The sequence below is a fragment of the Micromonospora sp. IBHARD004 genome (assembly GCF_052814115.1).
The window spans coordinates 2,246,262-2,300,622 of the sequence record NZ_CP199934.1 but is presented as its reverse complement, the minus strand read 5'-3'; the positions used below and the strand labels follow the sequence as shown (position 1 = coordinate 2,300,622).

Below are 54,361 nucleotides of genomic sequence, written 5' to 3'. Positions count from 1 at the left end.
TCCGCGTACCAGCCGAGCCGGCCGGCCGGGGTGTTGACCGCCCGCGGGTACCAGCCGGAGCGCACCAGCTGCTGGTCGGCCCAGGACGAGGTTCCCACCTTGACTACACCCATGTAGTTCAGTGCACCGCGTACCGGGCGGATCGGCAACCGCTGGGGACGGCCGGGGCGCGTCCGCTGTGGAACGGGCCGGGACTGTCGGTGGCCGGTCCTATCGTGGTCGCAGTCGTCACAGAAGGGCAGGCGCCATGAGCATCTCCAACCAGGTCGTCACCGGTGAGCGGGCGGATCTGCTCGCCACGCTGCGTCGGCACCGCGGCTTTCTCAGGCAGACCGTCGACGGGCTGACCGACGAGCAGGCGGCGCGGCGCAGCACGGTCAGCGAGCTCTGCCTCGGCGGCCTGATCAAACACGTCGCGGTCGTCGAGGAGCGCTGGATGCGGTTCGCCGTCGGCGGCGCCGAGGCCATGCAGAGCCAACCGGTCGACTGGGCGGGCCAGTTCCGGATGCAGGAGGGCGAGACGCTCGCCGGCCTGCTCGACGAGTTCGACCGGGTGGCCCGCGCGACGGACGAGCTGCTCGCCACGCTCGACCTGGACACCGCGCACCCGCTGCCGACCGCGCCCTGGTTCGAGCCGGGCACGAGCTGGTCGGTGCGGCGGGTGCTGCTGCACCTGATCGCGGAGACCGCCCAGCACGCCGGGCACGCGGACATCCTCCGCGAGTCGATCGACGGGGCGAAGACCATGGGCTGAGCCGGGGGCAACCGCCCGTTCCGGGGCCCGGGTGATCCATCTCACCTGCGCGATCAGGGGCGTACGCAGGGTTCCGATGTGACGTCGCGTCGAGCGGCGGCGCTGAGGGACACGAGATGAACGCACACCGCATGGACCAGGAGACCGTCGAGCGACTGCTCGCCGGTCCCGTCGCCTACCCGCAGGACGGTCCGGAGGCGCTCGTCCGACTCCTCACCGCCGTCCGGGCCGCCCCGCGCCCGCACGAGCTGACCGGCGAGCGGGCCGCCATGGAGGCGTTCCGGGCGGCCCGGGCCGGTGCCGTTCCGGCGCCGGCCATCCGCGCCGAGCGGCGGATCCTCGCCGGACTGCTCAACGCGAAGGTGGCCCTCGCGGCCCTGTTGGCCGCCGCCGCCGCCACCGGCGGCGGCGTGGCGCTGGCCGCGGCCACCGGCAACCTGCCGGGCTCCCCGGGCGGCACCGACGACGGCACGACGGCACCGAGCGCGAGCGCCGGTGGGCACCCCACGCCGACCAGCGGCCCCGGCGTCTCTCCCACGCCGGCCACCGGCGCGTCCGCCCGGCCGACCGGCTCACCCGCCCTGGTCGGGCTCTGCACCGCCTACCTGGCGGAGGCGAACGGCAACCGGTACCGAGCGCTGGAGAGCCCCCGCTTCGCGGAACTGGTCTCGGCCGCGGGCGGCCGGGAGAAGGTGCCCGGGTACTGCGACGAGGTGCTCGACCCGGGAAACAACCAGGGCGGCCGGACGAACGGCCCGGGCGGCAGGCCCGGCGGCGAACCGACCGGCCGGGTGACCAGCCGCCCGGACCACGCACCGTCCACGCCGGACACACCTGAGGACCCGGCCGGGCCGCCCACCGGCCCGACCGCGCACTGAGCCGAGGCGGGTCGGCCGCCCGTCGTGCGGGCGGCCGACCCGGAGGGTGCGGCCCGACCTGCCGGCACGGTCGCGCCGGCGCGGTCGAGGATCAGAACGTGGCGACGTTCAGCAGCTTCTCCTGGATCCCGTCGGGGTCGCCGGCAGAGCTGTAGTTGGTCGTACCGGCCGACTGGAGGGCCGACTTGACGGTGCTGGGGCTGGCCGTCGGGTGGGTTGCCTTGTGGAGGGCAGCGCCACCGGCGACGTGCGCCGGTACTGGGACCGGCAGCACCGCGCCCCAGAAGGCCGGAACCGGCAGCGCCGGTGCCGGCACAGCGGCTGATAGCTTGCCCCGATGAGGGTGCGGCGTCGACGGCTGGCGGTCAGCTTCCGCCTGACGATCGTGATCAGTGTGCTGGCCGGGATCGTGCTCACCGCGCTCGGCCCGGCCACGGTGACCGGCCTGCTGCCGTATTTCACCATCCAGAGCAACGTGGCGGTCGGGCTCTTCGCCGGCTACGCCGCCTGGCGGGCCTGACAGGACCGCCCCGAACCGCCCTCGGCGCTCAAGGGCGCGGTGACCCTCTACATCACCATCACCGGCGTGGTCTACCACCTGGTGCTGGCCAACCCGGCCAGCCCGTTCGCGATGGTCCAGCCGGACCGCGCGCTCGGTGAGGCGCTGGGCAACCAGTTTCTGCACACCATCGTGCCGCTGCTCGCCGTCGCGGACTGGACGCTGTTCGACCGGCGCGGCCGGCTACGCCCGCGGTACGCGGCCTGGTGGCTCGCCTTCCCGCTGGCGTACCTCGGGTTCGCCCTGGTCCGCGGGCTGATCGTGCACCGCTACCCGTACCCGTTCATCGACGCCGGACAGCTCGGCTACGCGGGTGTCGGGCTCAGCTCGCTCTTCTTCGCGTTCGCGTTCTGGCTGCTCGGTCTGGTCTTCGTCGGCGTCGACCGGGGGCTGGCCCGGCGCGGCTCGGCCCGCCCGGCGGCCGCCGCCGACGATCCGGCGCCGGTGGCCTCCGCGCCCGGCCCGGAAGCCGCTCCCGGGCTGGCCGCCGCACCCGGCCCGGACACCGCGCCCGCCGCCCGCAGCGAGTCCGAGGAGACGGCAGCCGGGCAGCGGTGACCGCGGTTTCAGTGGTCGCCGTCGAGGGCTGACCGACGCCTCAGCGCAGCCGGGGTCGGCGGCCGGGGGGCCGGTCCCGCCCGTAGGCGTCGGCGCGCCCCCAGCGGCCCGGCACGTCGAGCAGCTCGAGCTGGCCGAACCCTGCCGGCATCGCCGGGTTGACCAGCAGGTTGTCCCCGCACGGACGCAGCCCGAGGATGGTGCCCAGCAGCATCAGCAGCGCCCCCGACGACCACGACTGCGGCCGACCGGCGGTCGGGAGCTGGACCGGGTACTTCGTGACCTGGCGGGGATACCCGGCGACCACCTCGGGCAGCGAACCGCCGAGCGTCTCCACCACCGCGAAGATGCCGGCCGCGATCCGGGCCGCCTCGGCATCGTGCCCGTAGCGGCGCAGGCCCGTCGCGATCAGCGCGTTGTCCGACGGCCACACCGCGCCGAGGTGCGCGCCGACCGGGTTGTACGGGCGCTGCCCGTCGGCGTACGTCCGCACGCCCCAGCCGGTGAAGAGTTCCGGGCCGGACAGGTGGGCGGCGAGCGCGCCGGCGCGTTCCGGCTCCACGATCCCGCTCCAGAGCAGGTGGCCGAGGTTCGAGGTGAGCGCGTCGACCGGGCTGCCGTCCGGCTCCAGCGCCAGCGCGTAGTACTCCCGATCCGGCAGCCAGAAGTCCCGGTTGAACCGCTGCCGCAGCCGCGCGGCGTCGGCCTCCAGCCGGTCGGCGTACGCGGGGTCGTCCCAGAACTCCCGGGCGAGCCGGGCTCCCCGGATCTTCGCGTCGTACGCGTACCCCTGGAGTTCGCAGGTGGCCCGGGGGAAGGCGGGCTGCCGCCCGTGCCGGTCCACGATCGCGTCGGGCGAGTTCCGCCAGCTCTGGTTGACCAGCCCGTTGCGGGTGTTGCGGCGCTGGTAGCGCAGGTAGCCGTCGCCGCACGCGTCGCCGTAGTCGTCGATCCAGTCCAACGCCATCCGGGCCGGGTGGCGCAGTTGCCGGACCAGCGCGGCATCCCCGGTCCACCGCTCGTACTCGTCGAGCAGGATGACGAAGAGGGGGGTGGTGTCCGCGGCGCCGTAGTAGGGCCCGGTGGGCTGGTCGCCGAAGGCGGCCGCCTCCCCGTAGCGCAGCTCGACCAGGATCTTGCCCGGCTCCTCGTCGTGCTGGTCGTCGAGCTGGCCGCCTTGGAGCAGGGCGAGCAGCCGGAGCGTGGCCGGGGTCAGCTCCGGGGTGAAGGGCAGCGTCTCCAGACAGGTGATCATGGCATCGCGGCCGTACAGCGCCATCGCCCAGGGCAGTCCGCCCACCGGCACCCGCTCGGCGTACGCCAGCGGCGTGTAGCGCAGCACGGCCAGGTCGCCCAGCGCGCACTCGTACGCCGACGCCACCGAGTCGCGTTCGGCGACGAGCTGCGGCGCCCGGTCGAGCCAGTGCGTCAGGTCCTCCCGCATGTCCGGACGCACGACGCGCTGGTGGGACTGCAGGCTGGCCCGCAGGTCCCGCCCGCCGGCGCCGTGGATCACCGTGCCGACGTGCAGGTCGGTGCTCCACTCGCCGTCGGCCGCGACCCGGATCCGGAACGTCATCCCGCCCTGGTCGACGCTTCCGGACGTGCTGCTGGAGACGACGGTCTCCCGGGTGAACCGCTCCCGTCGGTAGCACAGCCGTAGCTCGCCCCGGTCGGAGTCGACCGTGGTCATGACCCGGCGGGGCGCCGGGTTGCGGATCTCGGCGGTGTCGGCGAAGTCGCTGGCGACCTCCATCCGCAGGACGAACTCGGCGGGCTCGGTGGCGTGGTTGAGCACGGTGATCCGCTCGTTGAAGCCGTCGTTGATGGACCGGTGCCGGATCACCGACACGTCGGCGTCGACGTAGTGGCTGGCGGCGCCGGGCACCAGCACGAACCGGGTCTCGAAGTAGGCCATGTCGTCGCGGGAGAGGGCGTGCAGCCGCTGTCCGTCGAGGGTGAGCACCCAGCGGGACAGGAACCGGGTGTCGAATGAGAAGAGCCCGATCGGGGCGTGCGGGTCCACCTCCATGTCGCCCTGCGCGTCGCTCAGCGCAAACGAGTTGCCGGCGATGACGTGCACCAACTCCTGTTTCATGCCGTGCCACCCCGCCCGCAGGCCGCGTCGCGCGGGTGCCGGGCGCCCGGCGGGCCCGGGAAGAGCCGGCGCAGCGTCAACAGCAACCGGAGGTTTCCCCGCGCGGTGAGGTCGTTGCGCAGCAGCCCCGCCACCACGTGGAGCTGGCCGGCCGCCAGCCGGTCGAAGACCTCGCGGTCGGCGCGGACGATCAGCTCGGCCTCGTCGGGGGAACGGGCCACCTCGACGTTCTGGTGGTCGATGGTCAGGTACCAGTGCTCGGTGTGCCCGCCGTCGTACAGGTCGAGGCGGAGCGTGCCGGCGGTGTTCTCCGGCAGCTCGGGATGCCGGCCAGCGACCCGCCGTTCCAGGTACTCAACCGCCGAGACGCCCATCCGGTCCCCCTCCCGTCCCCCGTCGTCCCCGCAGGGTCCCCGGCGGTGGGGTGAGTCCAACTCACCCGATCCGGGTGAGCCGGGCCGTTCCACCTGCTCGCCCACGCCGCGCCGGACCGCGCCCGGGCGGCGGTCAACCCCGCTCGATGAGCCCCCGCGCGTAGGCGGCCTGGCCGGCGTGCTGAAGGTCGTCCTCCAGCAGGCTGACCAGCCGGACGCCGACGGTCACCGGCGGGTCCCAGTTCTCGTCCACCACCCGGTCCAGGTCCGCCGGCCGCAGCCCGCGCAGGTACGCCCCGGTCCGCTCGGCCACCGCCCGGTGGTAGTCGACGAGCGCCCGCCCGCTCTCGGGGCGGACGGCGAGGACCTGCTCCGCGGTGTACCCGAAGCCGGTGTCGTTCGGGTCGGCGGTCAACCCGCACCGGCCCGCCCAGTCCCCGGAGACCCAGACCTGCTCCGCGCCGAGCAGGTCGGCGACGCCGCTGTCCTGGATCCGGGTCAGGTGCCAGACCAGCCAGCCCACCGTGTTGGCCCCCGGCGCGGGAGGCTGCCGCAGCTGTTCGGGGCGGAGCCCCTCGACCGCCGAGTCGACCAGGTCGGGCAGCCGGCCGTACGCCTCGGCCAGCAGGTCGTTCACGTCCACGGTCCACGCTCCTCCACGTCGGTGCCACCTGGGCAGTACCGCCCACGGGGCCGGACAAACCTCACCTCTAGGGTGAGCGACGTGGTCGCGGCGCTGGAGCTGTATCTCGACACCGACGCCACCCGGCGGATCCGGGTGCTCTGGGACGCGTTGGAGTCCGAGGGCGTGCAGAGCATGCGGTCGCTGCTGGAGCAGCGGCACCGCCCGCACGTCTCGCTCGCCGTCGCCGCCCGCTTCGACCCCGACCAGGTCGCCGACGCCCTCGCCGGGATGGTGGTGGCCGCGCCGCTGCGGCTGGAGTTCCAGCACGCCGGCCAGTTCGTCGGCCGGGTGCTCTGGCTCGGGCCGACGCCCACCGCCGAGCTGCTCGCCCACCACGCCCAGGTGCACCACCGGCTGGCCCGCGCCGGCATCACGCTGGTCGACCACTACCAGCCGGGCCGCTGGGTGCCGCACTGCACGCTCTCCATGCGGGTGCCGAACACGCTGCTGGCCGCGGCGGTGCGCCGCTGCCTGGAGGTGCTGCCGCTGACCGCCACGGTGGTCGGCGCGGCGATCACCGACCACGCCCGGGGCATCTCCCACCCGCTGCCCTGAGCGTCGGCCGCCCCCGTCGCGCGCGTCACCGCGCCCCGAAGTCGAGGATGAAGGTCGGGTACTCCGGCTGGGGGCAGGGCTCCCCCCGGTGGCCGAGCCGCTCGTAGAAGGGTGCGGCCCGCTCCCGGTGGGCCTGCCACTCCAGATAGCGGACCCGCCCGGCCGCCCAGTCCGACACGGCGTCGAGCAGCGCCCGACCGACGCCGTGCCGACGCCGGTCCGGACGGACGTAGAGGTCGTGCAGCCGGGCCACCCGGTGCGCGTCGCCGGAACGCAGGTGCGGGCCGTGGTCCTGGGCGGCGGCGTACCCGGTCAGCCCGTCGTCGCCGACCGCCGCCAGCAGCGCCCAGCGCGGATCGGCGAGCAGGCGCAGGAAGCGGGCCCGCTGGGCCGCCGGCGGGTCGTCGCCGACGCCCATGTCGCGCAGCATCGGCCACAGCTGCGGCCAGTCGTCGGCGGTCAGCTCCCGTACGATGGTGGTCACCCGGCGATGATCGCGTACGGCGGCCGCCCCGGCCACCCCGTCACGGTCGCTGCGGCGGCCCGTCGCAGCGCATCACGGCTGCTCGTCCCCGAGTAGCAGTACGCCGCGACGGTCTGACCCTGGCGGGCTCGGATCACGGCCGACCGCGCCAATGGTCGTTCCGGCGGAGCCGCCTAGACTGGCGCCATGAGGACCCCCGCTTGACCAGCGACGCCGCGCCCCCGGCGTACGGTCACGTCTGCTGGGCCTACGACGACCCGACGATCCTCGACGCCCGGGCGGCGGCCTTCCTGGCCGCCGGCCTCGCGGTCGGCGAGCGGGTCTGGCTGGCCGCGTCCGGCGCGCCCGGCTCGCTGACCTGCCGCCTGGACGGCCTCCCCGGCCTCGGCGACGCGCTGCGCAGCGGGGCCGCCCGGATTGTCACCGTGGACGACGCCTACCGGACCGACGCCGTCGTCGACCCGGAGGCCCAGGTGCGGCACTACGCGGCCGCCACGACGGAGGCGCTCGCCGCCGGCTACACCGGGTTTCGGGTGTTGGCCGAGGCGACCCCACTGGTCCGCACGCCCGCCCAGCGGGACGCGTTCGCCCGGTACGAGCACCTCATCGACCGCTACATGCGGGTTCATCCGATGTCGGCCGTCTGCGCCTACGACCGGCGCGAGCTGGGCGACCCGGCCATCGCCGAGCTGGCCTGCCTGCACCCCGAGACCAACGCCGACGTGCTGTTCCGCCTGCACGCCGCCGACCCGGACGAGGGCATGGTCGCCCTCGCCGGCGAGCTGGACCCGTCCATCCATCGGCTCTTCGCCACTGCGCTGGACCGCGTCGACCCGCACCCGGTCGACGGCCGGCTGGTGGTCGACGGGGCCGGCCTCCGGTTCATCGACCACCGCAGCCTGATCCACCTGGGCGAGCACGCCCGGCGGCGCGGCGCCATCGCCGTGCTGCGCACCACCCGGTCGGCCGCGGCCCGGCTGGCCGAGCTGCTGGAGCTCCCCGACGTCCGGGTCGAGGTCACGCGATGAGGACGGGTGCCGCCGCCGGCCACGTCGGCTACTACCACGAGGCCGTCCTCTTCGACTCCGACGAGCACCTGCTCGCCGTGGTGCTGCCCTTTCTGCTCGGCGGCGTCGAGGCCGGCGAGCCGACCGTGGTGGGCTTCGGCGGGCGCCACGCCGAGCTGGTCCGGCGGGCCCTGCCCGCCGGCTCGGGCGTGACGTTCCTGCCCGGCGGCGACGTCTACGCCCGGCCGACCGCCGCGATCCGCTCCTACCGCAACCTGCTCGCCTCGTACGTGGCCGACGGCGCCCAGCAGATCCGCATCGTCGGTGAGCTGCCCCCCAGCGCGCTCGGCTCGACGTGGGACTGGTGGGCCCGGTACGAGTCCGCCATCAACCACGCCTACGACGACTTCCCGCTCTGGAGCATGTGCGCGTACGACACCCGGATCGCCCCGGCCCGGGTGCTGGCGGACGTGGAGCGTACCCACCCCCGGGTCGCCCGGCCGGACGGCAGTCACGTCCCGACCGGCGTCTACACCCAGCCGACCAGCTACCTGACCGAGTCGCGGCCGATGCTGCTCGACCCGGTGCAGCGGACGGCGCCGGTGGTCGAGCTGACCGACCCGACGCCCGCGGAGGCCCGCGCCGCCGTCTACGCCGCCGACCGGGGGCAGCTCCCCGCCGACGACGTCGAGGACCTGGTGGTGGCGGTCAGCGAGATGGTGACCAACGCGCTGCGGCACGGTCTCCCGCCGGCCCGGCTGCGGCTGTGGAGCGGCGCCGACCGCATCGTGGCCACGGTGAGCGACGGCGGCGACGGGCCGAAGGACCCGTTCGCCGGCCTCCTTCCGGCAACCACCGGCTCGGCCGGTGGGCTGGGCCTGTGGATCTCCCACCAGACCTGCAACCACGTGGTGCTGCACCGCGGACCGGACGGCTTCACGGTCCGGCTGACGGCGGGCAACCCGCACTTCCCGGTCTGATCCGGGCCGTCCGGCGGCAGCCGCTCATCCGGCGGCGACCGATCAGCCGTCGGTGACCACGACGTGCAGGCGGCGCGGGCCGTGCACGCCCTCCACCCGGTTCAGTTCGATGTCGCTGGTGGCCGAGGGGCCGCTGATCCAGGTCAGCGGGCGGCCCGGGGTGAGCCGGGCGAGGGCCTCCGGCACGGTGGCCACCACCTGCTCGGGGCGGACCACGCAGACGTGCCGGTCGGGCAGGAGGCTGATGAGCCGCCGGCCCTGGTCGGCGGCGGCGTCGAGGACGATCGTGCCGGTCTCGGCGACGGCGACCGCCGCCGCGGTGACCACGGCGTCCAGGTCAGCCAGCCGGTCGGCGGGCAGGTCGTCGTCGACCACCAGCTCGACGCCGCCGGGCCGCCAGCCGACGGGCAGCCCGGGCGGCACCACGACCGCGGCGGCGCCCTCGGCGGCGAGAATGCCGGCGACCGTGTCGGCGACGGCGGCCTCGGTGGCCCGGTGCACCTGGGCCCGGTAGTCGGTCAGCCGCTCGGCGAGCAGGTCCACCAGCTCCGGGTGGCCGGGCGGCAGCTCCCCCTGCCGGCGGTGGCCCGGCCGGTGGCGTACCGGCGCGGGCGGCGCGCCGGCCAGGGCGGCCCGCAGCCGGGCCAGCACGACGTCGCGGGCGGTCATGACCGGCTCCGCTCCGACCACCACTGGCGGAAGGTCTGCGGCGGCGCGGCCGGCACGTCCCGGCTCGCGGTCCAGCCGTTCAGCGGCGGCGGCAGGGCGCGCCCGGCGACCCGGCCCAGCCCCGCGGCGCGCTGCGCGGCCGCGTACAGCCGGGGATGGTCCATCGTGTACGCCGCCGCGGCCATCGCGACCGCCTCGGCGCTCGGCGTCCGGTGCGCCGCCCGCTGCTCGGCCACGTGCCGGGCGCGCAGGTGGACCAGGACGGACGGGATGTCGATCATCACCGGGCAGGCGTCGAAGCAGGCCCCGCAGAGCGACGACGCGTACGGCAGGGAGGCGTTCTCCTCGACCCCGGTGAGCTGCGGGGAGAGCACCGCCCCGATCGGCCCCGGATAGACCGACCCGTAGGCGTGCCCGCCGGTGCGCTCGTACACCGGGCAGACGTTGAGGCAGGCGGAGCAGCGGATGCAGTGCAGCGCCTGGCGGCCCACCTCGTCGGCGAGCACCGCGCTGCGGCCGTTGTCCAGCAGCACCAGGTGCACCTGCTGCGGACCGTCGCCCGGGGTGACCCCGGTCCACATCGAGGTGTACGGGTTCATCCGCTCCCCGGTCGACGCCCGGGGCAGCAGTTGCAGGAAGACCCCGAGGTCGTCCCAGGTGGGGATGACCTTCTCGATGCCCATCACGGTGATCAGGGTCTCCGGCAGGGTGAGGCACATCCGCCCGTTGCCCTCGGACTCGACGACCGCGAGGGTGCCGGTCTCGGCGACCGCGAAGTTCGCCCCGGAGACGGCCACCTTCGTGCTGAGGAAGGTCGCGCGCAGGTGCCGGCGGGCCGCGGCGGCGAGCGCGGCCGGCTCGTCGGTCAGCGCCGGGTCCACGCCGGGCATCTCGCGCAGGAAGACCTCGCGGATCTCGGCCCGGTTGCGGTGGATCGCCGGGACCAGGATGTGGCTGGGCCGGTCCCGTCCGAGCTGGACGATCAGCTCCGCGAGGTCGGTCTCGACCGGTTCGATCCCGGCCGCCTCCAGGGCCTCGTTGAGGCCGATCTCCTGGGTGGCCATCGACTTGACCTTCATCACCCGGTCGGCGCCGGTGACCCGGACCAGGTCGGTGACGATCCGGTTCGCCTCGACCGCGTCGGTCGCCCAGTGCACGGTGCCGCCGGCCGCGGTGACCGCCGCCTCCAGCTGTTCGAGCAGCTCGGGCAGGCGGGCCATGGTGTCGCTCTTGATCGCCCGCCCGGCGGCCCGCAGCTCCGGCCAGTCGGGCACCTCGCCGATCACCGCCGCCGACTTGGCCCGGATGGTGCCGGTGGCGTGCCGCAGGTTGCGGCGGAGCTGGGCGTCGGCCAGGGCGCGGCGGGCGGCGACGGGAAACGGCTCGTCGCCGCGCAGGTTGCCGACCCCGGCCGGGGCGGTCGCCGGCATGCCGAGGAACGTCTCCGTCATCGCCGCGCCTCCCGGTCCGTCGCCCTCACCGGGCCACCCCCTCGGTCCGGCCGGTCCGGTCGCCGGCCCGCCCCGCCTCGGTGCTGGCCAGGATCTCGGCCAGGTGCACGGTGCGTACCCCCGCCCGGAGCCGGGACAGCCCGCCGCCGATGTGCATCAGGCAGGAGGCGTCCCCGGCGGTGCAGACGTCGGCCCGGGTGGCCAGCACGTGGCGCATCTTGTCGGCGAGCATCGCCGTGGAGGTGTCCGCGTTCTTCACGGCGAAGGTGCCGCCGAAGCCGCAGCACTGCTCGGCCTGCGGCAGCTCCACCAGGTCGAGGCCGCGGACCTCGCGCAGCAGCCGCAGCGGCCGGTCCCCCACCCGGATCATCCGCAGCGAGTGGCAGGTCGGGTGGTAGGTGACCCGGTGCGGGTAGTACGCGCCCACGTCGGTCACCCCGAGCACGTCGACGAGCAGTTCCGACAGCTCGTAGGTGTGCCGGGCGACCTCCTCGGCCCGGCAGGCCAGCCGCTCGTCGCCGGCCCGGCGGGCCACCATGGCGTGCTGGTGCCGCACCGAGCCGACGCACGAGCCGGACGGGGCCACCACCACGTCGTACGGGGCGAAGGTCCGCACGTGCCGGCGCACCAGCCGCAGCGCGTCGTCCGGGTAGCCGGTGTTGACGTGCATCTGCCCGCAGCAGGTCTGCTCCTCGGGAAAGACGACCTGGTGACCGAGGCGTTCCAGCAGCCGTACCGTGGCCTTGGCCGCCTCCGGGAAGAGGGTGTCGGCCAGGCAGGTGACGAACAGGGCGATCCGCATGTCCAGCCCTCCCAGGTCGCGTCCCGGTGGCCCGGCGCGCGGCGGTCCACGCGACCCGTCGAGTGTCCCCCAGGGACCCGGCGGGCGCCACCGGTTGCGGCCCGGCGATTAGCCTCGGGTGGTGAGCCCGCGCCGTGGTCCCGGCCCGGCCCGGCCCTCCCTGGGGCGGGACCGCTCCTTCGTCACGTACTGGATCGCGCAGGCGGTCTCCGCGGCCGGGGACTCCTTCGCCTACCTGGCGGTGCCGCTGCTGGTGCTGCACGCGACCGGCTCGGTGGCCCGGATGGGCCTGCTCACCGCGGTGGCCGGGGTGGCGTCGGTCGGCGCGGGCGTCTTCGGCGGGGTGCTCGTCGACCGGTTCGACCGGCGGACCCTGATGATCGTCGCCGACCTGGTCCGGCTGGTGCTGTACGGGCTGATCCCGCTGGTCTGGCTCGCCGGACCGCAGGTGTGGCTGCTCTTCGTGGTGCTGCCGGTCTGCGAGGCGGTCGGCATGGTCTGCCAGGTCGCCTCGGTGACCGCGGTGCGCAACCTGGTCGACCGGGAGCGCATCACGGAGGCCAACGGGCGGCTGCACGCGACGTACGCGGCGGCCGCCGTGGTCGGGCCGCTGCTGGCCGGCCTGGTGTCGGCCCGGTTCGGTCCCGCCGCCGCGGTCGGCGTCAACGCGGCCAGCTTCGCGCTCTCCGCCGTCGGCCTCCGGTTCGTCCGGCTCCGGCCGTCCGACCCGGACGTGGCCACCCCGGCGCGGGAGCGGCCGCTGGCCGAGTTCCTGGCCGGGGCGCGGTTCCTCTGGCGACAGCCGGTGCTGCGGTCGCTGACCGTACTGCTGTCGGTCTTCGTCTTCCTGACGTTCGGCCTGACCGACGTGCTGATCTACCACGTCAAGCACGACCTGGGCGGCTCGGACCGCACCGTCGGCACGGTGCTCGGTCTGGCCACCCTGGGCACGGTCGCGGGGGCGCTGCTGGTGGCCCCGCTGCGCCGCCGGCTCGGCTTCGGGGCCACCTGGATCGGCGCGACCGGCCTCAGTGGCGTCGCCGTCGCCGGAATCGGGTTGGCCGGCACCGTCCCGGCGCTCACCGTGGTGGCCGCGGTCCACCTCTGCTGCGTCAGCGTGGGTGGCATCTGCTCGATGTCGCTGCGCCAGGAGATCACGCCCGACCACCTGCTGGGCCGGGTGACCTCCGCCTTCTGGAGCACGCACTTCTCGCTCGGGCCGGCCGGCGCCGCCCTGCTGACCTGGGCGGCCGGCCGGTACGGCGCCGCCGGGGTCTGCCTGGTGGCGGGAGCGGGCTGCCTGCTGGTGGCCGTCGGCGGGTGCTGCGGCCCGGTCCGCCGGGCGGGATCGACGCCGATGGCCGGCGCGCGGGACCTGCGGCCGGTGCCGGGCTGAGCGGGACCCGACCGGTGCCGGGCTCAGCGCGACCCGACCGAACGGTCACGGCATCCCACCGGGACGGTGGTGGGGCACGCCGCCGGGCCGTTATGCGGTGGCGGTACCGTTGCGCCTCATCATGCCCTGCGGGGCGGTCATCCGCCGGCCTGGCGCTGGCGAACCGACGGAGGATGGCGCATGTCCAACGGCGAGGACGCGTTCGCACCACACGACGACGTGTCGGCCCGGCCGAGCTTCGAGCTCGCGCTGCGCGGCTACGACAAGCGGCAGGTGGACCGGTACGTCAAGCGGCTGGACGGCGAGGTGTCCACGCTGACCGCCGACCGGGACCGGGCGTACCGCCAGGTCCAGGAGCTGACCGTGCAGTTGCAGCGGGCGGAGACCGAGGTGGCGGAGCTGCGGCAGCGCCCGGCGCAGGTGGACCGGGCCTCCTTCCGCGACCTGGGCCCGATGGTCGAGCAGATCCTCGACCTGGCCGAGAAGCAGGCCGGGGTGATCAGCGAGACCGCCGCGAAGCGCGCCACCGAGCTCCATGTCCAAGCGGAGAAGGCCCTCACCGCGGCGCGGGAGCAGGCCGCCCGGGAGCTGCGGGAGCTGGACGAGGAGCTGGACGCCCGGCGCGCCGAGCAGGAGCAGGCGCACGAGGAGCGGCGGGCCGCCGCCCAGGCCGAACTGACCGCCACCCGCGAGCTGGCGGAGAAGCTGCGGACCGAGGGTCAGGCCGCCCACGAGCGCGCCCAGCAGGAGGCGAAGCGGATCGCCGAGCAGAGCAACCAGCAGGTCGAGCAGGCCCGCTCCGCCTCGGAGGCGCTGGTGAAGGCGGCCCGGACGCAGATCCAGCAGGAGGTGCAGGCGAACCGCAGCAAGGCCCAGCAGGAGCTGGCCCAGTGGCAGGCCAACATGGCCCGCGAGCTGGAGGAGCGGCGGGCCGCGGCCGAGCAGGAGCTGGCCGACCGGGCCACCGCGGCCGAGCGGGACATCGCCGCGCTCGTCGCCGAGGCCCAGCAGTACGCCACCGAGGTCCGGGAACGCGCCGACGAGCAGACGAGCGCGCACCAGGAGCAGCTCACCACCGTGCAGCAGGAGCTCCAGCAGCGGCAGGAGGCGCTGGCCCAGCTCCAGGCCGAGCTGGAGACCGCCGGCCAGCAGCTCGACCGGTCCCGGCAGGAGATCGCCACCATCGAGCAGGAGGGCGCCGAGCTGGAGGAGCGCCTGGTGGAGGTCCGCCGCGACCTGACCGCCGACACGAAGCGGCTGGCGGAAGCCCGCCGGGCCGGTGACCTCGCCGAGCAGCACGCCAAGGAGGTACGCGCCCGGGTGCAGCGCGAGGCGAAGCGGGTGGCCGACCTGGCCGCCGCGGCGGTGATGGCGGCCGCCGCGGGCGGCGGGGAGACCGCCGAGTACCCGCAGGTGGGTGCCCGAGCGGCCGCCGAGGCCTCCCCCGTCCAGCCGGTCTCCGTCCAGCCGGCCCTCGTCGAGCGGGTCCCCGCGCCGCGGGAGCCCTTCGACGCCTTCGCCGTGCGGACGCCCCCCGAGGGGACGTCCGCCGGGCGGACCGCCGAGGAGCCGGCCGAGCAGCCCGACGCGGAGGTCCCGGCCACCGCCTGAGCCCGGGATCCGCACGGGGGTGGGTCCCGGGGCAGCCGCCGGCGGGCGGGGCGCCGGTCAGGAGTCGGCCGGCACCCCGGCCTCGAGCTGCCCGATCAGCGGGGCGAGCAGCGCGTCCAGCTCACGGGTCAGCACGGCGACGGCCCGGCGCGCCGCCGGCGCGAACTCGTCGCCGGGACCGTCCGGCGCCGAGGCCACCCGCCACGCCGCCACCGCGAAGCCGACCGGGGCGATGTCGCCCCAGGTGTCGGCGAACTCGTCGGGCCGCGCCGACACCTCGGTCTCGTAGCGACCGCGCCCGCGCCCCGCTCGCGGTCGACCTGCTCGTCCAGCCAGAACGCGCGCTCCGGAGTCATGCCCGACACCCTCCCGCCGTGGACCGTTCCATCATGACGCCCGGCGGCCCTCGACGTGCCGGCGCCGCGTGCCGCGGCCTAGCGGGGTGCCGCGGAAACGGTCGGTGCGGCCGGCACATCGGCGAGCGGCTCGATCCGCGCGGCGAACCGGACGACAACCGGCATGACCAGGCCCACCACCACGAAGACGCCGCCCAGCAGCAGCCACCCGGGTACGCCCCAGGTGATGCAGCACAGGGCCAGGACCGAGGGCGCCGCCACGTTCGCCAGGCCGGTGCCGAACCCGAAGAGCCCCGAGTACTGCCCTTGGGCGTGGGCGGGAGCGAGGCTGAACCGCAGTTCCAGCGAGCCGGCGGAGTGCCAGAGTTCCCCGACGGTGTGGACGCAGATGCCGAGGACGATGACGGCGGTGGCGAGCCACCCGGGCAGCCCGGCCGCGGCGGCCATCGCCGCCATGCCGACGAGGAACGCCACGCCCGAGCGGCGGATCGCCCGACCGGCCGAGGTGCTGTCGTCGACTCCTCGGCTCGCCCGCACCTGGAGCAGCACCACCAGCGCGGTGTTGACGAGCGCGGCCATGCCGATGAGCCAGCGGGGGGCGTCGGTGTACCCGACGATCCACAGGGGCAGCGCGAAGAGCAGCACCTGGTGGTGGACCGACATGACACCGTCGAGCGCGGTGACCGCGACGTATCCGCGGTCCTTCAGCACTGCCCACCGGCCGCCCCCGGCGGGCGCCGGCACCGGTGGTTGCGGCGGCAGCGCGGCGACGATCGCGGCGCAGGCCACGAAGCTGACCGCGTTGCCCAGCACCAGGGTCAGGTACGCCGACCGGGTGTCCAGCTGGAGCGCGAACCCGGCCGCGACCGCGGCGGCGCTGCCGGCCAGGTTGGCGACCGAGCGCAGGTACGCCCGGTAGCGGGTGAGCTGCCGGCCGCCGACGACCCGGACCAGCGGGCCACGGGCCGCCGCGCCGGCCGCGCGGGCGAGCTCACCCACGCAGAGCACCGCCACCAGTGGCCAGAACGAGTGGACGAACACCAGCGCCGCCATGGCGATCCCCTGGACGCCGAGCATCAGCAGGTAGACCTCGCGGGGTCCGCGCCGGTCGGCGACGTGCCCGACCGGTACTCCCGCGAAGAGTCCGACCACGGCGGCGATGCCCATGCCGAGCCCGACCTGCGCCACGGAGAGCCCGACGGAACGGGTGAAGAAGAGTGCGGCGCTCACCATGAACACGCCGCTGCCGACCATGTTGACGAAGGTGGCCAGCGCGAGTACGCGCTGCGGTCGCGATTCCGGAATCAGCCCCCGGTGGATGAGCCAGGATCCCTGATGTGCCGGCGCTTCCGCCGTTGCGTGCTCCGTGCTCCGCTTGTTCGCTTCCCTCTGCCCGGTCTCTGACAAGTCGTGTTCCTTCCCGTCGGCAACGAGCGCCGATCCTGCCATCGGAGGCGGAACCGACGGATCGGTCCGACGGTGGATACCGGAACGAAACCGACAAGGGTAAAATTCTGTCAGCGGGTCCGGGGCGGAGGTCACCAGTTCCCCGGCGCGCGCAACCCCCGAGCCGTCCGCTGATGGGCCTTCGCCTGGTCGTGGCGACCGAGCGCCGTGGCCAGCTCGCCGAGGTACCGGGCCACCGGGCCGAGAGTGACCGCCCCGCTCCCCGCCCCGGCCAGCTCGCCGGCGGCGGGCAGCAGTTCGGCGTGGAGGCGCTCGATCCGGGGCGGTCGTCGAGGGCGACCGCGGCGCGGGCGGCCAGGCACAGTCGCGCCTCGCGCAGCAGGTCGTGCGGCGTCTCCGGCAGGGCCCGCCACGCTTCGGCGGCCTCGGCGCGGCGGCCGGCGGCGAGCAGGACCAGCGGGCGCACCCACGGCTCGTACGGCCCCCAGTCCGCGTCAGCGGTGAGCAGGGGAGGCTCGTCCTCCCCGATGGACAGCCGGAGACCGAGCAGGGCGAGGGGCAGCAGTCCGTGGGCCAGGCCCGGCATCCCGCTGTCGGCGAGCCGGGCGTCGGCGGCCCGGTAAGCGGTCTCCGCCGCGGCGCGAAGGCCAGCAGCGCCGGGTCAGCGCCGGGTCGTCGAGCCGCTCGACGGTGGTGACCGCCTCGGCCCGCAGCCGGCGGGTGTCGGCCAGGTGTCCGGTCACGGCCAGCGTCCAGCCCAGCCCCATCACCGCGGCCAGCCGCCCGCGGACGTCCCCTTGATCGGGACCGCCGCCCGGCCCCTGGCGATGCGGCTAGGCCATGAGCAGGTCCCGGACGGCGGCGCCGATCACCGGGTCCACCGGGAACCGGGCCTCCAGCCAGGCCAACGTGGCCCGGGCGGCCGTCCGGTTGGCCCGGTAGCCGGGCACCATCTCGGCCAGCGGCAGCACCTCGGGCGGGTACGCCTGCTCCACCCGCCGGCTCGGGTCGAACGGGTCGCGCCGGTGCGCCGCACCGGGCGAGGTGAGCCGCAGCAGGGCGAGCACCCGGTCCACCGCGTACGACTGGATGAACCGCGTCGCGGTCAGCCGTTCGCCGCGCAGTTCGCGGTGCAGGCCGACGTAGAGGTTGGTCAGCGCCTCGTTCAGGTGGAACTCGACCGTGTCGTACGGCGTCGCCGGCCGTGGCGGGGGCCCGCACTCGGCCAGCCCGGCGGGCGCGTCGGGCCGCTGCCAGACCACCCGCGCGCCGGCGACCGGCAACCCGGCCAGCTCGTCGACGGTGAAGACCGCGTACTCGACGAAAATGCCGTCGGTGTAGAGCGCCTTGCGGCCGTTGCGCTCGTTGGCGAAGCTGTACGCCACCGGGCAGGGCGCCGCCAGCCAGTCCACCGAGTCGACGTAGCGGGCCACCGCGCCGTCCGCGACGACGACGAAGAAGTCCAGATCGGAGTGGGCGTCGAGGCGGTCGTGCTCGGCGCCGGCGGAGCCGAGACCGAGCAGGGCCACGGCGTCCGGCCGGGTGGCGAGGTGGGCGGCGAGGTCGTCCAGACGTCGGAGCATCGGGTGCATGCCGTCGTCCCTTCCGTGAAGAGTCGACGTTTCAGCCCGCGCGGCCGGAGCGCCGCCGGGGTCGCGACACCGATGCCGTCATTGTGCGGTCGCGGCGCGGGTGGACCAGACCGGGCGGCGCGGTGGGCGGTCAGCGCCGTCCCTCCCGGTCGCGCTACGGCTTGAGCACGACCTTGACGCACTCCTCCTGCTTGTTCTTGAAGATGTCGTAGCCGTGCGGCGTGTCGTCGAGCCGCATGGTGTGGGTGATGATGAAGCTCGGGTCGATCTCGCCCTTGCGGATCCGTTCCAGCAGCGGCCGCATGTAGCGCTGCACGTGGGCCTGCCCGGACCGCAGGGTCAGCGACCGGTTCATGAACGAGCCCATCGGGAACTTGTCGATGAAGCCGCCGTACGCGCCAACCGCCGAGATCGTGCCGCCGTTGCGGCAGGCCAGCACCGCCTCCCGCAGCGCGTGCGGCCGGTCCGTCTCCACCTTCGTCGCCTGCTTGGCCTTGTCGTACGCGTGCAGCGCCGCGGAGATGTGGTGTCCCTCCATGCCGACGGCGTCGATGCAGGCGTCCGGTCCGCGTCCGGCGGTCATCTCGCGCAGCGCGTCCAGGACATCGGACTCCTCGTAGTTGATGGTCTCCGCGCCGGTGTTCTCCCGCGCCATCCGCAGCCGGTACGGGAACCGGTCGATGACGATCACCCGCTCGGCGCCGAGCAGGAACGCGCTGGCGGCGGCGAACTGCCCGACCGACCCGGCGCCCCAGACGGCGATGATGTCGCCGCGCGTGATGTCGCACATCTCGGCGGCCATGTAGCCGGTCGGCAGCACGTCCGACAGGAACAGCACCTTCTCGTCCGGCAGATCGTCCTCGATCTTCAGGGCGCCGACGTCGGCGAAGGGCACCCGCACGTACTGCGCCTGTCCCCCGGCATAGCCGCCGAGCAGGTGCGAGTAGCCGAAGATGCCGGCCGGCGAGTGGCCCATCGCCGTCTCCGCGATCGCCGCGTTGGGGTTGGAGTTCTCGCAGGTCGAGTAGAGACCACGCTGGCAGGAGGTGCAGTCGCCGCAGGCGATCGGGAAGCCCACCACGACCCGGTCGCCGACGCTCAGCCCGTCCCGCGAACCCTGGCCAAGCTCGACGATCTCGCCCATGAACTCGTGGCCGAGGACGTCGCCCTTCTTCATCGCCGGGATGTAACCCTGGAGCAGGTGCAGGTCGGATCCGCAGATCGCCGACGAGGTGATCCGCACGATGGCGTCCCGCGGGTTGAGGATCTGCGGGTCGGGGACGTCCTCGACGGCCACGTTGTTCGGCGCGATCCAGCAGTTGGCTTTCATCGTTCGCTCACCTCCCGGCCCCACGCGTCGCCAGCGGTCGCGCCGGACGCTGCTTCATCTGCTGTTGCACGGTGCTGCCCTCTGGGCTGCCGTCGGAGCGGACGAGCTCGCCCGTCTCGATCACCTGCTTGAACCGCCGCAGGTCGTCGCAGACCTGCTGCTGGGGGTCCTCGCCGAAGAGCTTGGCGACCCGCGCGCCGAGCATCCCGCCCGGCGCCCGGTAACCGAGCTGCACCCGGACCTCCGTACCCCGGCCACCGGCGGCCCGCATGAACCGCACGGTCCCCGCGTTGGGCACCTTCGCGCCGGGCACCGAGCGCCAGCTGATCCGCTCGTTCGGGCGGTCGTCGACGACCTCTGCGTCCCACACGACTCTCCTGCCGGCCGGCGCCTTCGCGGTCCACCGCGACCGCCGGTCCCCCGTCATCCGCACCGACTGCAGGTGGTGCATGAAGCGCGGCAGGTTCTCGAAGTCGTGCCAGAACCGGTAGGCGTCCTCGACGCTCCGGTTCACCGTCACCGCCGCGTGCACCTCGTTGCCCTCCGGCCGCCGCCGACGCCGGGCGACCCGTACGGCGGTGTAGAGGTCGACCGCGGTGATCCCGGCGACCGCGGCCGTCGCGTACGCCAGCCGCCGTCGCCGTTCCCCGCGCCGACCCTGCAGCGCCCGACCGCAGGCGGCGAGGTCCATCGCGTCGCCGGCCACCCGGGTCCACGCCCCCCACCCCGCGCGGCGCGGGACCAGCAGCGCCGCGGCGTGGCCCAGCTCCCGCACCCCGGCGATCTGCAGCACGGTCTGCGCCGTCCGGGAGTCGTCGATCCCGGAGAGTCGACTGACGCGCGACCGCGCGCCGATGGCGGCGGCGCCCAGCCCGAGGCTGAACCAGCCCAGGAACCGGGCGAGGCCCTCGGACGGGCGGTCCTGGCTCGCCCGTTCGATGCCCAGGGTGTCCGTCACCGACCGCATACCCATCGTGCTCCTGCGAGCCATCCTTCTCACTCCATCCCCCGACCTGCCCGGCTTTCCATCCGCATCGGCCGTCCATCGTCCCCGCGCGCCCAACGCGGCCCGTCATTCCCGAAATGCTCGCGATCACGCTTGCCGGCCGAGCTGCCGGATCCTGGTGGCTCGCCGTGCGACGACACCGGCCCCGGCTGCCAGGCGCGGCGATGTCACGGGAGGTCACGGTTGTCGGCCAGCGTCGGGCCGGAGGCGGCCGGCAGCAGGTGCCGCACCGCCGGTTCGCCCTCGGCGAGTTCCTTGGCCCGTTCCTCGGCCTCCTGGTCGGCGCCCGTCAGCCGGCCCCCGTGCTGGCGCAGGTGCTCGTCCCAGGACGGCACCTGGTAGACCTCCGCGAACTGGGCGGGATTCTCGCCCTCGCGGAACAGTCCCCACCGCATCGCCCCGGTGCGCTGCCGCGACCCGCGCACGTGGTCCATGGCGTCCAGGAACGCGACCTCCCGCTCCGGCCGGACGGTGTAGGTGACCACCACCAGCACCGGGCCCACCCGGGGATCCGGTTCGAGCGCGAGTTCCAGGGGCGGCCGGTAGGTGGTCGGGTCCTTGTCCGTCCCGCGCAGGTCGGGCAGCGGCCAGATCTGCGACGTCACCGCGCCGATCAGCATCAGCGCGGCCGCCACGAGGAACGCGGCCACCAGCCCGGCGGTGTCGGCCACCACACCCCAGGCGAACGCGCCCACCGCCTGCCCGCCGGCCTGGACGATCTGGTACACGGCCAGGCCGCGGGCGCGTACCCAGCCGGGCAGGAAGAGCTGGATCTCGGCGTTGACGTTGGCGAGGACGGTCACCCAGGCCACCCCGGCCGGCAGCAGGGCGAGCAGTACCACCGGGACGATCCGCACCGACGCCACCACGATCAACGTCCCGCCGTAGAGCGCCCCGGCCAGCAGCAGGAACTGATTGGCGGACATCCAGGTCCGGATCCTCGGCAGCAGCAGGCCGCCGAGGATGGCGCCCACCCCGAGCGCGGCCAGCAGCAGCCCGTACCCGCTGGAGTCCATGCCGAGCCGGCGGGCGGCCACCAGCGGCAGCAGCGCCCAGAGCGCGCTCGCCGGGATCACGAAGACCAGTGCGCGGCGCAGCAGCCGGCGCACGATCGGCGAGTGTCGCACGTACCGGCCGCCGGCCCGCAGCGCGGCGGTGAACCGCTCGGGCACCTCGACGGCGCGGGCGTCGCCGGGCCGCCACCGGACCAGCGCCAGCGCGAAGACCAGGAACGCCACCGCGTTGAGGGCGAAGACCGGGGCCACCCCGGTGTGGGCGATCAGCAGGCCGGCCGCGGCCGGCCCGACGGCCCGGGCCACGTTGACGCTGATCGAGCCCAGCGCCGAGGCCGCCCGCAACTGCTCCCGGGGCACCAGCTCCGGGATCACCGCCGCCCACGCGGGCAGGGTCAGCGCCTGCCCCACGCCGAAGGCGAAGGTGAGGGTGAGCAGCAGCGCCGGTGGCATCCGGCCGGTCGCCGTGAGCAGCGTCAGCGCCCCGGCCACCACCACCAGGAAGAGCTGCACCGAGATCAGCAGGTGCCGTCGGTCGAAGGTGTCCGCGAGCGCGCCCGCCGGCAGGGCCAGCAGCAGCGCCGGCAGCAGGCTGGCGGTCTGCACCAGGGCGACCAGCGTCGAGGCGTTCTCCTGATGGATCAGCAGCCACTGGGCGCCGACCGTCTGCATCCAGGTGCCGATGTTCGCGCCCAGCAGGGCCAGCCACAGGCTGCGGTAGACCGCGGTGCGCAACGGCGCCCACGCCGAGACCGTGACCTCGGCCGTGGCGCCTCCGGGCGTCACCACCGCCCGTCCGCGCGTAGCACGCGCTCGCCGGAGACGTACAGGTCGTCGGGGGCGAGCAGCAGCAGCCGTACGACCTCGGCGGCGACCTGGTCCGGCAGCGCGTAGATCTCGTCGAGGAAATGGTCGCCGACCCGTTCCTGCAACCGGGTCGGCATCGGTCCGGGATGCAGCTGCATCACCTTGATCCGGTTGCTGTGCTGGGCCTCGGCCAGCGACTCGACCAGGCTGCTGCCGTAGCTCTTGGTGGCCCGGTAGATCGGGATGCCCGGCCGGGGCTTCGTCACGGCCAGCGCCCCGATGTACACCAGGTTGCCGTGGTCCTGCCGGCGCAGGTGGTACAGCGCCTCCTTGAACACGTACGTGGTGCCGAGCGCGTTGATCTCCACGGCCCGCCGGATCCGCTCCGGGGGGAGGTCCGCCAGGTCACCGCCCGCCCACATCGAGGCGCACGCCGCCACCCCGTCGATCACGTCGTACCGGTCGACCACCTCGGCGAACGCATCCCGGACCTGCTCGTAGGAGGAGACGTCGCAGACCACGCCGGTGCAGCCCAGGTCGTCGGCGATCGTGGAAACCTCGTCCGACACGTCGCCGAACACCGCGACCTGGTACTCGTCGACGAGCAAGCGGGCCACCGCCAGGCCGAGGCCGCTGGTGCCACCGACCACCACGAAGGTTCTGGCGCCCATGTCCCTCCCGCTGCCGGCTGGCCAACGGCTCTGCCTTCCCGCTGCCGGAGCTTCCACACGTCGCCGAGCCGGCTCCGGACCGGACCCGCGGCCCGGTCCGGAGCCCTGGGGCGTCAGGCCGTGGCCATCTGACGCACGTGTCGATCCTCGGCGAACTCCTCGACCATCTTGGCGCAGAACGCCGGCAGGTCGTTGGGGCTGCGGCTGGTGACCACGCCGTTGTCCACCTGGACCTGCTGGTCGACCCAGTTGCCCCCGGCGTTGCGGATGTCGGTGCGCAGGCTCAGGTACGAGGTGACGGTCCGCCCGTCGACCATCCCGGTCTCGACCAGCGACCACGGGCCGTGGCAGATCGCCGCCACCGGCTTGGCCTGCTGGAAGAACCCCCGGACGAAGTCCATCGCCGTCGGGTTCATCCGGAGCCGGTCCGGGTTGACCGTTCCGCCGGGCAGCACCAGGGCGTCGTAGTCGGCCGCGTTGGCCTGGTCCACCGTACGGTCGACCGGGTGCCGGTTGGCCGGATTGATGTCCCGGTTCATGGCCTGGACCTCGCCGGAGGACAGCGACACCAGATGCACCTCCGCGCCCGCCTGCTCGGCGGCGGAGCGGGGTCGGGTGTACTCGACCTCCTCGACCCCGTCGGTGGCGAGGATCGCGATCCGCTTACCGGCCAGCGGCTGCTGGTTGTCACCCATGATGTGCGGCCTCCTTCGCGGCGCCGCCCTGGTGCGGCGCACGGCTGGTCCCGCACGCGTTCCCGATGCCGGGACGGGCAAACGGTCCCGTCGGTGTCCCGGATCAGGAAGAATGCCGCGGCCCCCGGCTCACCCGGAACGCTCTCCGACGCAGTACACGTCGCCGGAGTTGACCCGGTGCGGCAGCGAGAGCAGGTGGGCGGTGATCCGCTCCGCCGGCACCCACTCCCCGAAGGCGAACGACGTGTCGTCGCCCAGCGCGACGTCGAAGCCGACGAAGCCGAGCGACGTGAGCCGGTCGACGCAGCGTCGCGCCAGCGCGCGCTCGATCGTGGTGAACTCGAAGGAGAGCGCGGGCAGGGGGCGGTTCAGGCCGGCCAGCACGGCGTCCTCGAAGCCCTCGACGTCGATCTTCACGAAGGTCGGTACGCCGTACCGGCTCAGGAGCGAGTCGAGGGTGACGCACGGTACCTCGATCTCGGCGTCCCACACCTCGTCCGCCCAACCGCCCGCACCGTTCGCGGCCCGCAGGAAATGGGCCGAGACGGTGGAGACCGTGGGGTTACGGGAGTTGACGTGCAGGCGGACCTTCCCGGCGTACGCCCCGCACGCCGCCTCGACCAGCGTGACGTGTTCGTCGCCGGCATAGATGGCACGGATGGCCCGCGTGCACAGCGGTTGGGGCTCCACGGCCACGACCCGTGCCCCCAGTCGGCGGAAGCTGCCGATCCGATCGCCCACGTGCGACCCGATGTCGAAGAGGAGGTCTCCCGCGGTCACGAACCGCGCGTACAGCTCGTCGAGCGCGGCCCCGCGCGCCGGATCCCCGTAGGAGAAGTCCAGCGAGCGGTGGAGTGAGGACATGGCCGGATCGGCCTTGAGTGCCTGAATTGAGCGGGTATGGGCGCTCACCGGCCGACTCTAACCTGACCCGAGCGGGCGGTCTCCCGCTTCCGCGTCGGGCCGCTCCCCCGGGTCGCCCGCACCGCCCCCGCTCCCGGAACGCGGTCGGCCGTTGGCACGGACGGCTGGGCCGGCTCGCCTTCAACTTCTTCCTCGCCGGCCACGCCGCGTTCCGGGCGGTGGTGTGGCCGGTCCTGCCGGTGAGCCGGATCGTCGCGGTCGCCGCCCTGCTGACGCGCCCCGCCTCATCACCTGCCACGCGCGACGCGCTGTGGACCACCCGGGCGCCGATCGGCTCAGCGCCCGGCGGGAACGGTCACCAGTTCCCCGACCTGCTCCGTCGCGCGGGCCGGACGTCGGCCGGGCGCCGCCCGCCGGGCGGACGGGACGGCCAGGGCCGCGAGCGCGGCGGCCAGGGCGAGGCCGGTGAGGACCAGAAATCCCATCGTGAAGCCGGCCTCCCGGGGCAGGCCGTTCGCCTGCGGGTGGGCGGTGATCACGCCGCTGACCACGGCGGCGCCGATCGCGCCGCCGATGGTGCGGATGTTGGCGTTCATGCCGGTCGCGACGCCCGTCTGCCGGGCCGGCACGTTCCCGACGATCAGGTTGGCCATCGACGCGAACGCCAGCCCGATGCCGAGGCCCACGAGGCCACCGGCGACGCCGATCTCCCAGCGGGTGTCGTGCGCGACGGTCAGCATCGCGGAGGCGAGCACGTTGAAGGCGGCGCCGGTGGCGAGCTGCGCCTTGGCGCTGAACCGCGACGCCAGCCGACCGGCGACGATGCCGGCGACGAACATGGCGACCAGCATCGGCAGCATCAGCAGCCCCGCCTGGCTGATGCTGGCGCCGAAGCCGTAGCCGGCGACGGTCGGGGTCTGCACGAACTGCGGCAGGAACGCGTAGACGGAGAACATCGACGCGCCGTAGAGCAGGGCGACCAGGTTGGTCGTCCAGACGCCGGGCAGCCGCATCATCCGCATGTCGATCAGCGGGTTGGTGGAGCGGACCTCGGCGACCAACCAGCCGACCAGCAGCACCGCGGCGAGGGCCAGCAGGCCGAGCACCCGGCCCGAGCTCCAGCCCCAGGCCGACCCCTTGCTGATCGGCAGCAGCAACGCGACCAGCCAGCCCGAGAGGAGAAGGGTGGCCCGCCAGTCGATCCGGCCGGGGGTGCGGACCGGCGACTCGGGGACGAACAGGTGCGCGGCGAGGGCGGTCAGCCCGACGACGACCATGGGGATCCAGAACAGCCACCGGTAGTCGAGGGCGGTGACGATCGGACCGGCGAGCACGACGCCCAGACCACCGCCGGCCGCGACGATCGCCGAGATGGCGGCGACGGCGGAGCTCACCCGCGCGGCAGGGAACTCGTCGCGGATGATCCCGAACGAGAGCGGGAAGACCGCCCCGCCGATGCCCTGGACGACCCGGGCGACGATGAGCACGCCGATGCTCGGCGCGACGGCGGCCAGCAGGCAGCCGAGCGCGAGCGCGGCGAGGGAGACGACCAGCATCCGCTCCTTACCGACCATGTCGCCGACCCGGCCGAGGATCGGCGTGAAGATCGACGCGGACAGCAGGTAGGCGGTCAGCACCCAGGTGACGGTGTTCTGGGAGGTGTGCAGGTCGTGCTGGATGGTCGGCAGCACCGGGGTGATCAGCGACTGGAGCATCGCGAAGAACCCGGCGCCGGCCGCCAGGACGAAGAAGGTGAGCCGGCGCGAGCCGCGCCGAACGGTCTCTGTCACGAAGAAAACTCCAACTGGTACGGGGCGAAGAGGATGATTACCGACGAATAAGGCGTCGTTGGGGTTCTTGGGCGGGCGGCGCGGCGGCCGATGCCGCGCGGATCCCCTGGTCGTGCCGGGGCTGTGTGCCGGTCACCGCTCCGCCGGATCCGTTCGAAGGATCGGGGTAAGCTATCTGGAGGCATGGCTCCGGACTTTCCGGAGGGTCCTCCGCTAAGTTACCGGAGGCATGCCTCCGGATGCAACCAGGGCGAGGTGACGCACGTCATGACCAGCGCGGGGCAGCTGCCCGACGTCTTCGCAGGCCGGCCCAAACGGGCCGACGCTCGGCGCAACTACGAGTCGCTGATCGTGGCGGCCCGGGAGACGTTCGCCGAGAACGGCGCGGCGGCCTCGCTGGAGGAGGTGGCCCGGCGCGCGGGCGTGGGCATCGGCACCCTCTACCGGAACTTCCCCAGCCGGCGCGAGCTGTTCGAGGCCGTCTACGTCGAGGAGGTCCGGGCGCTCAGCCAGTCCGCCGCGGAGCTGGCCGACCTGCCCCCGGGGGACGCCCTCGTCGCCTGGTTGCGGCGTTTCGTCGGGTACGTCGCCACGAAGCGGGCACTGGCCGAGGAGCTGCTGCACGACTCCGAGTTCTTCCGCAGCTGCCGGACGGAGATCTACAGGGCGGGCGAGCCGATGATGCGCCGCGCCCAGGCCGCCGGGGCGGTACGCGGCGACATCAGCTTCGACGACGTGGTCCGGCTGGTCAGCGGTCTCACCATGGCCCAGTTCCCGGAGCCGGACCAGCGCGACCGGGTGCTCGGCGTTGCCCTCGACGGCCTGCGCCCCCCACCCCGTCCCCGCTGAACGCCGAGACCCGTCCTGCCGGTGCGGTCGGCACCGGTCGGTTACGACGACAGCGCACGCGACGCCTGATCGTCGAGTTTGGTGCGCGGGAGCATGCCCGGCGACCAGGTCAAGTGGTAGTGGGGGGCGGCGATCGCCTGGGCGAGGCCCTTGCCACGGCCGGGGAGCTCACGATGCGCGGGCAGCTTCTCCTTGCAGGCCGCCTGGTCCACCTTGTAGTCCCATGGTTCCCAGCCCAGCATCGGGAGCATGCCGCGGTCGCTGATCCGGTCGAAGAGCGTCCGGTCGCGGCCGTGGCCGCCGCGTGCAGGGTTATCGACGCCGCGACCTCCTGATCTGACGCGGGCGATCGCGCGGCCTCCCGGGGCGGTCGGCGACCGGCACCCGCACAGCTCATTCACAAGCTGGGCAAGGCTGATTCCTCGCGTCGGGGTCCAGGGTTGAGCCAGCCCGGGCAGGCCGGGTGTCACGATCGGGAGGAACCAGTGCCGGAGAACCAGAGCGGCGCGCGGGCGTCGACCTACGAGGGGCGACCGCTGGCCAGGCCCGACGAAGAGCTTGTCGACCAGGGTCTCGGCTTCGACCTCGGGATCCTGATGGGGCGCCGGCAACTGCTGCGGGCGTTCGGCCTCGGCGCCGCCACGCTCGGCCTCGCGGCGTGTGGGAGCGGTTCGGGCAGCAGTCCGTCGGCGTCGTCGTCCTCGTCCTCGGCGAGCGCCGCGCCCGGTGAGATTCCCGACGAGACCGCCGGCCCCTACCCGGGCGACGGATCGAACGGCCCGAACGTGTTGGAGCAGAGTGGCGTCGTCCGTAGTGACATCCGCTCGAGCTTCGGGGATGCCAGCGGCACGGCGGCGGGTGTCCCCATGACGCTCGAGCTGACCATCAAGGACCTGGCCAACGACAGTGCGCCCTTCACCGGAGCCGCCGTCTACGTCTGGCACTGCGACCGGGAGGGCCGCTACTCGCTGTACTCCGAGGGCGTCACCGACCAGAACTACCTGCGCGGCGTCCAGATCGCTGACGCCGACGGGAAGGTTCGCTTCAGCAGCATCTTCCCCGCCTGCTACGCCGGGCGTTGGCCGCACATCCACTTTGAGGTCTACCCCGACCGGGCCAGCATCACCGACGCCGGCAGCGCCATCGCCACCTCACAGGTCGCCCTGCCCGAGGACACCTGCACCAAGGTGTACGCGCAGCCGGGTTACCAGACCTCGGTGACGAATCTCGCCCACGTCACGCTCCGGAACGACAACGTGTTCGGCGACGACGCCGGCACCAGCCAACTCGGCACCGTGACCGGTGACGTCACCAGCGGTTACGCCGTCTCCCTGGTCGTCGGCGTCGACACGACCACCACTCCGGCCGGCGGCCAACTCCCCGGCGGCGGCGCACCGGCCGGCGGCCCCGGCGGCACCCCGCCCAGCGGACCTCCACCGAGCGGCGCTGCGTCGTGACGCTTGATTGTCCTCGTCGACATCCGCCGGGTACGGGGCGGCAGGTGGGCATGTCGTTACTTCAGCGGGCATCGGCGCGGGCCACGCACTGCGCTCCGCCGCCGCACCTGACCGACGCCCTGCGCCGACGCTCACATCCTGGCAACCCCTACGACTCGTAGGGCGTGGTTTGCGCTATTGGCTCCCATCCGACTCGGCGGCAGCACCGATCCCGCCGGGTGCGCCGGCATCTCCGCCTCCTCCCCAGGGAGGAGGCGGCGCTCCGACCGCCGGCCGCAAGCGGGGCTTGCGGTCGGACGCAGTCCGGACGCCGGCTCACCAGCATCTACAGGTATGACTACCGCACTGCACCGGGCGGCACACTGGCACCGCCCCCTGATGGTCTTCGTCTCGGCGATGGCGGTGCTCGCCGTCGTCTCCGCGGTCGGCATCGTCGCCGACCCGCGCGTCCTCACCGGCGCGCCGATCTGGCTCAAGCCCTTCAAGTTCTCCGTGTCTTTCGTGCTGTACGGCACCACCCTCGCCTGGATGCTCTCCCTGGTGCCCCGACGCAGCCGGATCGCGGAGTGGGCGGGCACGGTCATCGTCGCGATGTCGCTGGTCGAGATGGTGGTGATCGTCGGGCAGGTGCTGCGCGGCACGACCAGCCACTACAACGAGACGACGCCGCTCGACGCCGCGCTGTGGCAGGCGATGGGCGCGTCGATCCTGGTGCTGTTCATCGCGCACGTCGTCATCGGGATCGTGGTGCTGCGGCAGCCGACCGCGGACCGGGCCGCCGCGTACGCGGTGGGGCTGGGGCTCGGCCTGTCCCTGCTGGGCATGCTGGTGGCGGTACCGATGCTGCTGCCCAACCAGGCCACGGGGATCGAGGGGATCTCCGGGGCGCACAGCGTGGGCGTACCGGACGGGGGCCCCGGGCTGCCGCTGGTCGGCTGGAGCACCACCGGCGGGGACCTGCGGATCGGGCACTTCGTGGGGCTGCACGCCCTGCAGGCGCTGCCGATCCTGGCGATCCTGCTGAGCCGGTTCGTCGGTACGCGGCTGGACGAGCGCACCCGGGTACGGCTGCTGGTCGTCGCGGGCGGGGCTTACGGCGTACTGACGATGCTGTTGACCGGGCAGGCACTGCGCGGGCAGCCGCTGCTGCGTCCGGACGCGCTCACGCTGGCCGCCGTGGCGGCCCTGGTGGCCGCGACCGCGACCGCCGCCGGCGTGGTCGTGGCCCGCCGACGCCGCCCGGAACTGGCGCTGGCCGCATGACCGGGGCGCTGTTCACGCTGACGTTCGCGGTGGCCGCGCCGTTCTGGGCGCTGATGGTCCTGCTGCCGCACTGGTCCTGGACCGCTCGGATCATCAGGTCGCCGCTGATCGTGCTGCCGGGCCTGGTGATCTACGCGATGCTGGTGATCCCGGCGCTCGGCGACGTGCTGCCGGCCGTGCTGTCGCCGACCCTGGGCGGCGTGCGCGACCTGCTCGGCAGCACGGACGGCGCGGCGGCGGCCTGGGCGCACCTGATCGCGTTCGATCTGTTCGTCGGCAGGTGGGCGTGGCTCGACAGCCGGGAACGGGGGGTGCCGGCGCTGCTCATGGCTCCGGTGCTGGTGCTGACGATCCTGCTCGGACCGCTCGGCCTGGCCGCCTACCTCGGGGTCCGAACCAGGTGGGTCCGGCCGGCGGCCGTTCCGGCCCGTGTGCCGCAGCGCCTAGGCTGATCCGGTGGGGTGGGTGGGACGACTGTTCGACGCGCGGGACACGTTCGCGCGGATGCTGCTGCTCGACCTCAGTGGCGTCGGCTACCTGGTCGTCGGCACCCAGGCCGGCCGCTCGCCGACAAGCACGCAGTGGATCTTCGCGGCGGTCGCGTTCGCCGTCGCGCTGGTGTTCCACCGGCGACCGCTGGTCAACCTGGTGGTGCAGGCCGCGCTGCTGGCGGTCGCGTTCCAGGTCATCGACGACACGACGATCAATCAGGTGGGCGCCAGCTGGGCGCTGCTCGAGCTGGCCATGTGGGCGCGCCGGCCGCGGACCATCTGGCTGGCCGCCGGGCTGTTGGTCACGGTCGACCTGACCGACTCGATCGGCGATCCGCTCGGCCGGTTCCTCTCCGGCGTCTTCGGGCTGACCGTGGAGGTCGGCGTGCCGCTGCTGCTCGGCCTGGTCATCCGGACCACCCGGGAACTCGGCCGGCAGGCCGAGGAGCGGGCGGCGGCGGAGCAGCGTCGGCGCGAGTCGGAGAGCCGCGCCGCGCGCGCCGACGAACGCAGCGCCATCGCCCGGGAGCTGCACGACGTGGTCGCGCATCACGTGGCGTCGATGGTGCTGCGGGTCGGCGTGGCCCGGCACGTGCTCACGGACCTGGATCCGCGGGTGGGCGAGGTCTTCGACGACGTGCACGGCACGGGGACCGCGGCCCTGGCGGATCTGCGCCGGCTGGTCGCGGTCCTGCGCAACCCCGACGGGGTACGCGGTGACGCGGCGCTGACCGCGATCGAGCCGTCGGCGCTTCCGGCGGCACTGGGCGCGGCGGTCGACCGGGCCCGCCAGGCCGGTGTCACGGTGGAGGCCGACATCGACCCGGCGGTCGGCGCGCTCGACGCGGTCCGGGGCCTGGCGGTGTTACGACTGACCCAGGAGGCGCTGACCAACGTGGCCAAGCACGCGGGCACGTCCGCGCTGGCGCGCCTGTCGGTCTCCGTCGTCGACGGGGCCGTCCACTGGGAGGTCTCGGACAACGGGCGCGGCTGGGTGCCGGCGGCGGTGCCGCCCGGCGGCGGCCACGGCATCACCGGCATGCGCGAGCGCGTCGAAGTCCTCGGCGGTCAGCTGGAGGCGGGTCCGACCGGCGCGGGTTGGCGGGTCTGTACCGTCCTGCCGGCCGCGGTCGCCGCGCCGACCTCTCCCCCCGTCACGCCGGCGCCCCGCGAACGTGGGGCCCCGGCCGGGCCGCACGCGCCGGAGCTGGCGTGATCCGCGTCCTGCTGGTCGACGACCAGCATCTCATCCGGGCGGGCCTGCGCATGCTCTGCGACGCCCAGCCCGACATCGAGGTCGTCGGCGAGGCCGACAACGGCCGCGAGGCGATCTCCCTTGCCGCGCGGCTCATCCCCGACGTCGTCGTCATGGACCTGCGCATGCCCGGCGTCGACGGGATCACCGCTACCAGCCGCATCCTCGCCGAGCGCCCCGCCACCCGGGTCCTGGTGCTGACCACGTTCGGCGACGACGACCACCTCTATCCGGCCCTGACCGCCGGCGCCTGCGGGTTCCTGCTCAAGGACGCACCCCCCGCCGACCTGCTGGACGGCGTCCGCCGGGCCGCCGCGGGGGACAGCCCGTTCAGCCAGGAGGTGCTGCAGCGCCTGGTCCAGCGCGCCGTGCACGCCCGCGCCGAGACGCCGCGACCGGCCCAGGGGCTGACCGCGCGCGAACAGGACGTGCTGAACCTGGTCGCCGAGGGCCTGTCCAACACGGAAATCGCCGACCGGCTGCACATCGGCGTCACCACGGTCAAGACCCACATCACCAGCCTGATGACCAAGACCAACAGCCCCAACCGGGTACGCCTGGCCCTGTTCGCCCGCGGCGCCTGAGGGTCACGACCAGCCGCAGATGATCTTGAGAGGCGTGCGACGGACGTCGGGTTGAGGCGGGTCGCTCGACACTGGCTAAATTCGGTCGCATGCGCACCATCACGACCGACCGCCTCCTGCTGCGGTCCTGGCGTGACGACGACGCCGACTTCCTCCTGGATCTCGAATCGCGCTGGGAGGTCGTGCGCTTCCTGGGCGCGCATCCCACGACCATGCGCACCCGCGAGGACGCACTCGCCTCGATCGCCCGCCGGCGCGCCATCGACGACCCGATCCACGGAATCTGGGCCGTCACCACAGCCGCGGCCGGCCGCCTGGTGGGAAACCTCCTGCTCAAGCCGATTCCCCTGTCGGTCGGAGAACCCTCCGGCGGGCCGAACGACGTGGAGATCGGCTGGCACCTGCATCCGGACGCCTGGGGACACGGCTACGCCACCGAAGCAGCAGCGGCCGTCCTCGACGACGCGTTCAGCCGGGGCCTGGCGAAGGTGCTCGCCGTCACGGATCCGGACAACCATGCCTCCCAGGCCGTCTGCCGGCGACTGGGCATGACTCACCTGGGCCGCACGACGAGGTACTACGACAGCCCGAACGAGCTCTTCGAGAAGCTGCCCGGCTGACTGGCGGGGCCGCCACGATCGCCCCTCGTCGTGCCCGGCTCTGACGGCGGATGCCGCAGGTCCGACGGGGGGTGGGGCGTGCCGGCCGGTCCGCGGCCATGTGAGGATGCGGCTCATGCGTGCGGTGATCTTCGACGAGTTCGGTGCCCGACCCGAGGTCCGCGACGTCCCGGACCCGGTGCCGCCGTCCGGCGGCGCGGTCATCCGCGTCGAGGCGACCGGGTTGTGCCGCAGCGACTGGCATGGTTGGCAGGGACACGATCCCGACATCCGCCCGCCACACGTCCCCGGCCACGAGTTCGCCGGCGTCGTCATGGCGGTCGGCGCCGGCGTACTCGGCTGGCGGCCGGGCGACCGGGTCACCGCGCCCTTCGTCTGTGCGTGTGGGACGTGCCCGTCCTGCCTCGCGGGCGACCAGCAGGTCTGCGAGCGGCAGACGCAGCCCGGCTTCACCCACTGGGGCTCGTTCGCCGAGTACGTGGCCGTACAGAACGCCGACGTCAACCTGGTCCGGCTCCCCGACGAACTGGACTACCCGGCCGCGGCGGCGCTCGGCTGCCGCTTCGCCACGGCGTTCCGGGCCGTCGTCAGCCAGGGACGGGTCGCCGCGGGCGAGTGGGTGGCGGTGCACGGCTGCGGCGGCGTGGGGCTTTCCGCGGTGATGATCGCGGCGGCGTGCGGTGCGCAGGTGGTGGCGGTCGACATCGCCCCCGGCGCGCTCGAGCTGGCCAGGAGCTGCGGGGCCACGGTCTGTCTGGACGGCAGCACCCTCACCGGACCCGGCGCGGTGGCCGCGGCCGTACGGGAGGCGACCGGCGGCGGCGCGCACCTGTCGCTCGACGCGCTGGGCAGTCACGCCACCTGCACCGCCTCGATCGAGAGCCTGCGGCGGCGTGGACGGCACGTGCAGGTCGGACTCCTCCCCGCCGCCCAGGGCCGCCCGGCCCTGCCGATGGACCTGGTGATCGCGTTCGAGCTGGAGCTGCGGGGCAGTCACGGCATGGCCGCGCACGCCTATCCGGAGCTGCTCCGGCTGGTCACCGCCGGCGTACTGCGCCCTGCCGAGCTGGTCACCCGCACCATCGGCCTCGACGAGGTGCCCGACGCGTTGGCCGCGATGGACCGGCCCGCTCCCGGCGGGATGTGTCTCATCCACCCCCGATGATTGGAACGACAAAGGGAGCCTCGCCGTACGGCCCTGGTGCGCCGACGCCAGGTGTTGCCCTGGGCCGCCGCAGCCACTGTGGCACTCGCGTTCGGCACTGGCACCACCGTCGCCGTTACCGGCGGCGGGCAACCTGCCGCCTGCACAGATCGGTGGTCGGCCAGCCCGAGCTTTGTGGTGTCCGGAGCGGTGGTGATCGCCGACAGCGATGGCGGGGCGTTCAGACGCGACGGGCGCGGAGGCTGCGCCGGCACGGGTGACTACGCCAACATCCACGATGGCGCACCGGTCGTCGTCTTCGCCGGTGCTCGAAGCTCCGTCGGCGGACGACTGACCGACGGACGGGCTCTCATGGACGGGACGTGCCGGTACTGGTTCGCCGTCGCCGAGGTACCGGCCGGGAGACCTGTCGGTAACGTTTCAGGAGTGGGCGGCGATGCGAGCACCCGGCTTGAGCGGATCCTCGGCCTACCGCTCGCGCAGGACGCGGTGCGCCAGTGGCCGCAATCCGGCGAGCTGATCCGGGGCGGGACCGGGTCGCGCCACGGGCGGTCGGCGCCGGGGTACGCGGCGGGGGCCGGAGACCGGGTCACCGCTGGGTCAAAACGAACCCGGGCGTGGGTGACCGCACCGCCCGGACGAGCATTAGCGGTGCATGTGAAGGCGGATCGTGGTGGCACCGGGCCTGGTGTGGACGCGCACGAGATCGCAGAGTTGGTTAACCAGGACGAGTCCTCGGCTGCCGGGCTGCTGCGGTGGCACCGGAATCCGGCCGGCGAGCGGATTTGTGATGTGCCCGGTGTCGGTGAGCTGGCAGATCAGGCGGGTGCGGTCGGTCCAGATCGCAAGGGTACCGCCGGCGGCGGTGTGTTTGACCGTGTTCGCAGCCAGTTCGTTGACCGCCAGGGTCAGGTCGGAGACTCGGTCCGGGGGCAGGCCGGCCGCGATGGCCTGGGCGGTCACGACCCGGCGGATGGCCGGGAGGGCATGTAGGTCGACGGTAATGGTGGTCGCCTGGGCAGGCGGGTCCTGCAGTGGCATGTTGAACCCGGCGGCCACCGCGACCGGGTCGCCGCAGTGCGGGCTCTCCCATACCGCGCTGCCCGACTGGAGGATCGGATGGGTGCGGTAGGCGTCGTCGAGCCAGCTCCGGTCCAGGCGACTGGTGTCGTAGGGACAGAGGATGGTGGCCTGCCGGCCAGCGAACGCCGCGTTGATCAGGGCCTCGTGCTGGGCGCAAGCGGGGTATTCAGTAGTGGTACGGCCGGCCCAGATGGGTTCGCCGATGATGCGTACCCGCTTTCCGAGGTGGGCGGCGGCGAAGGCGAGCAGCACGCCCGGAATGATTCGCCCGGGGTTCCGCCCGGCCACGGTCATGTCGTGCAGCTGGACCCTGTCCGCGTCGACGCCAAGCGCGGTGCGAATGTGGTCGAGGTTGTCCCCTGGTACGGCGACCATGACCGGCTCATCGGCGGCGAGGCCGGCCCGGATGAACGGCACCGTGCCGGCCAGGTACTCCTCGCGGTCGGCGTAGAAGAGGGCGGGGTGAACAAAACCATCCGTCCTGGTGGCGACGGAAATGATCATGCGGGCGGCCTCCGGGGTGCGTGGTCCAGCCGCCTCGTCGGGCCACAGCAGGATCGGTCCGGGGACCTGGTTGGCGCGCCGGTCAGGTGCAGTGTACGGGGGCGACGGCTGGAACAGCCGGTCAGAGTGAACTCGCCCGGGGCTGCCGCTGCGGCCTGGGCGGGCAAGTCCCGGCAGCGGCAGTTCGGCACTCGGCGAACTGCCCCTTGACGTGTGCCTTGTAGCAGCTCAGGCGCTGCACGCCGGGCGGGGAGCCATCAGCGCCAGCGCCTGCCCTAAGGGTGACAATTGTTGGTCGCGCGGATGGCGAGTAGGGCGATGTCGTCGGTGGCCTGTTCGGCGGCGTGTGCGGTCATGATGCGGGCGCAGACCGCTTCGGCGGGACCTGGCTCGACGGCTGAGCAGAGCCGTTCGATTCCTACGTCAATGATTTCGCCGCGGCGTTCGACGAGCCCGTCGGTGTAGCAGATCAGTACCGCCCCGGGAGGGAACGCGACCTCGGTGTGCCGGCGGGCCGGTTGATGCGGGCCCAAACCCAATGGAAGATCAACTGGAACGTTCAACGTGTCGGCCGGGTGTGCTGGTGTGGCCAGGATGGGTTGCAGGTGCCCGGCGAGAGAAATCTGGATGGTGGTGCGGTCCGGGGAGATCATGGCGTAAAGGACCGTGGCGAGGTTCCCGGTCTCGAAATGGTGGATCTTGCGGTCAAGCAGCGTCAGCGCGTCGGCCGGGCCGTCGCAGACCAGGGCGTAGGCGCGCAGCGCGCTGCGGAGGCGTCCCATCACAACTGCCGAGCCCAGTCCATGTCCGGACACATCGCCGATGACGACCCCCAGCCAGCCGGAGGGGAGGGTGAACACGTCGTACCAGTCGCCGCCGACGCCGGCGTCGTGGCCGGGCACGTAGCGGGCGGCCATGTCCACACCGCGCGCGTCGGGTAGGTGGGTGGGTAGCAGGCTGCGTTGCAGTGCGAGGGCGGCAGTGCGGTCGATGCTGCTGGCCCGGGTCCGGCTGGCAAGGCTTGCCCGTTCGGCGGCGAGTTGCAGCAGTTGCACGTCTTCGCCGGTAAATCGGTGCGGCCGCAGGCAGCCGACATGCACTACGCCAATCACCTCGCCGCCGGCGAACATGGGCACACCCAACAGCGAGCGGACCCCCCGGTCGAACAGGATCTGGTCGTCGGCGGCGGTGACGTTGTCCAGTATGACGGGCTGCTTCTCCCGAGCGATCCGGCCGGCGAAGCCGCGGCCGACGGAGATCCGAGAGCCTTGCCGGACCTCTTCCTTCAGCCCCTTCGCCGCAGCGGCCACCAGCTGCTGGGCGTGCACGTCCAGCATCAGGATGGCGGCAGTGTCAACCCGCAGCACCTCTCGGACGCGGTCGAGGAGCTCTTCGAGAAGGTCGTTGACGTCAAGTTGGGACAGCGTGGCGTCCGGGACCGCCTCGATACGACGCAGCCGCTCGTGGCTCCCGCTACCCTGCACGCCAATCACAGCAGAAGCGTAGCCCTTACCAGGCCCAGGGCAGCCCCTCAAGAGCGTCGCGTCTCTGAGCAGGACGTCGAGCTCCACCACCCACCGTGATCCGGCGCCCCGCCGATGGCGCGCACCACCGGCTCCCGGACGCCCACACCGTCCACCGCCCCGAGCCGCACCGCCGGTCCCACGCCGACCAGCGGCGCGGAGCGGTCGCCGTCGAGCCCGCCGAGCAACGGCAATGGGCGGGCCACGCCCACCGACGGTCCAGCGTCGGCGCTCGGCCCGGCGCCGCATCAGATCCGCTCGTGATCGCGCCCGACCCGCGCGTACTCCCGCCAGCGCATTGGCGGCGAAATGACCCGACCGTGTCGAATGCGCCGAACAGACCCACATTGCCGCTGCGGTGTCTCCACGATGAGAAACAAGCTTGGACTTGAGAGTGAGAGGGATGGTGCGGCATGAGGCGTCGACGTAGCAGAAGGGCGCCGCTGATGCAGGCGGCAGTGATTTCCCTGGCAGCGGTGGCGGCGGCGGTGGCCGTCGTACGAGCCGGCGGTCGCCGCGCCGTAGGTGACGCGACGGCCGATGATCTTCGTGCCCTGCAGGACGGCGCGTTCGCCGATGCGGGCATGGACGCCTCGCCGCTCACCGGCGCCCTCCCTGGCCGGAACAAGGAAACGGCGTCATCGGCGGCCGCAGCGCGGTAAGGACGGCGAGCGCCGCCCCGCAAGCGCTTAGGCACGGCGCCGGCCAGCCGTGACCAAGAGGCGCCCGCCGGGGGCATCCGGTGACTGCGGCCTGGCGCGACGGGCTGAATCTGTCTTTGGAGGTCACGGACGTGGCTGACCGCGCAGCAAGACGTTCTGCATCCCGCACGGCGACGGCGGTCCGGGCGGCGGAGACCGGGCGGCGGACGGGCCCCAGGGGAAGCTACTGTCGCGCAACTTGTGCAGCGTGAGACCAATCAGCTCGCCCGTCTGGTGCGCGACGAGCTAGCTCTGGCCGGGACGGAGCTAACGGCCAAAGGTGAACGCGCCGGCTTCGGTGCCGCGATGGTTGGTGGCGCAGGCGGGACGGCACTGTTTGGTACGGGTGTCCTCGTCGCCGCGTTCATCCTGCTCCTCGCCGAGTTCATGCCGGCGTGGGTGGCCGCGCTGGTCGGCGCGGTGATCCTCTTCGCGGTGGCCGGGCTGCTCGCACTGTTCGGCAGGAAGCACCGCCATCCGCGCCTATGGAAGGCCACCCGAGCCACCATCACCCGCCCTGTAGCTGCACGTCGCGGAGCATCGGTCGCCACGACGCAGTACGGCCCGACGACCGGCGTGGCCAGAAGCTGGTGCGGTTGGCATCGAGCGACCAGGAATGTCAGCGGCCGACGCAGCAGGATGGCGCCAGCCCCGGAGAGCGGCGATGGCCAGCCGCACCGCCGGGCCGGCCTCGAGGAGTCCATCCCCGGGCTCGGCGTGCCGCAGCCGCCCGTCGTGCTTCCCACGGGCCGGGTCGCCGCCGCCTGGCCCGAGCACGCCAAGCCCGCACAGATTGAGGATCAAGCTAAGCCCTCCCGGCCGTCCCTCACGCGGTCCAGCCGAGCCAGGCGTCACCGGCCGAGACGACCGCCAGCCAGATCAGCACCGCCGACAGCGGCACCAACGGCACGAGCGCCGGCCGCCGACGCAGAAGCCGGATCGCCACCGCCAGGAGCACCAACCAGACCAACACCAGCCCCGCGACCGCCCAGGCCGGGGCGACCAACCCACTCGCCGCATACCAGGTTCCCAAGGCCAGGTGTGCGACCAGGCCGAGCCACCCCACCACGCGCGCCGTCTGCATCTGTCCATACTCCGGCTTCGGGCGGCTCCCCCGCTCCACCGCTCCACCGCTCCGCCCGAACGACCTCGCCAGGCGTCACGCCCGACGGCGGCGCCTGCGTCTCTCGGGTGGTGAGCACCGGCTCGTGACGTGGTCCATCCAGATAGGAGAGAATGACGGACGGGGCAGGACGGGAGGGCCGGCTATGAGGCACATCTTGGACGTCGACGAGGCAACCGTCCGCTCGGGTGGGGCGACTCTCGGCGCGATCCGGCGTTCCGTCGGGACGCGGCCCCGGCGGTGGCTGGTCGCGATCACCCTGCTGGCGGGCCTGGCAGCCGCCGGGGCGATGACCGCGGCAGTGCAGCCCGCCGACCTGACGTTCGCCACGCTCTCGGACCCGGTGCAGAGCCTGATGTCGGTCACGGTGCCGTTCCTCGGCATCCTGCTGGCCCGCGACCTGCGGCAGGCACCCCGTGCGACCCGGCTCGCCCCGACCCTGCTGGCGGCGACGCTGCTGGCCGCCGCCGTCGGGGTCTTCGGGGTCCTGGTCTGTGCCGCTGCGCTCGCGGTCGCACCGTCCGGCACCGCTCAGGACCCGTGGCGTCACGCCGGAACCGTCGCGGTGGGCGGGATACTGGTGCAGGTCGTCGCCCAGCTGGTCGGTACCGGGTTGGGCCTGCTGCTGCGGTCGTACGTCGTCGCGTTCCTCGCCAGCATCGTGCTGCCGCTGGGCCTGTGGTTCGTGCTGGGCGGCGTCGACGTCCTCCGGCCCGCCCAGGCCTGGCTCACCCCGTACGCCGCTGCCCGGCACCTGCTCTCCGGCCGGATGAGCGCCGTGGCATGGGCGCAGTGGCTCGTCGTCCTGCTGATCTGGGGCGTGGGTCTGAACGCCGTCGGCGCGGCACGACTGAAGCGGCGGAAGCCGGGGGGCGATCCAGTACCGGAAGCCGCCGCGCGCGGCTCCGGGCGCTGAATTCGCGGGAAGGGCCCGCCCGGGCGGGCGGGGCCAGGTGGACGACGCGTTCAACGTCGAACGCCGGAGTGCGGCGCTCGAGGATGGCCGGGCGGGAGCGCGTCAGGTGGTGCGGCGCCTCGTACCGTCGGGCGTCAGCACGATCCGGCCCGTGGCGCGCCCAGCGGCTTGCCGTGACCAGGCCTCAGCGGCATCGGCGAGCGACGTGGTCTCGTAGTCGAGGACCAACCGCCCGACGGCGCCATGGTCGGCGACGACTCGCAGAGCCGGCGCCTTCTGCTCGCTGCTCAGCTCGACGTTCGACCCACCCGCCGCCTTCGTGACTCAGCCCACCCCCGCTCGTCAATAGCCTGTTTTTGGGGCGGGACGGATGCCACAGATCGCGCGGCTCGGGGAGGAAACCGGCGGCCGGGCTTGCGGCGGTTTGTCCGCCGAGCGCCGTCGCGGAGGATGGTTCCTGCGAGTGCTTACAGAACCCTTAACCCCGGCCTGCAACGGTGTGCCGGACGACGAGGAAACACGGGGAGCGGAAGCGTGCGGGTGCTGGTGGCGGACGACGAGCGGTTGCTGGCGGACACGGTCGCCGAGGGGCTGCGGCGCCTCTCGATGGCCGTCGACGTCTGCTACGACGGCGACGGTGCGCTGGAGCGGATCAAGGTGAACCGGTACGACGTGGCCGTGCTGGACCGGGACATGCCCGGGCAGACCGGCGACGAGGTGTGCCGGAACATCGCCGGGTCCGACGTCGGTACCCGGGTGCTGCTGCTCACCGCCGCCGCCGGGATCCGGGACCGGGTGGAGGGGCTCGGCCTGGGCGCGGACGACTACCTGACCAAGCCGTTCGCCTTCGCCGAGCTGGTGGCCCGGGTGCAGGCCCTCGGCCGGCGGTCCGCGCCGGCCGTGCCACCGGTGCTGGAGCAGCACGGCGTGGTGCTCGACGTGGCCCGGCACACCGCCACCCGGGACGGGCGCGCCCTCGGCCTCAGCCCCAAGGAGTTCGCCGTGCTGCACGTGCTGATGCGCGCGGGCGGCCGGGTGGTGAGCGCGGAGGAGCTGCTGGAACAGGCCTGGGACGAGTTCGCCGACCCGTTCACCAACGCCGTGCGGGTCACCGTGATGACCCTGCGCAAGAAGCTCGGCGAGCCGGCGATCATCCATACCGTGCCCAAGGCCGGCTACCGGATCGGCGGCCCTGCGTGAACTGGACCCCCCGCCGCCGCATCCTGCTGGTCGGCGTGCTCGCCCTGCTCGTCGGGTACTCCCTGCCCCGCCTGGCGAAGCAGCTGCTGGGCGCCGTGTGGGTACGCGGCCAGCAGTTCTGCGACGTGCCGCTGCCCGGGCTGCGGGCGGTCTGCGCCCAGGCGCGCCCGGCCGCCGACGGGCTGCTGGCGCTGGGCCTGCCGCTGGTGTTCCTGGTCGCCGTGGCGGCGCTGGCGTGGGCCACCCTGTGGTGCCTGCGCCCGGTGCGCGACCTCGCCGAGCCGATCGCGAACGTCGGGCCGCAGAACCTCGGCCACCGGATCCGGCCCCGGGGGCGCGACGAGCTGGCCCGGCTCGCCCGGGCGATCGACGAGATGATGGAGCGCATCGCCGCCGGCTACGAGGGGCAGCGGCGGTTCGCCGCGAACGCCTCACACGAGCTGCGCACGCCGCTGGCCGTGCAGCGGACCCTGATCGAGGTCGGCCTGGGCCGGGCGGCCACCGGCGACCAGCTGGAGCTGTTGACCGCCCAGCTGCTGGAGACCAACGAACGCAACGAGCGACTCATCGACGGCCTGCTCGCGCTCAGCGAGAGCGACCAGGGCCTGCGCTCGAGCACGCCGCAACGGCTCGACGAGATCGTCGCAGGGGTGCTGGCCGCGTACCAGGACCGGGCGACGCAGGCTGGGGTGACCGTCGAGCACCACCTCGCTCCCCGGGTCGTGCTCGGCGAGCGGGTGCTGCTGGAGCGCCTGGTGACGAACCTGGTGGAGAACGCGATCAAGTACAACCGGCCCGACGGCACCCTCACCGTCACGGTCGGCGGCGAACCCGCTCTGACCGTGGTCAACACCGGCCAGGTGGTGCCGGCCGAGGCGGTGCCCGGCCTCTTCGAGCCGTTCCGGCGCCTGGCCCGGGACCGCACCAACCAGGGCGGCGGCGCCGGCCTCGGCCTCGCCATCGCCCGCTCGATCACCCAGGCGCACGACGGCATCATCGCGGCCCGACCCGCCGAGTACGGCGGCCTGCGGGTCGACGTCCACCTGCCCGCCCGGCGCTGACCCGGCCGACCGGCCGACCCACCTTTCCCCGGGATCCGCGTTACCGCGGCATCCCCACCTCCGCCATGCCCGGTGGCGCTCAGCCTGGCCGTCCACCGGGCGCTGCTGGCGGTCGGCGCGACCTGGCTGTTCGACCTGCCCACGCGCCGCCGGCGCGCGACCACAACCGCAATCGAAGGAGAAGCTATGGCACGCACAGATCCCCCGGCCCCGGTGCGGGCCGACGTCGAGGAGGCCGCCCAGTGGTTGTCCGGCCGGGTGGTGCGCACCCCCGTGCTGCGCTCACCGGCGATCGACCGGCTGGCCGGCGCCCGGGTCCTGATGAAGGCGGAGAACCTCCAAGCCGGCGGCTCGTACAAGATGCGCGGCGCGCTGCTCGCGGTCGGCCGGCTCGCCGCCGCCGGGCACACCGGGGTGGTCGCGCAGAGTACCGGCAACCACGCGGTGGCGGTGTCGCTGGCGGCCCGGCGGCACGGGCTGGCGGCGACCGTGGTGCTGCCGGTCGACGCGGCGGCGACCAAGGCGGCCCGGGCCCGGGCGGCTGGAGCGCACGTCGTGCTCGCCGGCACCACCGTCGAGGAACGGCTGGCGGTGGCCCGCCAGCTCAGCGAGGCCACCGGTCACCCGCTGATCGACGCGTACGACCATCCGGACGTCATCGCCGGGCAGGGCAGCGCGAGCCTGGAGCTGATCAGCGAGGCCGAACGTGCCGGCACCCCGCTGGACGCGCTGGTGGTGCCGGTCGGCGGTGGCGGCGGGGTCGCGGGCGCCTGCCTGGCCGCGTCCGGCAGCGCGATCGACGTGTACGGGGTCGAGCCGGCCGGCTGCGACTCGCTGGCCCGCAGCCTCGCGGCCGGGCGGCGGGTCCCGATCGCGCCGGGACCCACGATCGCCGACGGGCTGCGGCCGTCCTGCGTGGGTGAGCTGCCGTTCGCCGTGCTGCGCGACGGCGTGCAGGGCGTCGTGCGGGTCGACGACGAGGAGATCGCCGAGGCGTTCCGGCTGCTGCTGCTGGAGGTGAAGGTGCTCGCCGAGCCGTCCGGGGCGGCCGGCCTGGCCGGCGCGCTGCGCCTCGCGGCCGGCCGGACCGACCCGGGGCGGCCGGAGCCGGCCGACGCGGGTGGTCCCGGGACGGCCGGTGCGGCGGGGCTCGAAGCGGCCGGCGTGGACGGGTTCCCGGCGACCCGCGCGGGCGTGCCCGGAACGACCGGCGGGGGCCGGCGGAGTTACCGGACGGTCGGCGTCGTGCTGACCGGCGGCAATGTCGAGGCGGCGCTGGTCGCCCGGTTGATGGGCGAGCGGCTCGCCGACGTGACGAGGGTGGAAGGGGTGGCGGCATGAGCGCGCCGATCCGGATCGGAATTCTGTTCGGGGGCCCGTCGGCGGAGCACGAGGTCTCCTGCGCCTCGGCGCTCGGCGTGGCCCGGGCGCTGGCCGGCGGCGGGTATCGCACCGTCGCCATCGGCGTCACCCGCACCGGCGGGTTCCGGCTGGTGCCGGATGCCGTCCTGGCCGAGCTGCGGGACCGGCCCGCCGCCGACCGGGCCATCGACGACCGGCTGACGGTGACCGGGCCGGCGGTCGAGCTGCGGGCCGGCCCCCGCCCGGGGACCGTGCTGGTGGTCACGAGGAACGCCCCCGGCGCGGTGCACGCCGAGCTGGACGTGGTCTTCCCGGTGCTGCACGGCCCGTTCGGCGAGGACGGGGTGGTGCAGGGGCTGCTGGAGTCGCTGGACGTGCCGTACGTCGGGTGCGGCATCCTCGCCTCCGCCGTCGGCATGAACAAGGTGGCGATGAAGCGGGCGCTGCTCGCCGACGGCATCCCGATCACCCCGCACGTCGCGTTCGACGCGCACACCTACCGGCAGACCGACGACCCCGAGAAGCTGGTGGTGGGGCTGCGCCGGCCGCTGTTCGTCAAGCCGGCCAGCATGGGCTCATCGATCGGCATCTCCCGGGTCGCCGACGGCGACGACCTGGCGACCGCGGTGGAGGAGGCGCTCCGGCACGACCAGCTTGTCGTGGTCGAGCAGGGGGTCGTCGGCCGGGAGCTGGAGTGCGCCGTGCTGGGCGGCTGGCGCCCGGAGGCGTCGGCGGTGGGCGAGGTGCGGGTCGCCGGGGGCTGGTTCGACTACCAGCAGAAGTACTTCGGCGACGCCGACCCGATGGTGGTCCCGGCCGTACTGCCCGACGACGTGACCGAGCGGGTCCGCGAGCTGTCCCTGCGCGCGTTCGCCGCGATCGGCGGCTGGGGCCTGGCCCGGGTCGACTTCCTCTACGAGGAGACCACCGGCGAGCTGTACGTCAACGAGCTGAACACGATGCCCGGCTTCACCGCGCACTCCATGTACCCGAAGGTGTGGGCGGCGGCGGGCGTCGGCTACCGGGAGGTGGTGGACCGCCTGGTCGAGCTGGCCCGGACGCGGCACGCGGAGCGCGCCGCCACCGCCACCCGGAGCGCCCGATGATCCTGCTCTCCGATCCCCGGGTGGCGGCGGTGCCGAGCGCCGACGACGGCGAGCCGTTGGTGGACCTGCGCGACCTGCCCGAGCTGCGGCTGGACGGGCGGGCGGCCGACCCCGCCGGGGCGTACGCCCGGCTGCGCCGCGGAGTCGCGGACCGGCTGCTGACCGTGCAGCGCTCGCTGCCCGCCGGGGTGCGCCTGCTGGTCGTCGAGGGATACCGGCCCTACCAGGCCCAGCTGGGCATCTTCACCGGCTACCGGGACGAGCTGCGCCGGCGGCACCCGGACTGGTCGCCGGAGCGGCTGCACCGGGAGACCAGCAAGTTCGTCTCGCCGGTCGAGGTGGCGCCGCACAGCACCGGCGGGGCGGTGGACCTGACATTGTGCACCGACGACGGCGTGGAGCTGGACCTGGGCACGGCCGTCGACGCCACCCCGGAGGACAGCGCCGGCGCCTGCTTCACCGGCGCCCGCACCATCGGCGCGACCGCCCGGCGGCACCGGCGGATCCTGGTGGACGCCCTCGGCGGCGCGGGACTGGTGAACTACCCGACCGAGTGGTGGCACTGGTCGTACGGCGACCGCTACTGGGCACTGACCACCGGCGCGCGCCGCACCCGGTACGGGCCGGTGTGACGGACCGGTCGAGGCTGGATCGTGGCGCACTTCGGTTGCGGACGCAATCATCGGAGCGGTCTTCCTACCGCCGTCCGACGGTAGGAAGACCGCAGGCCCGGAACACCGAACCGGGGGCCGGCGCGGGCTCCGATGCGACCCAGGGTGGTGCACTTTCCAATCCTCACGGCGCTGACCCTCGGCGCCCCGCGGCCGTCATCCAGCGAGAAGAACGCCACCACACCCACGACGCTGGCCACCAGCATGGCGGCGCTCGCGAAGGTGAGGAAGCGACTTGCCTCCGGAAGCCGGTTGAGCCTCAGAAGCGAGTCACGGACCCGGCCGCCAAGTGGCTCAGTCGCCGCTGGGTGTGCCGTTCCGCCCGAGTCAGCCGGTCGACTGTTGCATGATCCAGATCGTCAGCGGCTCGGCCGTCACGGTGCGCGCGACCTCCCAGCCGGCGCGGCGGTACACCTCGACGTTGCCCGGGTTGCTGGTTTCCAGGAACGCTGGCACGCCGTCCGCGGCGGCCCGACGCAATCCGACCCCCATGACGGCGTGGCCCCAGCGGCGGCCGGCGTGGTCGGGATGGGTGCCCAGGACGCCGAGGTACCAGAACGGGGTGGTCGGCAGAGCGGCGTGCACGGCCTCGCCGTACGCGTTGACGCGGGCCAGCGCGTCCGCGGGTAGGTGGGCCGCGAGACTCTCGTCCGGGGGCCCGCCCGCGGCTGCGGGACCGTCCCACATCGCGACCGACGCGCCGTGCCCGACTGTCCAGATCGTTCCCTGGCCCACCCGCTTGTCAAAGAGATGCCCGAAGAACGCTGCGGCGTACCGTGGATAGGCGACATCGTCGGGGAAGAGGTACCGCAGGACCGGATCGTTGGCGAACGCGGCAACCAGCGAGCCCATCACTCGTTCACGATCGGCCCGGTCGGCCACGGTGATCTCAGGCGCGGTCACAACACCCGACGATATCTGGACGGGGCCGCTGGTGCAGCAGGCCAAGCCGCCCAGTTTGCCGTTCGATCCGATCGGTCGCGAACGAGCACTCGGTATGGAGTGTCGCCCGCTCGTGCCGTACCCCCGACACGCCTCCCTCGACAGGCGTTCAGGTGGGCGTCGCGGGTTGGCACAGCAACTCGCCCGTGGCCGGGTCCTGGCACAGGTATCGGGTCCCCTCGTGCATCCACCCCCACAACACGTCATTGAACAGGGGTTGCCGACAGTGCCGGCACGTCGCGACCCGGCGCTCCTCAGGCGGCAGTTGTGGCACCTGGCCCGCGCTGTCCGGTGTGGTACGTGTCACCGTTGCGGATGCGGGCGAGGCGGTGGCAGCGCGCCGTTGCTGGGACGACGGCTGTGGAGGTGCTACCGGCGATGTGGGGTCAGCCATAGGTACTTCCTGTCCGCGCTGTTCTGATCGACCGGGCGGGACCCCGGGGTCTGGAGTCCCGCCCGCCAGAGAAGCCGTGCAACCCGACCTTCCTGAAGCACAGGCGTTGCGCATCGCGGTGCTGTTACAGGGACACGGTCGCTGGTCACGGCGGCGACTCGCATGAAGCGGTGGCGGATCCGATTGTCGGATGTGCCCTTCGCCGGCGACGGAGCGCCCGTTACTCGGCTCCCGGGATCTCCAGGTGACGGTGCAGGTACTCTCGGACCAGCGCCTTGGCCTCGGCCAGCGTGTGCTCGTCGCCGTCAGGCTGTCGGCGGAACGCGAGCGCGATGAGCGAGTCGAAATCCAAACTTCGTCGATAAGTACGCCGCGGGCGTCAAGGCAGGTACACCTGACAGCCCGGCGTGTCGCGTCACCACGGTCACCGACGCGACCGCGTCAGCAGGTACGCCAGCTGCGCCAGATCCGCGATACGCAGGTCCGCGTCGATACCTTTGAGGCCGGCCGTCCACGCGCCCGCCGCGCGCCCGGCCTGCACTCCGACCTCGGCGTCCTCGACGACCAGGCAGCGCTCGGCGGGCACGTCGAGCAGCATGGCAGCGCGTAGGTAGCCCTGCGGTTCCGGCTTGCCGACGCTCACGTCGTCGACCGTGACCAGCACGGGCGCGTCGATGCCGGCGGCGGCCAGCCGCGCCTTGGCCAGGCGGGTGTCCGCGCTGGTCACCACCGCCCACGGCAGCCCGAGCCGGGCCAGCGCCGCCAGCAGTTCGAGTGCGCCGCTCGTGGCGGTGACGTCGGACAGGTCGTCGTACTGAAGCTCCAGCTGCCGTGCCGCGGACGCGGCCACCGCCGCGTCGTCGAGGTGGGGCAGCAACCGGCGCACCGTACGGTCGGCCGGGCTGCCGTGCGCGATCGCCAACGCCGCCACGGCGTCGACGTCGTACTCGCCGGCCCACACCCGCCACGCCCGCTCGACAGCGGCGTCGGAGTCGACCAGAGTGCCGTCCATGTCCAGCAGCACGGCAACCACCGCCGACAGGTCCGCAACGATCTCGCCAGCGCCGTCCAGGTCCAGCAGCACCACGACAACCTCCCTAATATGCTCGTGATACGAGGATAAGGTGGTGTGCTCCTTCCATGGCAAGCCCTCCCCGACAGCGCGCCGACGCGGCCCGATACCACACCGCGTCACAGGTGCTGGCCGTGATGTCTCGCCGACCCGGGATCACTCGAGCGGCGATGGCCCGCGAGCTGCACCTGACCAGCGGGCTCGCCACCGAGATCACGGCCCGGATGCGCGAGTTGCGGCTGCTCACCGAGACACCCGCCCCCGTCCGTGGGCGCGGCCGGCCCACGACCGTGCTGCAGCCGCATCCCGAGGGCCCGGTGATCCTCGCGGCCGACCTGCGCCAGGAGGACTGGCGCCACGCCGTGGTGACCGTCGACGGGCAACTTCACAACCTGCGCCGTCAGGCGCACCGCAGCCGCAGGCCCGCGACCGTGCTGGCCGCGGTGCGTCAGACAGTCGCCCAGGCCCGTACCCAGTACGGCGACCGGCTTCGAGCCGTCTCCCTCGCCATCGCCGGCACCATCCACGACCGGCACCTCGCGCAGGCCACAACGCTCGGCTGGGGACCGGTAGATCTGAGCACCATTTCCATCGACACGTCTCTGCCGCTGCTGGTCGGCAATGACGCCACCCTCGCCGGCGTCGCCGAAGCCCGCACCGGCGCGGCCACCACCGCCAGCACGGCGCTCCACCTCATCGTCGAGGTCGGCATCGGCGGCACCCTCACCGTCGATGGCAGCCCCGTCACCGGAGCCCACGGCGCCGCCGGCGAATACGGACACCTACCCCTCGGCGACCGCCGCCTGCACTGCCCCTGCGGGGCCCGCGGCTGCTGGGACCTCGACGTCGACGGCCGCGCCCTCGCCCGCCATCTCGGCGAACCAGCCCCTGCCGATCCCCGCAGCTATGCCCGCCACATCCTGGACCGGGCCGCTGACGACACCCGCGCACGACGGGCCGTCACCGCCGTCGCGCAAGCCCTCGCCACCGGCATCGCCGGCCTGGCCAACATGCACGACCCCAACCTAATCACCCTTGGCGGACTCGGTCCCGCTATCCGCCACACCGCGCGCGCCGCGTTCGCCAGCGCCTACACCGACGGTCTCATGGCTTTCCACCGGGCCCAGCCCCCACCGGTCGTCGACGCCGCGCACGGCGACCACGGGCCACTGCACGGTGCCGCGATCATCGGCCTCGACCACACCATCAGCGAACCCGCCCTCGCCGACTGGGCCATCGCCAACCGTTGATCACATTCCCGTCGGGCTGGACATCAGCCCGCCTGAATGCGCTGGTCCTGCTGCCGTCCCCATACCACCGTTCGTACCCGCATCCTCCGGGTGCCGCACGCAAGCGACGTCGTTCGGGCGCCCAACGTCATCCGGCGGGCCCATCGCTGCCGCGGACACGGCGGGGCGTGGGGTCGGTGTGTGAGGTGGGTTCTCCGATCGGTGTCAGAGGGACCTGATCAGCTCGGGAACGTGGCGACGCTGCCGGATGAGCAGCACGACGGCCAGCACGGTGTAGGCGACGGCGATGACGTAGCGGATGTTCGGTGCGGGCAGCACGAACTGGACGGCGAACAGGCCGAACAGCAGGGCGGCTTCACCGCGGGACAGTCGCAGGTCGGTCAGGACGGCCACGCCGAGCAGCGTCTGGGCGGTGGTGAGCACCAGTTCCGCGGTCTGCCGGGCGTCCAGCGGCAACCCGGCGAACTCTCCGCCGCCGAGGTAGTAGGCGACCGGCAGGCAGGCGATCAGCAGGGTCCACTGGTTGAGTTTCGCGGCCAGCAGTGCGCCCATGCCGTCGTCGGCGCGTCCGCGTAGGGCGAACGTGATCGCGACGATGACCTCGGGCGCTTCGGAGGCGATCGGGGCCAGCCACTGGACGAGCAGGAACTCGTCAATGCCCAGCTCCTTGCCCGCGCCGACGAGGGCGTCGCCGAACGGTTCGGTGGCGGCCAGGATGATCATCCCGGCGGCGACGAACAGCGCGGCCACCAGGCCACGCCGGCGGGTGGCCGGCTGAACAGCGATGGTGGCGGCCACGCCGGCCAGTTCTTCCTCGGCTTCCTCCTTGCCGCGGAGCCGCCACAGGTAGGCGGCGAACATCCCACTCAGCACCAGCGCGTCGTACCAGGCCAGCCGGCCGGTCAGCGGTATGACCAGGGCGTAGAGGGTGGCGACGGCGAGGAACACGATCTCGGTGCGGCGGTGTGCCTGCAAGCTCACGGCGTCGCGTTCGCCGCGGACGCCGCGGCGGCGTACCGCGACGATCGCGAAGAGGACCAGCAGCGGCCAGGCCACCCCGATGAGCAGGCGGTTCGCGCCGGTCATGTTCGCCATGGCGTAGGCGGCGTACGCCGGGTCGTGACCGGCGGTGTAGGCGAAGAAGATGTCCACCGCGTACTCGGGCAGGATCGCCACCAACGCCAGGATGGCCAGGGCGAGGCTGCCGGAGATGTCCACCCGGGCGGCCTCCGAGGCCCACATCAGCAGCGCCACCGAGGCGAGCACGGCGGCGCCGAAAACCGCCACCGCCGCCACCGGCGCCAGCTCCACCCCGGCCAGCCGCATGATCACTGCCGGGGCGGCAACCGCCACGGCGAGGGCGATACGAGCCCCGGCGCCCCAACCGGTGACGGTGGTCTCGATCTCAGCGCCCATCACGGCCGCCGGCGGTGTCGGCGAGGTGGGCCGCGTCGCCTCCCACGGGCGAAGCGGCGATGATCGGGACGTTGCGCAGGCTCAGCAGTACCGCTACGGCGACGCCGCAGACCAGGGCGCTGTCGGCGATGTTGAACGTCGGCCACCAGTCGACATACGGGAAGTCCACGACCTCACCATGGCCCACCCCTGAGGGGCGGACGAGCCGGTCGACCAGATTGCCGGGGGCGCCACCGGCCATGAGTCCCAAGGTCAACGCCCAACCGTGGTGGACGCAATCGCTGAAGGCTGGACGATGACGCCGACGCCTGGCCGCCGCTGCCCGCGTGGCGCCCGGCACGCGGCGACGGATCGACAAGGGCCCGGCCGCCGTCGCGCCGGCGGCCGCAGGCGGTCGAGGATCCTCCGCAGGGTCTGCATGCACCGCCGCCAACGATGCAGAGCAGGACGCATCGGCCACGCGGAACTCGCCCACGAGGAGTGGCTGACCGAGGCCGCCGCATGACCAGAGAGCTCACCCGCGCTGGTACTCCCCCGCCGAGGCTTGGGCGGGGATGAGCGGACGGAGATGGCCGCGGGAGGATCCCGCGGCCATCTCCGGCACCGTTGGGGGCAGCGTTCAGCGGTTGCGCAGCGGGGCGAGCGCGGTGCTCCAGGCCACGACCTGGTCGAGGGTGGCGTTGAGCGAGTCCTGCTGGAACTGGCTCGGCTTGAAGACGCTGAAGTTCTCGAAGTCGGTGAAGAGCGACAGCGCCACCTGGGACCGCACATCGGCCATCTGGAGCTCGCCGGCGATCAGGCGCAGATGCTCCACGGCCCGGGTGCCGCCAGCGGAGCCGTAGCTGACGAAACCGACGGCCTTGTTGTTCCACTCCGCGTAGAGAAAGTCGATGGCGTTCTTCAGGGCACCCGAGGTGGAGTGGTTGTACTCCGGGGTGACCATCACGAACCCGTCGAACGACGCGATGGTGTTGGCCCAGCGCAGCGTGTGCGGCTGGGAGTACTGGCCCATCGCCGGCGGGTACGCCTCGTCGAGGTGCGGCAGCTGGTAGTCGAGCAGGTCGATGAGCTCGAACTGCGCGTCGCTGCGCTGCTTCGCGACCTCGAGGACCCAGCGGGCGACGGCTTCTCCGTTACGCCCGGGGCGGGTGCTCCCGAGGATGATACCGATCCTGGTCATTGTCGTGCCCTTCCGGATGTCCTTGCCTGGCGAAGCAAACGCTAGCCATTTATTGCTTGGTCAAGCAACTTCTTGCCTTATGGTCACGGTCACAGCGCCTGGTGCCCGCTCACCACGGTTTCCCCCGACCGCGCCGAGGCGGCCGATTGCTCGGTCAAGCAACTAGCATGGATGGCATGTCCGACTCCCCAGCAGAACGCCTGCAACCGCTGACCCCCGAGGAGGAAGCGCTGGTCCGCTCCCTGGGCCGCGTGATGTACGTCCTGCCGCGGACGATCGACGCCGACATGGTGGGCGAACACCAGTTGCCGCTCACCGAGTACACGGCCCTGATGAACCTGTCCGAGGCGCCGGGTCGGCAGATGCGGATGAGCGAACTCGCCGGCGCCTGCCAGCTCTCGCTGAGCGGGATGACCCGTACCATCAACCGCCTGGAGTCTCAGGGCCTGGTCGAGCGGGCCAGGAGCGCGGAGGACGCGCGCGGCTGGAACGCCGTTCTCACCGACGCCGGCCTCGCCCGCTTGAAGGAGTCCTGGCCGAGCCACCTGGCCGCCGTGCGGCGGCGGTTCCTGGACCACTTCAAGGACGTCGACCTGGTCGAGTTGGCCCGCGCGTTCCAGCGGGTCGGGACGGCCGGCTGAGTCATCCGCCGCGCGCTGATCGTGCAGCGGACGACGGCTGCCGGCCGCATCCGCCGCCGGCGCGGCGGGCGCCGGACGCCGGGCGCGCGGCGCGGCGACGCCCGGCGCCCTCGGCGCGGCCCGGTCACTCCCCGGCGAGCAGGTGCTCGAACGGCGTCGGATCGTCGAAGGGGTCGTCGTGCACCGGCTTGTCTCGCCGGTCCACCTCGCGGGCCAGTTCCCCGGCCGCGCGGTCGATCCGGTGGACCAACGAACCCTGCGCCGTGTCGCCGGCACCCCAGTCCTCGGGGGCGGCGAACACCCCGGTCGGTACGACCACCGCGTGCAGGTAGCTGAAGAGCGGCCGCAGCGCGTGTTCCAGCACCAGCGAGTGCCGCCCCGTCCCACCGGTGGCGGCGATCAGCACCGGTTTGTCCACCAGGATGGTGTCGTCGAGGACGTCAACGAACATCTTGAACAGCCCGTTGTAGGACGCGGTGAACGTCGGCGTGACCACGATCAGCGCGTCCGCGCGGGCGACGGTCTCGTGCACCCGCCTGAGCTCTGCCGACGGATAGCCGGCCAACAGATTGTTGACCAGGTCGTGTCCGTGGTCGCGCAGCTCGATCAGTTGGACGTCGACCTCCGCCCCGAGCTGTTCCAGTTCGCGGCGGGCCGCGTCGGCCAGCCGGTCCGCCAGCATGCGGGTCGACGACGGCTGCCGAAGACCGGCCGACACGACCGCGATGGTGCGCTTCATCGGTCCTCCTCCGTCGCGGCGGCCCGCGCCGCCGCCTTCAGCGACTCGTGCGTCGGGGCGTCCGGCACGTGGGCGGGGCGGCCCACCGCGAACTCCTTGCGCAACACCTGCACGACCTCGCCCAGCATCTCGATCTGCTGGAGCACGGTCTTCCGCGGTACACCGATCCCGTCGACGTTGAAGAGCTGGCGCTGGTAGTCGCCGCCCGCGTACTCCCGGAAGGTCAGGGTCCGGTCGATCACCTCCTGCGGGCTGCCGATCAGGAGCGCCGTCTGCTTCATCGTCTCCTCCAGCGACGGGCCGTGCCCGTAGGCCGCCGAGTTGTCGAAGTACGGGCGGAACTCGCGGACCGCGTCCTGTGAGTTCTTCCGCATGAACACCTGCGCGCCGAGGCCCACGATGGCCTGGTCCGCGGAGCCGTGCCCGTAGTGCTCGAACCGCCGTCGGTAGAGCCCCACCATCCGCTGGACGTGCTCCTTGGGCCAGAGGAGGTTGTTGTGCAGGAACCCGTCGCCGTAGTACGCGGCCTGCTCGGCGATCTCCGGGCTGCGGATCGAGCCGTGCCACACGAACGGCGGTACGCCGTCCAGCGGCCGCGGCGTCGAGGTGAACGACTGCAACGGCGTACGAAATCTGCCCTGCCAGTCGACCACTTCCTCGCGCCAGAGCCGGCGCAGCAGGGCGTAGTTCTCGACGGCGAGCGGGATGCCGTTGCGGATGTCCTGGCCGAACCACGGGTAGACGGGCCCGGTGTTGCCACGGCCCATCATCAGGTCCACCCGGCCGTCGGCCAGGTGCTGGAGCATCGCGTAGTCCTCGGCGATCTTCACCGGGTCGTTGGTCGTGATCAACGTGGTCGAGGTGGACAGCACGATCTTTTCCGTCCGCGCCGCGACGTGACCCAGCAGCGTGGTGGGCGAGGACGGGAAGAACGGCGGGTTGTGGTGCTCACCGATGGCGAAGACGTCCAGGCCCACCTCCTCGGCCAGCTTCGCGTACTCCACCACGGCCTTGATCCGCTCGTGCTCGGACGGCATCCGTCCGGTCACCGGGTCGCGCGCCACGTCGCCCACACCAAAGATTCCGAACTGCATCTCAGCTCGCCTGCCTCGCTCGTTCCGATCACGCCTGACGCCCATCAGAAACCCGGGGCGGGCGAGGCGAATTCCTTGACCAGGCAAGTACTTTGGAGTGACGGCGCTCACGGTCGGCCCGGCAACCGCAGGCCGCGCTGCTGCTCGAGGGCATGACGGCGTACCCGATGGTCAGTTGGTCTGGCCCGGCGCGTCCACGATCTTGCCGGTGACCCGGATCAGCTCGACCTCGACGTCACCCCCCTTCAGCCTGACCCCCTCAGGCGTCACCTCTTGCGCGCCCGATGGAGCCGGGACCGGACGGTGC

Annotated in this window: 59 protein-coding genes and 1 pseudogene (2 of these 60 only partly in view); 27 read left to right on the top strand and 33 right to left on the bottom strand. The window is 73.1% G+C overall.

Features of this window, described 5'->3' with window-relative positions; genetic code table 11:
• On the bottom strand, positions 1-113 hold the start of the coding sequence (locus tag ACTWO6_RS11225) for a DUF72 domain-containing protein (protein ID WP_446219565.1). 787 nt of this gene lie to the left of the window's left edge; 113 of the gene's 900 nt are visible here — the first part of the coding sequence; it begins with the start codon at positions 111-113; the stop codon falls past the left edge of the window.
• 134 nt (positions 114-247) lie between these two features.
• Between ACTWO6_RS11225 and ACTWO6_RS11220 the strand changes: the two genes are divergently transcribed.
• Both ACTWO6_RS11220 and ACTWO6_RS11215 read left to right on the top strand, forming a co-directional pair.
• Entirely contained in the window at positions 248-754 is a 507-nt protein-coding gene (locus ACTWO6_RS11220; protein WP_446219564.1) for a DinB family protein, read from the top strand.
• A 116-nt stretch (positions 755-870) separates the two neighbouring features.
• A complete protein-coding gene (locus ACTWO6_RS11215) occupies positions 871-1,632 on the top strand; it encodes a hypothetical protein (protein WP_446219563.1) in 762 nt (253 codons plus the stop codon).
• Positions 1,633-1,723: 91 nt separating this feature from the next.
• On the opposite strand, the gene ACTWO6_RS11210 is transcribed toward ACTWO6_RS11215, so the two are convergent.
• Positions 1,724-1,948, bottom strand: a complete 225-nt coding sequence (locus tag ACTWO6_RS11210; RefSeq protein ID WP_446219562.1) for a hypothetical protein — start codon at positions 1,946-1,948, stop codon at positions 1,724-1,726.
• A gap of 21 nt (positions 1,949-1,969) precedes the next feature.
• Between ACTWO6_RS11210 and ACTWO6_RS11205 the strand changes: the two genes are divergently transcribed.
• Both ACTWO6_RS11205 and ACTWO6_RS11200 read left to right on the top strand, forming a co-directional pair.
• The gene (locus ACTWO6_RS11205; protein WP_446219561.1) at positions 1,970-2,152 is read left to right on the top strand and encodes a hypothetical protein; all 183 of its coding nucleotides are present in this window, start codon (positions 1,970-1,972) and stop codon (positions 2,150-2,152) included.
• Between the two features lie 39 nt (positions 2,153-2,191).
• A complete protein-coding gene (locus ACTWO6_RS11200; RefSeq protein ID WP_446219560.1) occupies positions 2,192-2,749 on the top strand; it encodes a Pr6Pr family membrane protein in 558 nt (185 codons plus the stop codon).
• A gap of 40 nt (positions 2,750-2,789) precedes the next feature.
• Here the strand turns inward: ACTWO6_RS11200 and ACTWO6_RS11195 are convergent, their stop codons facing one another.
• The 3 genes from ACTWO6_RS11195 to ACTWO6_RS11185 form a co-directional block, all read right to left on the bottom strand.
• Positions 2,790-4,847, bottom strand: coding sequence for an amylo-alpha-1,6-glucosidase (locus ACTWO6_RS11195; protein ID WP_446219559.1), 2,058 nt, complete (start codon positions 4,845-4,847; stop codon positions 2,790-2,792).
• Positions 4,844-5,221 (bottom strand): SCP2 sterol-binding domain-containing protein, encoded by a 378-nt coding sequence (locus ACTWO6_RS11190; protein ID WP_446219558.1) that lies wholly within the window; start codon positions 5,219-5,221, stop codon positions 4,844-4,846. The genes ACTWO6_RS11195 and ACTWO6_RS11190 overlap by 4 nt, the downstream gene beginning before the upstream one ends.
• 133 nt (positions 5,222-5,354) lie before the next feature.
• Positions 5,355-5,864, bottom strand: a complete 510-nt coding sequence (locus ACTWO6_RS11185) for a mycothiol transferase (RefSeq protein WP_446219557.1) — start codon at positions 5,862-5,864, stop codon at positions 5,355-5,357.
• Between the two features lie 81 nt (positions 5,865-5,945).
• On the opposite strand from ACTWO6_RS11185, the gene ACTWO6_RS11180 reads away from it, so the two are divergent.
• Entirely contained in the window at positions 5,946-6,461 is a 516-nt protein-coding gene (locus ACTWO6_RS11180) for a 2'-5' RNA ligase family protein (RefSeq protein WP_446220626.1), read from the top strand.
• A 25-nt stretch (positions 6,462-6,486) separates the two neighbouring features.
• Here the strand turns inward: ACTWO6_RS11180 and ACTWO6_RS11175 are convergent, their stop codons facing one another.
• Positions 6,487-6,945, bottom strand: coding sequence for an N-acetyltransferase family protein (locus tag ACTWO6_RS11175; RefSeq protein ID WP_446219556.1), 459 nt, complete (start codon positions 6,943-6,945; stop codon positions 6,487-6,489).
• Positions 6,946-7,145: 200 nt separating this feature from the next.
• Between ACTWO6_RS11175 and ACTWO6_RS11170 the strand changes: the two genes are divergently transcribed.
• Entirely contained in the window at positions 7,146-7,973 is an 828-nt protein-coding gene (locus ACTWO6_RS11170) for an MEDS domain-containing protein (RefSeq protein ID WP_446219555.1), read from the top strand.
• Positions 7,970-8,932 (top strand): anti-sigma factor RsbA family regulatory protein, encoded by a 963-nt coding sequence (locus ACTWO6_RS11165; protein ID WP_446219554.1) that lies wholly within the window; start codon positions 7,970-7,972, stop codon positions 8,930-8,932. Before ACTWO6_RS11170 ends, ACTWO6_RS11165 begins: the two co-directional genes overlap by 4 nt.
• Before the next feature lie 42 nt (positions 8,933-8,974).
• Here ACTWO6_RS11165 and ACTWO6_RS11160 read toward each other — a convergent pair whose 3' ends face one another.
• From ACTWO6_RS11160 to ACTWO6_RS11150, 3 genes are read right to left on the bottom strand one after another with little or no spacing between them, the layout of a single operon-like run.
• Positions 8,975-9,601, bottom strand: a complete 627-nt coding sequence (locus ACTWO6_RS11160) for a LutC/YkgG family protein (protein ID WP_446219553.1) — start codon at positions 9,599-9,601, stop codon at positions 8,975-8,977.
• The gene (locus ACTWO6_RS11155; RefSeq protein WP_446219552.1) at positions 9,598-11,052 is read right to left on the bottom strand and encodes a lactate utilization protein B; all 1,455 of its coding nucleotides are present in this window, start codon (positions 11,050-11,052) and stop codon (positions 9,598-9,600) included. The genes ACTWO6_RS11160 and ACTWO6_RS11155 overlap by 4 nt, the downstream gene beginning before the upstream one ends.
• Before the next feature lie 25 nt (positions 11,053-11,077).
• Positions 11,078-11,854: a (Fe-S)-binding protein gene (locus ACTWO6_RS11150; RefSeq protein WP_446219551.1), complete on the bottom strand. Its 777-nt coding sequence runs from the start codon at positions 11,852-11,854 to the stop codon at positions 11,078-11,080.
• A gap of 121 nt (positions 11,855-11,975) precedes the next feature.
• Between ACTWO6_RS11150 and ACTWO6_RS11145 the strand changes: the two genes are divergently transcribed.
• Both ACTWO6_RS11145 and ACTWO6_RS11140 read left to right on the top strand, forming a co-directional pair.
• Positions 11,976-13,250 carry an MFS transporter gene (locus tag ACTWO6_RS11145; protein ID WP_446219550.1) on the top strand — a complete coding sequence of 425 codons (1,275 nt, stop codon included), beginning with the start codon at positions 11,976-11,978 and terminating at the stop codon, positions 13,248-13,250.
• Positions 13,251-13,430: 180 nt separating this feature from the next.
• Complete coding sequence (locus ACTWO6_RS11140) at positions 13,431-14,861, top strand: hypothetical protein (protein ID WP_446219549.1); 1,431 nt, start codon at positions 13,431-13,433, stop codon at positions 14,859-14,861.
• A 57-nt stretch (positions 14,862-14,918) separates the two neighbouring features.
• On the opposite strand, the gene ACTWO6_RS11135 is transcribed toward ACTWO6_RS11140, so the two are convergent.
• The 11 genes from ACTWO6_RS11135 to ACTWO6_RS11085 form a co-directional block, all read right to left on the bottom strand.
• Entirely contained in the window at positions 14,919-15,137 is a 219-nt protein-coding gene (locus tag ACTWO6_RS11135) for a hypothetical protein (protein ID WP_446219548.1), read from the bottom strand.
• 158 nt (positions 15,138-15,295) lie between these two features.
• The gene (locus ACTWO6_RS11130) at positions 15,296-16,471 is read right to left on the bottom strand and encodes an MFS transporter (protein WP_446219547.1); all 1,176 of its coding nucleotides are present in this window, start codon (positions 16,469-16,471) and stop codon (positions 15,296-15,298) included.
• Between the two features lie 284 nt (positions 16,472-16,755).
• Entirely contained in the window at positions 16,756-16,986 is a 231-nt protein-coding gene (locus ACTWO6_RS11125; protein WP_446219546.1) for a hypothetical protein, read from the bottom strand.
• A 471-nt stretch (positions 16,987-17,457) separates the two neighbouring features.
• Entirely contained in the window at positions 17,458-18,207 is a 750-nt protein-coding gene (locus ACTWO6_RS11120) for a hypothetical protein (protein ID WP_446219545.1), read from the bottom strand.
• A gap of 163 nt (positions 18,208-18,370) precedes the next feature.
• A complete protein-coding gene (locus ACTWO6_RS11115; protein ID WP_446219544.1) occupies positions 18,371-19,546 on the bottom strand; it encodes a zinc-dependent alcohol dehydrogenase in 1,176 nt (391 codons plus the stop codon).
• Positions 19,547-19,553: 7 nt separating this feature from the next.
• Positions 19,554-20,519, bottom strand: a complete 966-nt coding sequence (locus tag ACTWO6_RS11110; RefSeq protein WP_446219543.1) for an SRPBCC family protein — start codon at positions 20,517-20,519, stop codon at positions 19,554-19,556.
• A 200-nt stretch (positions 20,520-20,719) separates the two neighbouring features.
• Positions 20,720-22,354 carry an MFS transporter gene (locus tag ACTWO6_RS11105; protein ID WP_446219542.1) on the bottom strand — a complete coding sequence of 545 codons (1,635 nt, stop codon included), beginning with the start codon at positions 22,352-22,354 and terminating at the stop codon, positions 20,720-20,722.
• Positions 22,348-23,043: an SDR family oxidoreductase gene (locus tag ACTWO6_RS11100; RefSeq protein ID WP_446219541.1), complete on the bottom strand. Its 696-nt coding sequence runs from the start codon at positions 23,041-23,043 to the stop codon at positions 22,348-22,350. Before ACTWO6_RS11100 ends, ACTWO6_RS11105 begins: the two co-directional genes overlap by 7 nt.
• A 113-nt stretch (positions 23,044-23,156) precedes the next feature.
• On the bottom strand, positions 23,157-23,738 hold the full coding sequence (locus tag ACTWO6_RS11095; RefSeq protein WP_446219540.1) for a type 1 glutamine amidotransferase domain-containing protein: 582 nt from the start codon (positions 23,736-23,738) through the stop codon (positions 23,157-23,159).
• Positions 23,739-23,867: 129 nt separating this feature from the next.
• Complete coding sequence (locus tag ACTWO6_RS11090; protein ID WP_446219539.1) at positions 23,868-24,650, bottom strand: FkbM family methyltransferase; 783 nt, start codon at positions 24,648-24,650, stop codon at positions 23,868-23,870.
• Between the two features lie 287 nt (positions 24,651-24,937).
• Positions 24,938-26,392 (bottom strand): MFS transporter, encoded by a 1,455-nt coding sequence (locus tag ACTWO6_RS11085; RefSeq protein WP_446219538.1) that lies wholly within the window; start codon positions 26,390-26,392, stop codon positions 24,938-24,940.
• Positions 26,393-26,659: 267 nt separating this feature from the next.
• On the opposite strand from ACTWO6_RS11085, the gene ACTWO6_RS11080 reads away from it, so the two are divergent.
• Positions 26,660-27,241, top strand: coding sequence for a TetR/AcrR family transcriptional regulator (locus ACTWO6_RS11080; RefSeq protein ID WP_446219537.1), 582 nt, complete (start codon positions 26,660-26,662; stop codon positions 27,239-27,241).
• Positions 27,242-27,282: 41 nt separating this feature from the next.
• Here the strand turns inward: ACTWO6_RS11080 and ACTWO6_RS11075 are convergent, their stop codons facing one another.
• Positions 27,283-27,642 (bottom strand): hypothetical protein, encoded by a 360-nt coding sequence (locus ACTWO6_RS11075; RefSeq protein ID WP_446219536.1) that lies wholly within the window; start codon positions 27,640-27,642, stop codon positions 27,283-27,285.
• A gap of 84 nt (positions 27,643-27,726) precedes the next feature.
• Between ACTWO6_RS11075 and ACTWO6_RS11070 the strand changes: the two genes are divergently transcribed.
• The 7 genes from ACTWO6_RS11070 (at position 27,727) to ACTWO6_RS11040 (ending at position 34,076) form a co-directional block, all read left to right on the top strand.
• Positions 27,727-28,698 (top strand): intradiol ring-cleavage dioxygenase, encoded by a 972-nt coding sequence (locus ACTWO6_RS11070; protein WP_446219535.1) that lies wholly within the window; start codon positions 27,727-27,729, stop codon positions 28,696-28,698.
• Positions 28,699-29,031: 333 nt separating this feature from the next.
• A complete protein-coding gene (locus tag ACTWO6_RS11065; RefSeq protein WP_446219534.1) occupies positions 29,032-29,961 on the top strand; it encodes a hypothetical protein in 930 nt (309 codons plus the stop codon).
• The gene (locus ACTWO6_RS11060) at positions 29,958-30,413 is read left to right on the top strand and encodes an ABA4-like family protein (RefSeq protein WP_446219533.1); all 456 of its coding nucleotides are present in this window, start codon (positions 29,958-29,960) and stop codon (positions 30,411-30,413) included. Before ACTWO6_RS11065 ends, ACTWO6_RS11060 begins: the two co-directional genes overlap by 4 nt.
• A 4-nt stretch (positions 30,414-30,417) precedes the next feature.
• Positions 30,418-31,668 carry a sensor histidine kinase gene (locus tag ACTWO6_RS11055; protein ID WP_446219532.1) on the top strand — a complete coding sequence of 417 codons (1,251 nt, stop codon included), beginning with the start codon at positions 30,418-30,420 and terminating at the stop codon, positions 31,666-31,668.
• Positions 31,665-32,291, top strand: coding sequence for a response regulator (locus tag ACTWO6_RS11050; protein WP_446219531.1), 627 nt, complete (start codon positions 31,665-31,667; stop codon positions 32,289-32,291). The genes ACTWO6_RS11055 and ACTWO6_RS11050 overlap by 4 nt, the downstream gene beginning before the upstream one ends.
• Before the next feature lie 89 nt (positions 32,292-32,380).
• Positions 32,381-32,911, top strand: coding sequence for a GNAT family N-acetyltransferase (locus ACTWO6_RS11045; RefSeq protein WP_446219530.1), 531 nt, complete (start codon positions 32,381-32,383; stop codon positions 32,909-32,911).
• A gap of 115 nt (positions 32,912-33,026) precedes the next feature.
• The gene (locus tag ACTWO6_RS11040; RefSeq protein WP_446219529.1) at positions 33,027-34,076 is read left to right on the top strand and encodes a zinc-dependent alcohol dehydrogenase family protein; all 1,050 of its coding nucleotides are present in this window, start codon (positions 33,027-33,029) and stop codon (positions 34,074-34,076) included.
• 645 nt (positions 34,077-34,721) lie between these two features.
• Here ACTWO6_RS11040 and ACTWO6_RS11035 read toward each other — a convergent pair.
• Both ACTWO6_RS11035 and ACTWO6_RS11030 read right to left on the bottom strand, forming a co-directional pair.
• The gene (locus tag ACTWO6_RS11035) at positions 34,722-35,663 is read right to left on the bottom strand and encodes an anti-sigma factor RsbA family regulatory protein (RefSeq protein ID WP_446219528.1); all 942 of its coding nucleotides are present in this window, start codon (positions 35,661-35,663) and stop codon (positions 34,722-34,724) included.
• Positions 35,664-35,938: 275 nt separating this feature from the next.
• Positions 35,939-37,156 carry a PP2C family protein-serine/threonine phosphatase gene (locus tag ACTWO6_RS11030; RefSeq protein WP_446219527.1) on the bottom strand — a complete coding sequence of 406 codons (1,218 nt, stop codon included), beginning with the start codon at positions 37,154-37,156 and terminating at the stop codon, positions 35,939-35,941.
• Positions 37,157-37,632: 476 nt separating this feature from the next.
• On the opposite strand from ACTWO6_RS11030, the gene ACTWO6_RS11025 reads away from it, so the two are divergent.
• Together ACTWO6_RS11025 and ACTWO6_RS11020 are read left to right on the top strand one after the other, a co-directional pair.
• Positions 37,633-37,848 carry a hypothetical protein gene (locus ACTWO6_RS11025; RefSeq protein ID WP_446219526.1) on the top strand — a complete coding sequence of 72 codons (216 nt, stop codon included), beginning with the start codon at positions 37,633-37,635 and terminating at the stop codon, positions 37,846-37,848.
• A 240-nt stretch (positions 37,849-38,088) separates the two neighbouring features.
• Positions 38,089-38,355 (top strand): annotated as a pseudogene (locus ACTWO6_RS11020) (phage holin family protein); the annotation flags it as partial.
• Between the two features lie 358 nt (positions 38,356-38,713).
• Here the strand turns inward: ACTWO6_RS11020 and ACTWO6_RS11015 are convergent.
• Complete coding sequence (locus tag ACTWO6_RS11015) at positions 38,714-38,971, bottom strand: hypothetical protein (protein ID WP_446220875.1); 258 nt, start codon at positions 38,969-38,971, stop codon at positions 38,714-38,716.
• 184 nt (positions 38,972-39,155) lie between these two features.
• Between ACTWO6_RS11015 and ACTWO6_RS11010 the strand changes: the two genes are divergently transcribed.
• The 6 genes from ACTWO6_RS11010 (at position 39,156) to ACTWO6_RS10985 (ending at position 45,287) form a co-directional block, all read left to right on the top strand.
• Positions 39,156-39,926 carry a hypothetical protein gene (locus tag ACTWO6_RS11010; RefSeq protein ID WP_446219525.1) on the top strand — a complete coding sequence of 257 codons (771 nt, stop codon included), beginning with the start codon at positions 39,156-39,158 and terminating at the stop codon, positions 39,924-39,926.
• Positions 39,927-40,460: 534 nt separating this feature from the next.
• Positions 40,461-41,126 carry a response regulator transcription factor gene (locus ACTWO6_RS11005; RefSeq protein ID WP_446219524.1) on the top strand — a complete coding sequence of 222 codons (666 nt, stop codon included), beginning with the start codon at positions 40,461-40,463 and terminating at the stop codon, positions 41,124-41,126.
• On the top strand, positions 41,123-42,187 hold the full coding sequence (locus tag ACTWO6_RS11000; RefSeq protein WP_446219523.1) for a sensor histidine kinase: 1,065 nt from the start codon (positions 41,123-41,125) through the stop codon (positions 42,185-42,187). The genes ACTWO6_RS11005 and ACTWO6_RS11000 overlap by 4 nt, the downstream gene beginning before the upstream one ends.
• 186 nt (positions 42,188-42,373) lie before the next feature.
• Positions 42,374-43,528: a threonine ammonia-lyase gene (locus tag ACTWO6_RS10995; protein ID WP_446219522.1), complete on the top strand. Its 1,155-nt coding sequence runs from the start codon at positions 42,374-42,376 to the stop codon at positions 43,526-43,528.
• Entirely contained in the window at positions 43,525-44,655 is a 1,131-nt protein-coding gene (locus ACTWO6_RS10990; protein ID WP_446219521.1) for a D-alanine--D-alanine ligase family protein, read from the top strand. Before ACTWO6_RS10995 ends, ACTWO6_RS10990 begins: the two co-directional genes overlap by 4 nt.
• Positions 44,652-45,287: a M15 family metallopeptidase gene (locus ACTWO6_RS10985; protein ID WP_446219520.1), complete on the top strand. Its 636-nt coding sequence runs from the start codon at positions 44,652-44,654 to the stop codon at positions 45,285-45,287. The genes ACTWO6_RS10990 and ACTWO6_RS10985 overlap by 4 nt, the downstream gene beginning before the upstream one ends.
• Before the next feature lie 366 nt (positions 45,288-45,653).
• Here ACTWO6_RS10985 and ACTWO6_RS10980 read toward each other — a convergent pair whose 3' ends face one another.
• The 3 genes from ACTWO6_RS10980 to ACTWO6_RS10970 form a co-directional block, all read right to left on the bottom strand.
• Positions 45,654-46,229, bottom strand: a complete 576-nt coding sequence (locus tag ACTWO6_RS10980) for a GNAT family N-acetyltransferase (protein ID WP_446219519.1) — start codon at positions 46,227-46,229, stop codon at positions 45,654-45,656.
• Positions 46,230-46,882: 653 nt separating this feature from the next.
• On the bottom strand, positions 46,883-47,014 hold the full coding sequence (locus tag ACTWO6_RS10975) for a hypothetical protein (protein ID WP_446219518.1): 132 nt from the start codon (positions 47,012-47,014) through the stop codon (positions 46,883-46,885).
• A 72-nt stretch (positions 47,015-47,086) separates the two neighbouring features.
• Positions 47,087-47,749 (bottom strand): HAD-IA family hydrolase, encoded by a 663-nt coding sequence (locus tag ACTWO6_RS10970; RefSeq protein WP_446219517.1) that lies wholly within the window; start codon positions 47,747-47,749, stop codon positions 47,087-47,089.
• A gap of 209 nt (positions 47,750-47,958) precedes the next feature.
• On the opposite strand from ACTWO6_RS10970, the gene ACTWO6_RS10965 reads away from it, so the two are divergent.
• On the top strand, positions 47,959-48,984 hold the full coding sequence (locus tag ACTWO6_RS10965; protein ID WP_446220625.1) for an ROK family protein: 1,026 nt from the start codon (positions 47,959-47,961) through the stop codon (positions 48,982-48,984).
• Positions 48,985-49,188: 204 nt separating this feature from the next.
• Here ACTWO6_RS10965 and ACTWO6_RS10960 read toward each other — a convergent pair whose 3' ends face one another.
• The 3 genes from ACTWO6_RS10960 to ACTWO6_RS10950 all read right to left on the bottom strand — a co-directional run bounded on the left by ACTWO6_RS10960 (position 49,189) and on the right by ACTWO6_RS10950 (position 51,580).
• On the bottom strand, positions 49,189-50,400 hold the full coding sequence (locus ACTWO6_RS10960; RefSeq protein WP_446219516.1) for a sodium:proton exchanger: 1,212 nt from the start codon (positions 50,398-50,400) through the stop codon (positions 49,189-49,191).
• Entirely contained in the window at positions 50,390-50,641 is a 252-nt protein-coding gene (locus ACTWO6_RS10955) for a signal peptidase II (RefSeq protein ID WP_446219515.1), read from the bottom strand. Before ACTWO6_RS10955 ends, ACTWO6_RS10960 begins: the two co-directional genes overlap by 11 nt.
• Positions 50,642-51,019: 378 nt before the next feature.
• Positions 51,020-51,580 carry an NADPH-dependent FMN reductase gene (locus ACTWO6_RS10950; RefSeq protein ID WP_446219514.1) on the bottom strand — a complete coding sequence of 187 codons (561 nt, stop codon included), beginning with the start codon at positions 51,578-51,580 and terminating at the stop codon, positions 51,020-51,022.
• Between the two features lie 176 nt (positions 51,581-51,756).
• On the opposite strand from ACTWO6_RS10950, the gene ACTWO6_RS10945 reads away from it, so the two are divergent.
• On the top strand, positions 51,757-52,221 hold the full coding sequence (locus ACTWO6_RS10945) for a MarR family winged helix-turn-helix transcriptional regulator (protein ID WP_446219513.1): 465 nt from the start codon (positions 51,757-51,759) through the stop codon (positions 52,219-52,221).
• A gap of 124 nt (positions 52,222-52,345) precedes the next feature.
• Here ACTWO6_RS10945 and ACTWO6_RS10940 read toward each other — a convergent pair whose 3' ends face one another.
• The 3 genes from ACTWO6_RS10940 to ACTWO6_RS10930 all read right to left on the bottom strand — a co-directional run.
• Positions 52,346-52,960, bottom strand: coding sequence for an FMN reductase (locus ACTWO6_RS10940; RefSeq protein ID WP_446219512.1), 615 nt, complete (start codon positions 52,958-52,960; stop codon positions 52,346-52,348).
• Positions 52,957-54,054, bottom strand: coding sequence for an LLM class flavin-dependent oxidoreductase (locus ACTWO6_RS10935; RefSeq protein WP_446219511.1), 1,098 nt, complete (start codon positions 54,052-54,054; stop codon positions 52,957-52,959). The genes ACTWO6_RS10940 and ACTWO6_RS10935 overlap by 4 nt, the downstream gene beginning before the upstream one ends.
• A gap of 266 nt (positions 54,055-54,320) precedes the next feature.
• A protein-coding gene (locus ACTWO6_RS10930) for an RNA polymerase sigma factor (RefSeq protein WP_446219510.1) crosses the window boundary here: on the bottom strand, positions 54,321-54,361 show its end. 124 nt of this gene lie beyond the right edge of the window; 41 of the gene's 165 nt are visible here — the last part of the coding sequence; its start codon lies off the right edge, out of view; it ends in the stop codon at positions 54,321-54,323.

Bases quoted from the DNA above. Each gene is read 5' to 3' on its own strand.
- ACTWO6_RS11205 (WP_446219561.1), top strand. From the start codon at position 1,970: ATGAGGGTGCGGCGTCGACGGCTGGCGGTCAGCTTCCGCCTGACGATC.
- ACTWO6_RS11035 (WP_446219528.1), bottom strand. From the start codon at position 35,663: ATGATCATTTCCGTCGCCACCAGGACGGATGGTTTTGTTCACCCCGCC.
- ACTWO6_RS11130 (WP_446219547.1), bottom strand. From the start codon at position 16,471: ATGGTCGGCAGCGGCGTGTTCATGGTGAGCGCCGCACTCTTCTTCACC.
- ACTWO6_RS11190 (WP_446219558.1), bottom strand. From the start codon at position 5,221: ATGGGCGTCTCGGCGGTTGAGTACCTGGAACGGCGGGTCGCTGGCCGG.
- ACTWO6_RS11065 (WP_446219534.1), top strand. From the start codon at position 29,032: ATGACTACCGCACTGCACCGGGCGGCACACTGGCACCGCCCCCTGATG.
- ACTWO6_RS10955 (WP_446219515.1), bottom strand. From the start codon at position 50,641: ATGGCCGGTGGCGCCCCCGGCAATCTGGTCGACCGGCTCGTCCGCCCC.
- ACTWO6_RS10940 (WP_446219512.1), bottom strand. From the start codon at position 52,960: ATGAAGCGCACCATCGCGGTCGTGTCGGCCGGTCTTCGGCAGCCGTCG.
- ACTWO6_RS10965 (WP_446220625.1), top strand. From the start codon at position 47,959: ATGCGCGAGTTGCGGCTGCTCACCGAGACACCCGCCCCCGTCCGTGGG.
- ACTWO6_RS11040 (WP_446219529.1), top strand. From the start codon at position 33,027: ATGCGTGCGGTGATCTTCGACGAGTTCGGTGCCCGACCCGAGGTCCGC.
- ACTWO6_RS11140 (WP_446219549.1), top strand. From the start codon at position 13,431: ATGTCCAACGGCGAGGACGCGTTCGCACCACACGACGACGTGTCGGCC.
- ACTWO6_RS11080 (WP_446219537.1), top strand. From the start codon at position 26,660: ATGACCAGCGCGGGGCAGCTGCCCGACGTCTTCGCAGGCCGGCCCAAA.
- ACTWO6_RS11150 (WP_446219551.1), bottom strand. From the start codon at position 11,854: ATGCGGATCGCCCTGTTCGTCACCTGCCTGGCCGACACCCTCTTCCCG.
- ACTWO6_RS11220 (WP_446219564.1), top strand. From the start codon at position 248: ATGAGCATCTCCAACCAGGTCGTCACCGGTGAGCGGGCGGATCTGCTC.
- ACTWO6_RS11025 (WP_446219526.1), top strand. From the start codon at position 37,633: ATGCAGGCGGCAGTGATTTCCCTGGCAGCGGTGGCGGCGGCGGTGGCC.
- ACTWO6_RS11215 (WP_446219563.1), top strand. From the start codon at position 871: ATGAACGCACACCGCATGGACCAGGAGACCGTCGAGCGACTGCTCGCC.
- ACTWO6_RS11110 (WP_446219543.1), bottom strand. From the start codon at position 20,519: ATGGGTATGCGGTCGGTGACGGACACCCTGGGCATCGAACGGGCGAGC.
- ACTWO6_RS11015 (WP_446220875.1), bottom strand. From the start codon at position 38,971: ATGCAGACGGCGCGCGTGGTGGGGTGGCTCGGCCTGGTCGCACACCTG.
- ACTWO6_RS10985 (WP_446219520.1), top strand. From the start codon at position 44,652: ATGATCCTGCTCTCCGATCCCCGGGTGGCGGCGGTGCCGAGCGCCGAC.
- ACTWO6_RS11095 (WP_446219540.1), bottom strand. From the start codon at position 23,738: ATGGGTGACAACCAGCAGCCGCTGGCCGGTAAGCGGATCGCGATCCTC.
- ACTWO6_RS10995 (WP_446219522.1), top strand. From the start codon at position 42,374: ATGGCACGCACAGATCCCCCGGCCCCGGTGCGGGCCGACGTCGAGGAG.
- ACTWO6_RS11010 (WP_446219525.1), top strand. From the start codon at position 39,156: ATGAGGCACATCTTGGACGTCGACGAGGCAACCGTCCGCTCGGGTGGG.
- ACTWO6_RS11195 (WP_446219559.1), bottom strand. From the start codon at position 4,847: ATGAAACAGGAGTTGGTGCACGTCATCGCCGGCAACTCGTTTGCGCTG.
- ACTWO6_RS11120 (WP_446219545.1), bottom strand. From the start codon at position 18,207: ATGCTCCGACGTCTGGACGACCTCGCCGCCCACCTCGCCACCCGGCCG.
- ACTWO6_RS10935 (WP_446219511.1), bottom strand. From the start codon at position 54,054: ATGCAGTTCGGAATCTTTGGTGTGGGCGACGTGGCGCGCGACCCGGTG.
- ACTWO6_RS11115 (WP_446219544.1), bottom strand. From the start codon at position 19,546: ATGAAAGCCAACTGCTGGATCGCGCCGAACAACGTGGCCGTCGAGGAC.
- ACTWO6_RS10960 (WP_446219516.1), bottom strand. From the start codon at position 50,400: ATGGGCGCTGAGATCGAGACCACCGTCACCGGTTGGGGCGCCGGGGCT.
- ACTWO6_RS11045 (WP_446219530.1), top strand. From the start codon at position 32,381: ATGCGCACCATCACGACCGACCGCCTCCTGCTGCGGTCCTGGCGTGAC.
- ACTWO6_RS11165 (WP_446219554.1), top strand. From the start codon at position 7,970: ATGAGGACGGGTGCCGCCGCCGGCCACGTCGGCTACTACCACGAGGCC.
- ACTWO6_RS11100 (WP_446219541.1), bottom strand. From the start codon at position 23,043: ATGGGCGCCAGAACCTTCGTGGTGGTCGGTGGCACCAGCGGCCTCGGC.
- ACTWO6_RS10950 (WP_446219514.1), bottom strand. From the start codon at position 51,580: ATGACCAGGATCGGTATCATCCTCGGGAGCACCCGCCCCGGGCGTAAC.
- ACTWO6_RS11155 (WP_446219552.1), bottom strand. From the start codon at position 11,052: ATGACGGAGACGTTCCTCGGCATGCCGGCGACCGCCCCGGCCGGGGTC.
- ACTWO6_RS10990 (WP_446219521.1), top strand. From the start codon at position 43,525: ATGAGCGCGCCGATCCGGATCGGAATTCTGTTCGGGGGCCCGTCGGCG.
- ACTWO6_RS11060 (WP_446219533.1), top strand. From the start codon at position 29,958: ATGACCGGGGCGCTGTTCACGCTGACGTTCGCGGTGGCCGCGCCGTTC.
- ACTWO6_RS10945 (WP_446219513.1), top strand. From the start codon at position 51,757: ATGTCCGACTCCCCAGCAGAACGCCTGCAACCGCTGACCCCCGAGGAG.
- ACTWO6_RS11160 (WP_446219553.1), bottom strand. From the start codon at position 9,601: ATGACCGCCCGCGACGTCGTGCTGGCCCGGCTGCGGGCCGCCCTGGCC.